At 66.9% G+C, this 55,701-nt stretch carries 54 protein-coding genes and 1 tRNA gene (1 of these 55 only partly in view); 30 read left to right on the top strand and 25 right to left on the bottom strand.

Features of this window, described 5'->3' with window-relative positions; translation table 11 throughout:
* From QQK25_RS02835 to QQK25_RS24285, 4 genes are all read right to left on the bottom strand, one after another.
* On the bottom strand, window positions 1-1,424 hold the 5' portion of the coding sequence (locus tag QQK25_RS02835; protein WP_237717435.1) for a S8 family peptidase. Its footprint begins 922 nt before the window's first position; only the first 1,424 of its 2,346 coding nucleotides appear in the window; it begins with the start codon at window positions 1,422-1,424; the stop codon falls past the left edge of the window.
* Window positions 1,425-1,441: 17 nt separating this feature from the next.
* A complete protein-coding gene (locus QQK25_RS02830) occupies window positions 1,442-2,428 on the bottom strand; it encodes an AAA family ATPase (protein ID WP_003141003.1) in 987 nt (328 codons plus the stop codon).
* An 80-nt stretch (window positions 2,429-2,508) separates the two neighbouring features.
* Window positions 2,509-5,451: an SNF2-related protein gene (locus tag QQK25_RS02825; RefSeq protein ID WP_284186616.1), complete on the bottom strand. Its 2,943-nt coding sequence runs from the start codon at window positions 5,449-5,451 to the stop codon at window positions 2,509-2,511.
* Window positions 5,448-5,840, bottom strand: coding sequence for a helix-turn-helix domain-containing protein (locus QQK25_RS24285; RefSeq protein ID WP_425311483.1), 393 nt, complete (start codon window positions 5,838-5,840; stop codon window positions 5,448-5,450). The genes QQK25_RS02825 and QQK25_RS24285 overlap by 4 nt, the downstream gene beginning before the upstream one ends.
* Before the next feature lie 31 nt (window positions 5,841-5,871).
* On the opposite strand from QQK25_RS24285, the gene QQK25_RS02815 reads away from it, so the two are divergent.
* From QQK25_RS02815 to QQK25_RS02725, 19 genes are all read left to right on the top strand, one after another.
* A complete protein-coding gene (locus QQK25_RS02815; protein ID WP_016851981.1) occupies window positions 5,872-6,237 on the top strand; it encodes an integrative conjugative element protein, RAQPRD family in 366 nt (121 codons plus the stop codon).
* Window positions 6,234-6,473, top strand: coding sequence for a TIGR03758 family integrating conjugative element protein (locus tag QQK25_RS02810; protein ID WP_074198369.1), 240 nt, complete (start codon window positions 6,234-6,236; stop codon window positions 6,471-6,473). Before QQK25_RS02815 ends, QQK25_RS02810 begins: the two co-directional genes overlap by 4 nt.
* Before the next feature lie 22 nt (window positions 6,474-6,495).
* Window positions 6,496-6,867, top strand: coding sequence for a TIGR03745 family integrating conjugative element membrane protein (locus QQK25_RS02805; RefSeq protein ID WP_009397207.1), 372 nt, complete (start codon window positions 6,496-6,498; stop codon window positions 6,865-6,867).
* 12 nt (window positions 6,868-6,879) lie between these two features.
* Entirely contained in the window at window positions 6,880-7,290 is a 411-nt protein-coding gene (locus QQK25_RS02800) for a TIGR03750 family conjugal transfer protein (RefSeq protein ID WP_009397206.1), read from the top strand.
* Between the two features lie 38 nt (window positions 7,291-7,328).
* Complete coding sequence (locus QQK25_RS02795; RefSeq protein ID WP_438696420.1) at window positions 7,329-7,979, top strand: PFL_4703 family integrating conjugative element protein; 651 nt, start codon at window positions 7,329-7,331, stop codon at window positions 7,977-7,979.
* Window positions 7,976-8,890, top strand: coding sequence for a TIGR03749 family integrating conjugative element protein (locus tag QQK25_RS02790; protein ID WP_058163816.1), 915 nt, complete (start codon window positions 7,976-7,978; stop codon window positions 8,888-8,890). The genes QQK25_RS02795 and QQK25_RS02790 overlap by 4 nt, the downstream gene beginning before the upstream one ends.
* The gene (locus QQK25_RS02785) at window positions 8,880-10,313 is read left to right on the top strand and encodes a TIGR03752 family integrating conjugative element protein (protein WP_086224255.1); all 1,434 of its coding nucleotides are present in this window, start codon (window positions 8,880-8,882) and stop codon (window positions 10,311-10,313) included. The genes QQK25_RS02790 and QQK25_RS02785 overlap by 11 nt, the downstream gene beginning before the upstream one ends.
* Complete coding sequence (locus QQK25_RS02780) at window positions 10,294-10,728, top strand: TIGR03751 family conjugal transfer lipoprotein (RefSeq protein ID WP_023094193.1); 435 nt, start codon at window positions 10,294-10,296, stop codon at window positions 10,726-10,728. Before QQK25_RS02785 ends, QQK25_RS02780 begins: the two co-directional genes overlap by 20 nt.
* Entirely contained in the window at window positions 10,728-13,616 is a 2,889-nt protein-coding gene (locus QQK25_RS02775; protein WP_058163818.1) for a conjugative transfer ATPase, read from the top strand. The genes QQK25_RS02780 and QQK25_RS02775 overlap by 1 nt, the downstream gene beginning before the upstream one ends.
* Before the next feature lie 13 nt (window positions 13,617-13,629).
* A complete protein-coding gene (locus QQK25_RS02770; RefSeq protein WP_086224253.1) occupies window positions 13,630-14,373 on the top strand; it encodes a DsbA family protein in 744 nt (247 codons plus the stop codon).
* Between the two features lie 195 nt (window positions 14,374-14,568).
* Entirely contained in the window at window positions 14,569-15,063 is a 495-nt protein-coding gene (gene radC, locus QQK25_RS02765) for a RadC family protein (protein ID WP_058163820.1), read from the top strand.
* Between the two features lie 190 nt (window positions 15,064-15,253).
* The gene (locus QQK25_RS02760) at window positions 15,254-15,730 is read left to right on the top strand and encodes a MerR family transcriptional regulator (RefSeq protein WP_016446149.1); all 477 of its coding nucleotides are present in this window, start codon (window positions 15,254-15,256) and stop codon (window positions 15,728-15,730) included.
* Window positions 15,727-18,690, top strand: a complete 2,964-nt coding sequence (locus tag QQK25_RS02755) for an HsdM family class I SAM-dependent methyltransferase (RefSeq protein ID WP_023443877.1) — start codon at window positions 15,727-15,729, stop codon at window positions 18,688-18,690. Before QQK25_RS02760 ends, QQK25_RS02755 begins: the two co-directional genes overlap by 4 nt.
* 149 nt (window positions 18,691-18,839) lie before the next feature.
* A complete protein-coding gene (locus tag QQK25_RS02750; protein ID WP_013721898.1) occupies window positions 18,840-19,358 on the top strand; it encodes a hypothetical protein in 519 nt (172 codons plus the stop codon).
* 143 nt (window positions 19,359-19,501) lie between these two features.
* Complete coding sequence (locus tag QQK25_RS02745) at window positions 19,502-19,945, top strand: TIGR03757 family integrating conjugative element protein (protein ID WP_016446147.1); 444 nt, start codon at window positions 19,502-19,504, stop codon at window positions 19,943-19,945.
* On the top strand, window positions 19,942-20,886 hold the full coding sequence (locus QQK25_RS02740; RefSeq protein WP_016446146.1) for a TIGR03756 family integrating conjugative element protein: 945 nt from the start codon (window positions 19,942-19,944) through the stop codon (window positions 20,884-20,886). The genes QQK25_RS02745 and QQK25_RS02740 overlap by 4 nt, the downstream gene beginning before the upstream one ends.
* A 10-nt stretch (window positions 20,887-20,896) precedes the next feature.
* A complete protein-coding gene (locus QQK25_RS02735) occupies window positions 20,897-22,303 on the top strand; it encodes an integrating conjugative element protein (RefSeq protein ID WP_013721901.1) in 1,407 nt (468 codons plus the stop codon).
* A complete protein-coding gene (locus QQK25_RS02730) occupies window positions 22,300-22,653 on the top strand; it encodes a hypothetical protein (protein ID WP_003292115.1) in 354 nt (117 codons plus the stop codon). The genes QQK25_RS02735 and QQK25_RS02730 overlap by 4 nt, the downstream gene beginning before the upstream one ends.
* A gap of 15 nt (window positions 22,654-22,668) precedes the next feature.
* Window positions 22,669-24,192: a conjugal transfer protein TraG N-terminal domain-containing protein gene (locus tag QQK25_RS02725; RefSeq protein WP_033936110.1), complete on the top strand. Its 1,524-nt coding sequence runs from the start codon at window positions 22,669-22,671 to the stop codon at window positions 24,190-24,192.
* Window positions 24,193-24,208: 16 nt separating this feature from the next.
* Here QQK25_RS02725 and QQK25_RS02720 read toward each other — a convergent pair whose 3' ends face one another.
* Entirely contained in the window at window positions 24,209-24,577 is a 369-nt protein-coding gene (locus tag QQK25_RS02720) for a DUF3742 family protein (protein ID WP_011805400.1), read from the bottom strand.
* Window positions 24,578-24,806: 229 nt separating this feature from the next.
* Here QQK25_RS02720 and QQK25_RS02715 point away from each other — a divergent pair, with 229 nt between their 5' ends.
* From QQK25_RS02715 to mobH, 3 genes are all read left to right on the top strand, one after another.
* A complete protein-coding gene (locus QQK25_RS02715; RefSeq protein WP_033936108.1) occupies window positions 24,807-25,565 on the top strand; it encodes a type IV toxin-antitoxin system AbiEi family antitoxin domain-containing protein in 759 nt (252 codons plus the stop codon).
* Window positions 25,558-26,478, top strand: coding sequence for a nucleotidyl transferase AbiEii/AbiGii toxin family protein (locus tag QQK25_RS02710; RefSeq protein WP_033936107.1), 921 nt, complete (start codon window positions 25,558-25,560; stop codon window positions 26,476-26,478). Before QQK25_RS02715 ends, QQK25_RS02710 begins: the two co-directional genes overlap by 8 nt.
* A 201-nt stretch (window positions 26,479-26,679) precedes the next feature.
* Window positions 26,680-28,524 (top strand): MobH family relaxase, encoded by a 1,845-nt coding sequence (gene mobH / locus QQK25_RS02705; protein WP_023115036.1) that lies wholly within the window; start codon window positions 26,680-26,682, stop codon window positions 28,522-28,524.
* Window positions 28,525-28,550: 26 nt separating this feature from the next.
* Here mobH and QQK25_RS02700 read toward each other — a convergent pair whose 3' ends face one another.
* Window positions 28,551-28,850: a helix-turn-helix domain-containing protein gene (locus QQK25_RS02700; RefSeq protein ID WP_003282197.1), complete on the bottom strand. Its 300-nt coding sequence runs from the start codon at window positions 28,848-28,850 to the stop codon at window positions 28,551-28,553.
* A gap of 105 nt (window positions 28,851-28,955) precedes the next feature.
* Between QQK25_RS02700 and QQK25_RS02695 the strand changes: the two genes are divergently transcribed.
* Window positions 28,956-29,582 carry a LysR substrate-binding domain-containing protein gene (locus tag QQK25_RS02695; RefSeq protein WP_018076253.1) on the top strand — a complete coding sequence of 209 codons (627 nt, stop codon included), beginning with the start codon at window positions 28,956-28,958 and terminating at the stop codon, window positions 29,580-29,582.
* 47 nt (window positions 29,583-29,629) lie between these two features.
* Here the strand turns inward: QQK25_RS02695 and QQK25_RS02690 are convergent, their stop codons facing one another.
* A complete protein-coding gene (locus QQK25_RS02690) occupies window positions 29,630-31,483 on the bottom strand; it encodes a tyrosine-type recombinase/integrase (RefSeq protein WP_018076254.1) in 1,854 nt (617 codons plus the stop codon).
* A gap of 238 nt (window positions 31,484-31,721) precedes the next feature.
* Window positions 31,722-31,795, bottom strand: a tRNA-Gly gene (locus tag QQK25_RS02685).
* A 91-nt stretch (window positions 31,796-31,886) separates the two neighbouring features.
* Here QQK25_RS02685 and thiS point away from each other — a divergent pair.
* The 4 genes from thiS to QQK25_RS02665 all read left to right on the top strand — a co-directional run bounded on the left by thiS (window position 31,887) and on the right by QQK25_RS02665 (window position 34,116).
* The gene (gene thiS / locus QQK25_RS02680) at window positions 31,887-32,090 is read left to right on the top strand and encodes a sulfur carrier protein ThiS (RefSeq protein ID WP_153163404.1); all 204 of its coding nucleotides are present in this window, start codon (window positions 31,887-31,889) and stop codon (window positions 32,088-32,090) included.
* Between the two features lie 86 nt (window positions 32,091-32,176).
* Window positions 32,177-32,962: a thiazole synthase gene (locus QQK25_RS02675; RefSeq protein WP_284186615.1), complete on the top strand. Its 786-nt coding sequence runs from the start codon at window positions 32,177-32,179 to the stop codon at window positions 32,960-32,962.
* A 195-nt stretch (window positions 32,963-33,157) separates the two neighbouring features.
* Window positions 33,158-33,883: a tRNA (guanosine(46)-N7)-methyltransferase TrmB gene (gene trmB, locus QQK25_RS02670; RefSeq protein ID WP_284186614.1), complete on the top strand. Its 726-nt coding sequence runs from the start codon at window positions 33,158-33,160 to the stop codon at window positions 33,881-33,883.
* Between the two features lie 2 nt (window positions 33,884-33,885).
* Window positions 33,886-34,116 carry a hypothetical protein gene (locus QQK25_RS02665; protein WP_284186613.1) on the top strand — a complete coding sequence of 77 codons (231 nt, stop codon included), beginning with the start codon at window positions 33,886-33,888 and terminating at the stop codon, window positions 34,114-34,116.
* Between the two features lie 18 nt (window positions 34,117-34,134).
* Here the strand turns inward: QQK25_RS02665 and QQK25_RS02660 are convergent, their stop codons facing one another.
* Both QQK25_RS02660 and QQK25_RS02655 read right to left on the bottom strand, forming a co-directional pair.
* The gene (locus QQK25_RS02660) at window positions 34,135-35,007 is read right to left on the bottom strand and encodes a lysophospholipid acyltransferase family protein (protein WP_284186612.1); all 873 of its coding nucleotides are present in this window, start codon (window positions 35,005-35,007) and stop codon (window positions 34,135-34,137) included.
* Window positions 35,004-35,882 (bottom strand): lysophospholipid acyltransferase family protein, encoded by an 879-nt coding sequence (locus QQK25_RS02655; RefSeq protein WP_284186611.1) that lies wholly within the window; start codon window positions 35,880-35,882, stop codon window positions 35,004-35,006. The genes QQK25_RS02660 and QQK25_RS02655 overlap by 4 nt, the downstream gene beginning before the upstream one ends.
* Window positions 35,883-36,110: 228 nt before the next feature.
* Between QQK25_RS02655 and metK the strand changes: the two genes are divergently transcribed.
* Window positions 36,111-37,277, top strand: coding sequence for a methionine adenosyltransferase (gene metK / locus QQK25_RS02650; RefSeq protein WP_153163394.1), 1,167 nt, complete (start codon window positions 36,111-36,113; stop codon window positions 37,275-37,277).
* A 73-nt stretch (window positions 37,278-37,350) separates the two neighbouring features.
* Here metK and QQK25_RS02645 read toward each other — a convergent pair whose 3' ends face one another.
* The 14 genes from QQK25_RS02645 to QQK25_RS02580 all read right to left on the bottom strand — a co-directional run bounded on the left by QQK25_RS02645 (window position 37,351) and on the right by QQK25_RS02580 (window position 49,995).
* Window positions 37,351-38,319, bottom strand: a complete 969-nt coding sequence (locus QQK25_RS02645; protein ID WP_284186610.1) for an MBL fold metallo-hydrolase — start codon at window positions 38,317-38,319, stop codon at window positions 37,351-37,353.
* Between the two features lie 58 nt (window positions 38,320-38,377).
* On the bottom strand, window positions 38,378-38,695 hold the full coding sequence (locus QQK25_RS02640; protein WP_284186609.1) for a cupin domain-containing protein: 318 nt from the start codon (window positions 38,693-38,695) through the stop codon (window positions 38,378-38,380).
* 230 nt (window positions 38,696-38,925) lie between these two features.
* Complete coding sequence (ccmI, locus tag QQK25_RS02635) at window positions 38,926-40,161, bottom strand: c-type cytochrome biogenesis protein CcmI (RefSeq protein WP_284186608.1); 1,236 nt, start codon at window positions 40,159-40,161, stop codon at window positions 38,926-38,928.
* The gene (locus QQK25_RS02630; protein ID WP_284186607.1) at window positions 40,158-40,661 is read right to left on the bottom strand and encodes a cytochrome c-type biogenesis protein; all 504 of its coding nucleotides are present in this window, start codon (window positions 40,659-40,661) and stop codon (window positions 40,158-40,160) included. The genes ccmI and QQK25_RS02630 overlap by 4 nt, the downstream gene beginning before the upstream one ends.
* On the bottom strand, window positions 40,658-41,248 hold the full coding sequence (locus QQK25_RS02625; protein ID WP_284186627.1) for a DsbE family thiol:disulfide interchange protein: 591 nt from the start codon (window positions 41,246-41,248) through the stop codon (window positions 40,658-40,660). The genes QQK25_RS02630 and QQK25_RS02625 overlap by 4 nt, the downstream gene beginning before the upstream one ends.
* Window positions 41,242-43,194, bottom strand: coding sequence for a heme lyase CcmF/NrfE family subunit (locus tag QQK25_RS02620; protein ID WP_284186606.1), 1,953 nt, complete (start codon window positions 43,192-43,194; stop codon window positions 41,242-41,244). Before QQK25_RS02620 ends, QQK25_RS02625 begins: the two co-directional genes overlap by 7 nt.
* 124 nt (window positions 43,195-43,318) lie before the next feature.
* The gene (gene ccmE / locus QQK25_RS02615) at window positions 43,319-43,759 is read right to left on the bottom strand and encodes a cytochrome c maturation protein CcmE (RefSeq protein WP_284186605.1); all 441 of its coding nucleotides are present in this window, start codon (window positions 43,757-43,759) and stop codon (window positions 43,319-43,321) included.
* A 41-nt stretch (window positions 43,760-43,800) separates the two neighbouring features.
* Complete coding sequence (gene ccmD, locus QQK25_RS02610; protein WP_284186604.1) at window positions 43,801-43,983, bottom strand: heme exporter protein CcmD; 183 nt, start codon at window positions 43,981-43,983, stop codon at window positions 43,801-43,803.
* On the bottom strand, window positions 43,980-44,729 hold the full coding sequence (ccmC, locus tag QQK25_RS02605) for a heme ABC transporter permease CcmC (RefSeq protein WP_284186603.1): 750 nt from the start codon (window positions 44,727-44,729) through the stop codon (window positions 43,980-43,982). Before ccmC ends, ccmD begins: the two co-directional genes overlap by 4 nt.
* A gap of 31 nt (window positions 44,730-44,760) precedes the next feature.
* Window positions 44,761-45,426: a heme exporter protein CcmB gene (gene ccmB, locus QQK25_RS02600; protein WP_153163384.1), complete on the bottom strand. Its 666-nt coding sequence runs from the start codon at window positions 45,424-45,426 to the stop codon at window positions 44,761-44,763.
* Window positions 45,423-46,037 (bottom strand): cytochrome c biogenesis heme-transporting ATPase CcmA, encoded by a 615-nt coding sequence (gene ccmA / locus QQK25_RS02595; protein ID WP_284186602.1) that lies wholly within the window; start codon window positions 46,035-46,037, stop codon window positions 45,423-45,425. The genes ccmB and ccmA overlap by 4 nt, the downstream gene beginning before the upstream one ends.
* 94 nt (window positions 46,038-46,131) lie before the next feature.
* On the bottom strand, window positions 46,132-48,213 hold the full coding sequence (locus QQK25_RS02590) for a methyl-accepting chemotaxis protein (protein ID WP_284186601.1): 2,082 nt from the start codon (window positions 48,211-48,213) through the stop codon (window positions 46,132-46,134).
* A 192-nt stretch (window positions 48,214-48,405) separates the two neighbouring features.
* The gene (locus QQK25_RS02585; RefSeq protein ID WP_284186600.1) at window positions 48,406-49,110 is read right to left on the bottom strand and encodes a P-loop NTPase family protein; all 705 of its coding nucleotides are present in this window, start codon (window positions 49,108-49,110) and stop codon (window positions 48,406-48,408) included.
* Between the two features lie 96 nt (window positions 49,111-49,206).
* Complete coding sequence (locus QQK25_RS02580) at window positions 49,207-49,995, bottom strand: class I SAM-dependent methyltransferase (RefSeq protein WP_284186626.1); 789 nt, start codon at window positions 49,993-49,995, stop codon at window positions 49,207-49,209.
* Window positions 49,996-50,115: 120 nt separating this feature from the next.
* Here QQK25_RS02580 and QQK25_RS02575 point away from each other — a divergent pair, with 120 nt between their 5' ends.
* Complete coding sequence (locus tag QQK25_RS02575) at window positions 50,116-50,763, top strand: hypothetical protein (RefSeq protein WP_284186599.1); 648 nt, start codon at window positions 50,116-50,118, stop codon at window positions 50,761-50,763.
* A gap of 4 nt (window positions 50,764-50,767) precedes the next feature.
* Here the strand turns inward: QQK25_RS02575 and QQK25_RS02570 are convergent, their stop codons facing one another.
* A complete protein-coding gene (locus QQK25_RS02570; protein WP_284186598.1) occupies window positions 50,768-54,355 on the bottom strand; it encodes an indolepyruvate ferredoxin oxidoreductase family protein in 3,588 nt (1,195 codons plus the stop codon).
* A 184-nt stretch (window positions 54,356-54,539) separates the two neighbouring features.
* Here QQK25_RS02570 and QQK25_RS02565 point away from each other — a divergent pair.
* A partial coding sequence (locus QQK25_RS02565) for a DUF1800 family protein (protein ID WP_284186597.1) occupies window positions 54,540-55,701 on the top strand: 1,162 nt, incomplete at its 3' end.

The raw sequence follows: 55,701 nt of genomic DNA, 5'->3' as shown, positions 1-55,701 counted from the left end.
GCAGAAGGGCCGCTGCGAGTCAATGGAAACGGCTGCTCCGCCCGTGCCAACACGTGGTCTTCAATCGTGTTGGGATGGCGCTGTGCATTGCGTGTGGCCTCATTCAGGCTCAAGCCGCCAACGGTCAGCGCGTTGAGCGATGTGGCGGGGTCCAGCAGGCGGGCGTGGCCTTCGAACAGGTAGTCCGGGTAACTCGCGCGTGTATCGGCTGGCAACTGGGATGACAACAAATTGCCCGCTGGTACTACGAACAGGACTCCCAGCTCACGCGTCAGCCGATCCAGCGTGTAGGCGAGCCCGCGCACATGACGGCCATCGTAGACCTTGTTCAGGTCGCCATAGCTTAGGTTGAAGACCCGGCAGCCGTATTGCGCATGCAGTTCGCGCACGGCTTCCTCGACCGCCTTTTCGACGAACTCAGTTTGGTCTTGTCCGTCGTCTTCGAACACTTTGCCGGAGAACAGGCGAAGCTGCGGGACGAACTGCCCTTGCTGAATAGCGCTATGGACATCGCCGTACAACGCAAGCCCGCCGACGAAGGTGCCGTGCCAGTGGGGATCGGTGTCATCCGCACTGCGATGCGGTGCGAGGTAGCCCTGCGCGTCGCCGACCGCTGCGCCGAGCAACGAATGTCCGCGCGTCAAGCCTGAATCCAGCACGGCAATGGACGGAGCATCGTCAGAAGGGGGATCGATCGGAGGAAATTGGTTGATGTCGGTATGAAGCAGTTGTACGGCCACACCCAAGCGGGGCGGCAGGTCGGCAGTGCGCACATCGCGATGGTGCAAGATCTGCTCGGCCTGCGCACCGTTGCAGCGCACACGGACCATGACGAGCGAGGGTTGCTGGATGTCGTCCAGCCGCTCAATGCCTTGTGCATGCAACCAGTCGAGAAAGGCACGCACCATTTGCTGGCGCTTGTCCTGTCGCTCCTGGGGCCATAGTTCGACATCGAGCATGAAGGTTGGCGCGGCTGGAAATCCTTGCTCAAGCAAGGCCGCGCCGGTACGGTCCTGGGGTGTCCAGTGGTCGAAGTCTTCGATGACGTAGAACAGTTCCTTGCGTGTAACAACGCCATCACGTGCAAGGGTGGCCAGGCGGCTCTCGAACTCGCTCAAGCCGTCATCAGTGGCGAATGCCAGCACGATGGATTCATCTTCCTGGCTGACAATCTCCACGCCAGGAATGGCATCGAAGGCGGGCACGCTCTTGTCGCCCGCGCGCAGCCGAATCTTGAGCAGCTTACGGTCGTCGAACCCGCCGACGTCCTCTGCCATCGCACGTTGCCGCGCTTGGTCGAGCCGCCCGGCTAACGCGGCACCATGCGCTCTCGGATCGGCAGGAGGGCGAATTCCCGGATGACGCCTCGGATGGCGCTCCGTTGAGGGCGCTTCTCGCTCCAAGCGCAAGTGTTCATAGGCCATGCCTCCCCCTCCATCCCTTAACTCTTATGACGATACTCACGGGCAAGCGCGGTATCGAGGTGGCTTTTCTCCAGGAACTCCCGGCCGGACAGGATCATTTCCTTGACGGAGCGCCGAAGAACCCGCTCGATGTCGGCGTGCGACATGCCCTTGAACACGGATGCCACCTGGCCATCGTCGGGCTCGAAATTGCGGCGGACACCGGAGAGTTTCAGAGCTAACAAGCGTTTGATCTGCTCCAGATTCGGCATCTCGAAGCGCACAACCTCATCGAAGCGTCGCCAAACCGCCTTGTCCAATAAGGTTTCGTAGTTGGTGGTGGCGATCAGGATGCTCTCGCCTCGATAACCGTCCATCATCTGCAAGACGGCATTTACGGAGCGTTTGAGCTCACCATGATCGGCGCTGTCGCCACGATCCTTGGTCAGGGCGTCGAATTCATCGAACAATGCGACCACGGGATGCGTTGCGACGTAATCGAACACTTTGCGCAAATTGGCGGCCGTCTCTCCCAGAAACGACGAGATGACCGAGTCCAGCCGAACGAGGATGAGCGGCATGGACAGGGAATGCGCGATGACTTCGGCGGCCAGCGTCTTGCCGCAGCCGGGAGGCCCGCAAAACAACAGCTTCTGCGCGGGTTGCAGGCCATAGGATCGAAGCACGTCCGTCCGGTTGTGCTCCATCAGGATTTCATCGAGTGCCGACTGCGAAGCATCCGAGAGAATGATGTCTTTCTCCTCTCGAATCACGGCACGCTCTTCTAGTAGCGCAAGGCCGTTGTCTTTATTTGTCGGCACGCTGGGCAAACTTTGCAGCTTCCGCGCACTCTTCCCGACCGTTGCCTGATCGCCGTAAAGTAAACGCTCAAGGTCATTTGCGAGCAGATGATGGTTCTTCTCGCGCTCCTCTTTGATCACTGCCTCGGACGCCGCGCGAAAGCCCGAAGCATCGCCTTGCGTTCCCGATTTGATGAGTTGCCGCAGTAATTTTCCGCTAGCCATATCTCGCTCTCCTCAATTCTTGGCACGCTTCAACCGCGGCCTGGTCATGCGCAGGTCTAACGGTGCTACTTGATTAGTCATTACACCAGCTCCCACTCGACAGTGAACAGCGTGCGCTCCTCGACCTGCTGTTGGAGTTGCACTTCAAGCTGGCTGATCAAGTCATTGCGCTGCGCTTCGACTTCGTCCTGCCGGGCAAACAACTCGCGGCGCAGCTTGCTGCGCTTACTCTCCAGTTCGCGCTGCTTCTTCTGCCATGACAACTTTTCTTCCAGCGTCGGCGAGGTCGCGGCGGTTCGGCGCACCTCCTTGATCTCGCGGTCGATCTCCTTGATCTCCTGCTCCAGACCGAGCTTCAGGTCGTCCGCCCAGGCATCCAGCTTCTGGACTTCCTGCTCGAAGTAGCCGAGGTTGCGCTCGTTGACGTCGCGCAGGAGTGCGGTCTTGCGGGCTTCCACGTCGGCCAGCAGGGTGGCATCAGGGGCGTTGAACAGACTGGCCGCCTGCGTGGTCGCGGGCAGGCGCAGCAGTTTTTCCGGGTCTTCTTCCGCGAGCACGACGCCGTCGGTCGTGCCCGCCGCAACCAGCAGATGTTGCTCCTGGTTGCCGAGTGTCTCGACCGAGATTAGCTTCACGGTGAGCCATCCGGCCTTGCCGCGCCAGGCTTCAAGCGTGCTGATCTTTGCACCGTGGGCGTTGTAGTCGAACACAAGACGAGCCCCGTTGAGTGCGCGAGCCTTGGCCTGCTCGATGCCCCATCGCGCCAGCGGATGATTGATGCGGTATAGATGCGCGTCGCCGGAGCGGCGGGGCAATTCGTAGCGCCCCAGCTCGATGCCCGCGAGGCCGCCGTGCTCGACTCCAGTCGGTATGTGGCGGAGATCGAAGCCGTCGTCATCGAACGCGGCGCAATGGACCAGTTCGGCGCGGGTCAAGTCCATCAGCATGCGCTCGAAGCGGTTGCGCGCGTTGCGGCTGTCGTCGGCCCGCATGCGCAGCTTCTCCTGCACCTCCTCATCGAAGTTCTCAAGCAGTACCTGGCGCGTCTTGACCATCGCCTCGTTGATTTCGCCGGAGAGGTCGAGCTGGAGTTGCTCGAAGCTGGACTTGATTTCCTCGGGCTCTCGGCAGTTCTGGTAGATCTCGGCGATACGCCGCTCGAAATCGACACCGGAGCCGATGGCACCCAGCACTTCGTCGCTAGCCCCAAACACGCCCTCGAAGAGCTGGAACTTCTGCGACAGCAGCTCGTACACCCGTGCATCGGCCTCATTGCTGCGGTCGACGAAGTTGACCACCACCACGTCGTGCTTCTGACCGTAGCGGTGGCAGCGCCCGATGCGCTGCTCGATGCGCTGCGGGTTCCACGGCAGGTCGTAGTTGATGACGAGCGAGCAGAACTGGAGGTTGATGCCTTCGGCTCCGGCCTCGGTGGCAATCATGACCTTGCCACGCTCCTTGAAGTGCTCGACCAGTGCCGCACGGGTGTCGGCGGTCTTGGAGCCGGTGATGCGGTCGGTGCCTTCGTGACGCTTCAGCCAGTCCTTGTAGATCGCCTGCGCACGCTGGTCGCTATTGGTGCCGTTGAAGAGCACGATGCCGTCGCCGTATGGCGTGTCGGCCAGCAAGTTGAGGAGGTATTCCTGCGTGCGCTTGGACTCGGTGAAGATGATGGCCTTCCTGGGCGCGCCTAGCCGATCCAGTTCGGCGAAGGCTCGATCCAGCGCGGTGAACAGTGCCTTGCCCTTCGCGTTGTCCCGGATGTTGGTTGCCAGCGTTTTGAAGTGGCGAAGCTCCTCGATCTCCTCCGCGATGGCATCGCGTTCCAAGCGGCTCGGTGCTGCGACGTCTGAGCCTTGGTCGTTCCACTCATCGGCGGTTTCGTCGAGCGACTCGTAGTCCTCATCGAGTTCCTCGGCCAGATCGGGAACCTCGGTGGTTTTGTCGAGCACACCCTGGAGGCGCTTGGCCATTGTCTCCAGCGCACCCGCAATCGCGTGCGTGCTGGAGGCAAGCAGCTTCCACAGCACGAGTGAAATCAGTTGGCGCTGCCCGTCGGGCAGGGCCTTGAGGTTGGGGCGGCGCAGATAATCGGCGACGAGCCTGGAAAGTTCCTGCTCTTCACTCGATGGCGTGAACTCCTCGACGATGGCCCTGCGTGCTGTGTACGAAACGTAGGGCTGAACCTGTTTGCGCAGGGTGCGCTTGCAGATGGGCGCCAGCCGGTCACGCAGGCTGCTGAAGGATTGCTCTCTGCCGGTGAACTGCGAGCGGAAGCTATCAAGGTCTCCGAACACGCGGTCATCGATGAAGCTGACCAGCCCATAGAGTTCGAGCAGCGAGTTCTGCAACGGCGTCGCGGTCAGGAGCGCCTTGGAGTGAACGCGCGACAACGCCTCCTTGAGGGTCTTGGCGATGACGTTGCTGGTTTTGTAGACGTTGCGCAGGCGATGCGCTTCGTCGAGGACGACCAAGTCCCAGTCGATGCCCTTGACATCGTCAGCCTTGGCCTTCGCGAACTGGTAGGAACAGATGATCGGACCGGAGGCGAACAGGAACGGGTTCCGCTGCTCCTGTTTGCGGATCGCGTTGTAGCTTTTGGCTTCGAGGATCAGCCCTTGCAGGCCGAACTTGTCCTGCAGCTCTTGGTGCCATTGCTTGCGCAGGTTCGCTGGAACGATGATGAGCACCTTCCGCCGCCGTTCCGCCCAGCGTTGGGAGATGACCAAGCCGGCTTCGATGGTCTTGCCTAGACCAACCTCGTCGGCGAGGATCACGCCGCGTGAGAGGGGGTTGCGGCAAGCGAAGAGCGCGGCCTCGACCTGATGGGGATTCAGATCGACCTGCGAATCGACCAAAGTCGAAGCCAGCGACTCCACGGAGTCGCCTGCTGCACGCCTGGTCAGCAGCCAAGCAAAGTACTGGCTCTGGTGCGGCGTCAGAAGCTGCTGTGTCGTCAACGGCGATCCTCCCCTTAGTTCTTCCCCGAGCGTGATTCGGCGGCTGGCATGGTCCGCGCTCACTCGGCCTCCGGCTTCTTCTTGTTGATGCTTTCGGCGATCCACCGATCCAGCTCCGAGCGGCGAAAGCGCCAGGTTCCCCCAAGCTTGAACGCCGGAATCTCTCCTTTCTGGGCAAGGCGATAGACCGTCCGTTTGCCGGCTTTGAGGTAGGCCGCGACTTCCTCCAGCGTGAGGATCTCGCTTTCGACTTCACTCATCTGAAAACCATCTGGTTTGGTCTTTCGTGACTTTGGATTGCCAAGTTTGCCCAATTCTACCAAAGGGTGGTAGGCGCTAGCCAACAAGAAATCCACCAGGCATTGCGCGAATGTTGGCCAGCGCGACCAACAAATCCGGTCATGCCGTAGTTCCCATTTCCTGCGGCGCAAAGCGAGAGCGCGCCACAGCATCTGGCCATCCGCTTCAACGGGGAATGGCACGATGGGACAGACCAACCGCCGCACATCCGCATGGCCTGCGCTTGCCGTGGTGTTGGCTGTGTCGTTCTCGGCGCTGCAGCCTGCCGTCGCCGCCGACAGCCTCGCCATGGAGCGTGAGCAGCTCGCCGCGCTCGCCCGCCAACTCGACCTGATCGACCGCCTCGCCGAGCACGCCGCCCATACCGCTCCGCAGGAACGCGCCCGCTACCACTTCGACTACGCCCGGCTGCGCGCCGACCTGAAGCGCGTTCGCGCCGGCCTGCAGGACTACCTCGTGCCCCAGCGCGCCCAGCCGCGCGATCCCGTCCCGATGGCCGGCGATTACGTCCGCCGCGACCGCGCCCACGACGAGGAGCCGTCGCCATGACGCCCTCTGCCGATCAGGTCGCCGCCTTCCAGGCCAACGGCGGCTTTGCGCCTTCGGCCGTCTCTGCCGTGGTGCTCGCTTTCGTGTTCGCCGTGTTGCTGCTGTGGGGCGTGTGGGCCATGCGCACCGCCTACGTCGGCTGGGCCGAGTACCGCATCACTGAACGTCAGTTCCTCGCCGTCGTCGTGCGCTTCGTGGCGATGTACCTGGTGCTGACCTTCTTCCTCCTCTCCTGAACGTCACGAAAGGCCATACGCCATGAACCTGCCATCGACATCCCATCGCATTCCGTCCCGCATCGTCGCACTGCTGCTGCTACCGCTGGCGTTCGCGGGCCTGCCGCTGTCGGCCTTCGCGCAGGGCCTGCCGACCATGGAAGACCCATCGCGCGGCCAGGGCAGCGGCATCCTGCAGACCTTGCAGAATTACGGCTACGACATCGTGCTGCTGATCGCGCTGCTCGTGGTCGCCTCGATGTTCGTCGGTGTCTGCTATCACGCCTACACACGCTACTCGGAGATCCACACCGGCCGCGCCACCTGGGGCCAGTTCGGCCTGACGGTCGCCGTGGGCGCAATCCTGCTGGTGGTCGGCATCTGGCTGCTCACCAAGGCCACCGGCGTGCTGTGAGGGCGGCAAGCGATGGCCGTCCCTTCGGAGACCCCGCGCGACACCCTGGTGACCTTCCTGCCGCACCGGCTGAACCGCCAGCCGGTGGTCGTGCGCGGGCTGACCGCCGACGAGTTGTGGATCTGCGCCGGTCTGTCGGCCGCAGCCGGATTCGTGCTCGGCCTGCCGCTGGCCTGGCTCACGCACAGCATCGCCATGGTGCCCACGCTGATCGTCGTCGGCATCGCGCTGGGCGTCTTCGTCGGCGGCGGTTTCCTGCGCGCACAGAAGCGCGGCCGGCCCGACACCTGGCTGTACCGGCAGCTCCAGTGGCGGCTGGCCCTGCGGCACCCGGCGCTGGCGGCACTCCTGGGCGGGCAGCGCCTCATCACCCGCTCGGGCTTTTGGACTACCCGGCGCAATGCCGATCGAGGTGCGCCATGAGCCGTTTCAAGAACGAGGTTGCGCACTTGCAGGCGCACGTGAAGACGCTGCGTCTGGGGGCCGGCGCGTTGTTCGTGGTGGCGCTGCTGCTCGGCTTCGGTTGGTGGAGTGCGCCGAAGAGTCTGACCATCCATGTGCCGCCGGACTTGCGCTCGGGCAGCACGCGCAAGTGGTGGGACGTGCCGCCCGAGAGCGTGTATGCCTTCTCGTTCTACATCTGGCAGCAGGTGCAGCGCTGGCCCACGAACGGCGAAGAAGACTACCCGCGCAACCTGCGCGCGCTGTCGGCCTACTTCACGCCGAGCTGCCGGGCCTTCCTGCAACAGGACTACGAGTACCGGCGCGCCAGTGGCGAGCTGCGTCAGCGCGTGCGCGGCATCTACGAGATTCCCGGCCGCGGCTACGGCGATGATCCGGCCACGCGCGTCAAGGTGCTCTCCGACCGCGATTGGATCGTCACGCTCGACGTGAGCGCGGACGAATACTACGGCTCCGAGCAGGTCAAGCGCGCCCTGGTGCGCTACCCCATCAAGGTCGTCCGGCTGGACATCGACCCCGAGCACAACCCCTTCGGCCTGGCGCTGGACTGCTACGCCAGCGCACCCCAGCGCATCGAACCGTCGCCGACGCCGACCGAGGCCGGCGTGCCCGCCAATGCCTCCGGCCATCTGCAGGGAGACTCCCCATGAAGCCCGTTAACTGGTCGGCCCTGGCCGGCGTCCTGCTGATCCTCGGTTTCGTGCCGGCCAGCCAGGCCGTGGAAATCCTGCGCTGGGAGCGGCTGCCCCTGCCGGTGCCGCTGGTGGTCGGCCACGAGCGCGTGGTCTTCATCGACCGCAATGTGCGCGTCGGCGTGCCGGCCAGCGTCGGCGACCACCTGCGCGTGCAGAGTGCGGGTGGCGCGATCTACCTGCGGGCGAGCGAGCCGATTCCGCCCACGCGGCTGCAACTGCAGGACGTGGAATCCGGCGCGCTGATCCTGCTCGACATCGCCGCCGAGCCGGCGAAGGACGGTCAGGCGCCGCTGGAGCCGGTGCGCATCGTGGAAGCGGAAGCCCCCGCGAAGCGCTACGGCGGCGGTGCAGCAGGCGGCGCGGACGAGCAGGCCATTGCGCCGGCAGACAAATCCCTTCCCCGGCGCGAAACGCCGGTACCGGTCGTGCTGACGCGCCATGCCGCACAGAACCTGTACGCGCCGCTGCGCACCGTCGAGCCGGTCGCCGGCATCGGGCGCGTGAACCTGCGCCGCGGCCTCGCGCTGGACACCTTGCTGCCGACGCTGCCGGTGCACGCACGGGCACTGGCCGCGTGGCGCCTGGAAGACCAGTGGGTGACGGCCGTGCGACTCACCAACACCGCCGCGCGCTGGCTCGACCTCGACCCGCGCGCCCTGCAGGGGAACTTCGTGGCGGCGACCTTCCAGCATCCGAACCTGGGGCCGGCCGGCACCCCGTCCGACACCACGGTGCTCTACCTGGTCACGCGCGGCCACGGCCTGGCCGAGTCGCTGCTGCCGGCGCTGAGCCCGATCGATGCCACCGCGAACCTGCCGCCGGCCGCCGCGGCCGGCTCGACCGGAGGAGCGCGCGATGAAAAGTAATCCGCTGCTCAAGTGGCTGCTGATCCCGATGGCGCTGCTGCTGGTGTTCGTCGGCGTCAAACTGTTCTCCGGCGCCCCCGGCGGCCAGCCCGCCCCCAAGGGCGCGGCCAGTACGCTCACGCCCGAGGAGATGAAAGCCCTGGGCATCGCCGGCGACACGCCGCGCGATACCGTCGCCACGCTGGTGGCCCAGGTGAAGCAGTTGCGCACCGAGCTGCAGAGCGCGCTCGGCGACAACAAGCAGCACAAGGCCGAGAACGAGCGCCTGCGTGCCCGGGAAAGCGCGATCGACCAACGCATCCAGAGCGCGCTGGAAGGCGAACGCAGCCGCCTGGAGCAGGAGCGCAATCAGGTGGCCAGCGACAGGCAGCAGACCCAGGGGCTGCTGCAGGATCTGCAGCGGCAACTGGACGGCCTCGCCGGCAAGGGCGGCCGGTCCGATCTGCCCGTCGGGCTGGGGCTGGAAGAGGGTGACGGCCAGCGCTTCAACCGCGGCGTCGGTGGCACGCAGTGGGTCGAGCCCGACGATGCCAAGGTCGACGCCAAGAACGCCAGCAAGGAGCCGAGCTTTCCCCTGAGCTTCGGGCCGGCCCAGAAAAGCCTGTCGGCCGCAGTGGAATCCGTCGCCGACGTCGGCAGCCGCGCGGTGGGCGCATCCACGAAGGCGGTCTACACCGTGCCGTCGAACTCGACGCTCATGGGGTCGATTGCCATGACGGCGCTGATCGGGCGCGTGCCGATCGACGGAACCGTCAACGACCCGTACCCGTTCAAGGTGTTGATCGGCCTGGACAACCTCACGGCCAACGGCATCGACATCCCCGACGTGGCCGGCGCCGTGGTCAGCGGCACGGCTTCGGGCGACTGGACGCTCTCGTGCGTGCGCGGGCAAATCCGCTCGGTCACGTTCGTGTTCCAGGACGGCACCATCCGCACGGTGCCGGAGGACAGCAGCAAGGGCGGCAGCAACAGCGGCAACTCGGGGCACAACGGCGCCAGCATCCAGGGCGGCCTGGGCTGGATCAGTGACCCCTACGGCATTCCGTGCGTCAGCGGCGAGCGACGCAGCAACGCCCAGCAGTACCTGGGCAGCCAGGCGCTCATCACCGCAGCCGGCGCCGGCGCGGCCTCGCTCATCAAGTCCGACAACGGCAGCGTGGCCGTGGTCGCCAACAGCAACGGCTCGCTGGGCACCGTCGGCATCAGCGGCAACGAAGCGATGGGCCGCATCCTCGCGGGCGGCGTGCGCGACATGGCCGATTGGGTCAACAAGCTCTACGGCCAGGCCTTCGCGGCGGTCTACGTGCAGCCCGGCGCCAAGGTGGCCGTGCATCTGGAGCAGCCGCTCGACATCGACTACGACGCCAAGGGGCGTCGGGTTCACCACCGCACCGGAGAAGCCCATGCCTCGGATCTGGATTGACGCGGCCGCCGTGCTGCTGGCGGCCACCCTGCTCGGCGGCTGCGCTACCAGCAAGGAGAAGCTGCTGCCGCACGGCGACAGCACCATGCTCGACATCTGGCATCGGGAGACAGGCGGCAGCGCGGGCGGCGGCCAGGCCGCGCGGCAACTGCTCGATGCGCGCCAGGGCCTGCGCCGGCCGCTGGCCGAGGCCGATGTGCAGGCGGCGCCCGGCGTGCAGGCGCGCTACACCCGCACCGCGCAGAACGAGATTTACCGCCAGTTCCACCGCCTGCCGAACCCCGACCTGGTGATGTACGTGTTCCCGCACCTGGCGGGCACCGACCCGGTTCCGGTGCCCGGCTACAGCACGGTCTTCCCGCTCTACCAGCGCGTGCAGTACGCGATGCCGGGCGAGCGCGTGGAGGACTACTGATGGCTTGGTCGCTGTCATGGTCACGCAAGTCCGACGCATCGCCTGCGGACGCCGCGAATGCGACCGATGATGCCTGGGCACGGCACGTAACGGCCCTGGCGGCACAGGGTGTCGCCGAGCCGGGCAGCGCGCTCGGCCGGGGCCGGCGCAGGCCGGCCACCCAGGCCGACCACGATGCGCTCTATGGCGTCGCGCCGTCGTTCTCGGACTTGCTGCCCTGGGTCGAGTACCTGCCCGGCACCAAGTGCATGTTGCTGGAAGACGGCCAGTCGGTGGCGGCCTTCTTCGAGCTGGCGCCGGTCGGCACCGAGGGCCGCGAGATGGCCTGGCTATGGCAGGCGCGCGATGCGCTGGAGAACGCCCTGCAGGACTCCTTCGACGAGTTGGACGACAACCCCTGGGTGGTGCAGCTCTACGCCCAGGACGAGGCCGACTGGGACAACTATCGGCGCTCCCTGGCGAACTATCTGCAGCCGCGTGCGCAGGGCAGCGCGTTCAGCGACTTCTACCTGCGCTTCTTCACCCATCACCTGCGGGCCATCGCCAAGCCGGGTGGCCTGTTCGAGGACACCACGGTGACGCGCCTGCCGTGGCGCGGCCAGGTCCGGCGCGTGCGCATGGTGGTCTACCGCCGCACGTCCGCGGCCTCGGCCTCGCGGCGCGGCCAGTCGCCCGAGCAGGCGCTGACCACGATCTGCGACCGCCTCGCCGGCGGGCTGGCCAATGCCGGCGTGAAAGCCCGGCGTCTCGGCGCGGCGGACATCCACGCCTGGCTGCTGCGCTGGTTCAACCCGAATCCGACTTTGCTCGGCGCCACTGCCGAAGATCGGGAACGCTTCTACGCGCTGACCCGCTACCCGGAAGAGCGGGAGGAGGGCGAGCTCGAACTCGCCAGCGGCACCGACTTCGCGCAGCGCCTGTTCTTCGGCCAGCCACGCTCGGACGTGCCGAACGGCCTGTGGTTCTTCGACGGCATGCCGCATCGGGTGATCGTGATGGATCGCCTGCGCACGCCACCCGTGACGGGCCATCTGACGGGCGAGACGCGCAAGGGCGGCGATGCCATGAACGCGCTGTTCGACCAGATGCCCGAGGACACGGTGATGTGCCTGACGCTGGTCGCCACACCCCAGGACGTGCTGGAGGCGCACCTCAACCACCTCGCCAGGAAGGCCGTCGGCGAGACCCTGGCCTCGGAGCAGACCCGGCAGGACGTGCAGCAGGCGCGCGGCCTGATCGGCAGCGCGCACAAGCTCTACCGCGGCGCGCTGGCGTTCTACCTGCGCGGCCGCGACCTGGCCCAGCTCGATGCGCGCGGCCTGCAGCTCGTCAACGTGATGCTCAACGCCGGTCTGCAACCGGTACGCGAAGAGGACGAGGTGGCGCCGCTGAACAGCTATCTGCGCTGGCTGCCGTGCGTGTTCGACCCGGCTGCCGACAAGCGCCAGTGGTACACCCAGCTCATGTTCGCGCAGCACGTGGCGAACCTGGCGCCGGTCTGGGGCCGCAGTCAGGGCACGGGGCATCCGGGCATCACGTTCTTCAACCGCGGCGGCGGTCCGATCACCTTCGATCCGTTGAACCGCCTCGACCGGCAGATGAACGCGCACCTGTTCCTGTTCGGTCCCACGGGTTCGGGCAAGAGCGCGACGCTCAACAACATCCTGAACCAGGTGACGGCGATCTATCGGCCGCGCCTGTTCATCGTCGAGGCTGGCAACAGCTTCGGCCTGTTCGGCGACTTCGCGGCACGGTTGGGCCTCACCGTGCATCGGGTGAGGCTCGCGCCCGGCGCGGGCGTCAGTCTGGCTCCGTTCGCCGACGCCTGGCGCCTGGTCGATACGCCGAGCCAGGTACAGACGCTGGACGCCGATGCGCTCGACGAAGACCAGGCCGATGCCGGCATGGCCGTGGAAGGCGATGAGCAGCGCGACGTGCTCGGCGAGCTGGAGATCACTGCACGACTGATGATCACCGGCGGCGAGGACAAGGAAGAAGCGCGCATGACGCGCGCCGACCGCAGCCTGATCCGCCAGTGCATTCTCGATGCGGCACAGCACTGCGTAGCGGAGAAGCGCACGGTACTGACCCGCGATGTGCGCGAGGCGCTGCGCGAGCGCGCCCGCGATGCCACGCTGCCGGAGATGCGGCGCGCACGGCTGCTGGAGATGGCCGACGCCATGGACATGTTCTGCCAGGGCGTGGACGGCGAGATGTTCGACCGGTCCGGCACGCCGTGGCCCGAGGCGGACATCACCATCGTGGACCTGGCCACCTTCGCGCGCGAGGGCTACAACGCCCAACTCTCGATTGCCTACATCTCGCTCATCAACACCGTCAACAACATCGCCGAGCGCGACCAGTTCCTGGGCCGCCCGATCATCAACGTGACGGACGAAGGCCACATCATCACGAAGAACCCCCTGCTCGCGCCCTACGTGGTCAAGATCACCAAGATGTGGCGCAAGCTCGGCGCCTGGTTCTGGCTCGCCACGCAGAACCTGGACGACTTGCCGAAAGCGGCCGAGCCCATGCTCAACATGATCGAGTGGTGGATCTGCCTGTCGATGCCACCCGATGAAGTCGAGAAGATCGCGCGCTTCCGCGAACTCAACGCTTCGCAGCAGGCGCTGATGCTCTCGGCACGCAAGGAGGCCGGCAAGTTCAGCGAGGGCGTCATCCTGTCCAAGTCGATGGAAGTGCTGTTCCGCGCTGTGCCGCCCAGCCTCTACCTGGCGATGGCGATGACCGAGCCCGAGGAGAAGGCCGAACGCTTCCAGTTGATGCAGCAGCACGGCATCAGCGAGCTGGATGCCGCCTTCCGCGTGGCCGAGAAGATCGACCGTGCGCGGGGCATCGAACCGCTGGCGCTGGACACGTTGGCCTGACGGGAGCGACACGATGCGCATGCCTTCATTCGCCCGCTGTCATCCCTGGGTCGGCCTGCTGATCGTGGTGACGATTGCGGTTGCCTCGTGGATGCTGCTGCGCGTGCCGCATCCGGCGACCGACCCCGTGTCCCTGGCCGTCGCCGGGTCCGAAGCGTCGAAACCGGCTGGCCCTCCCTGGCTGTATGGCCGTGCCGATGCGCGCTTCACGGTGGTCGGGTACGCCGACCTGGAGTGTCCGTACTGCCGGGCCTACTTCCCCGCGCTCAAGCGCTGGATCGACGCCCATCCCGAGGTGAACTGGCAGTGGCACCACCTGCCTCTGTCCATGCACGAGCCGGCCGCGACTGCCGGGGCACGCCTAGCCGAGTGCGCGGGCGAGACGGGCGGACATGCCACGTTCTGGCAGGCCGTGGCATGGCTCTACTCGAACACCCGTGGCGACGGCCAGGGCCTGCCGGAGGGCCTGCGCTATCCCGACCTCACGCCAGCCATGCAGGGTTGTCTCGGCAGCGAGCGCCCGGATGCCGTAGTCCATGCCCAGGCGGTGGAAGCCGCACAGCAGGGCATCGCGGCCACGCCGGCCCTGCAACTGCGCGACCGCGAGTCCGGCAAGACCCTCCTGCTGCACGGTCCCGTCGAAGGCGATGCCTTGCTGTCGGCCATCGACCTGCTCGCCGCCGGCAGCACGACCGTAGCCGACCCCGCCCATTCCCCAGACATGCCCGCCGGCGTTGCCGGTGACATGCCCAGGTAGCCATGGATCTTCAAGGCTGCGGCGCGGCTTGTCCGCGTTGATCGAAACCCGTTCGCATCGCATCCCTTGACGCGAACAGCCACTGCATCCGCGGTGGTGGATGCCCGCTCGTCACCTGTTCCATCCCCATCGTCCCCAGGAGGGTTTGCCCTCCAGGGGCAGGCGCCCTCCGATCTCATCCATTGGAGGTTCGCCATGTCTCTTGTCATCGCCGACTCCCGCCCGGAGTCGCTCACCCTGATCGCCGCCCAGCACGAAGACTGGATCATCCAGCAGGCCATCACCCTGCTGGAGAACCGCGTGTTCAAGGCCGGTCCGGCGCTGGGCAGTCCCGCCGCCGTGCGCGACTACCTGCGCCTGAAACTGGTCGCGGAGCCGAACGAAATCTTCGCCGTCGTGTTTCTCGACAACCAGCACCAGGTGCTCGCCTACGAGCCGCTGTTCAAGGGCACGGTCGACCAGACTTCGGTGTATCCGAGGGTGGTGGTCCAGCGTGCGCTGGCGCTCAACGCTTCGGCGCTGATCCTGGCGCATCAGCATCCCTCGGGGAACACCGAGCCCTCGGCCGCTGATCGTGTGATCACCGAGCGGCTGAAGAGCGCCCTGGCCACCGTCGATGTCCGGGTGCTGGATCACTTCATCGTCGGCAAGGGCAGCCCGTACTCGTTCGCCGAAGCCGGCTTGTTGTAGTCCGCAGGCGCCCCTTCCGGGGGCGCCTTGCGTCTTGCCCCTATCCACGCGTTCGCGATGCGCTCTGATGGTCGCGACTTTCGGAAGCTTGGAAGGCTTGTGGGATAGGCGGCTGAACCGGCCTTTACCTGTTGAGAAGCACACCTTTACATGGCAGAATCTGCATATTTTCTAGTTGCCAGCAACGCGAATGTCTGCCGTCACCGCCATCCAGTACACTCAGGACCAGATGCGCACGCTAACCGGCGTGTCCGTCGAAACGGTGCGGCATTGGCGCAAGACCGTGCCCTACTTGGCGTCCAAGACCGGGAAGGCTGCCCGATTCACCTTCGCGGATCTCCTAGGCTTGGCCGTTACCAATGAGTTGGTCAGCTCGTTGGGAGTGCACATCGCCACCGTCAGCGTCGGCGTTGACGCGCTCTTTCGGTTGCTGGGCACGAGTAGCGCATTGGCGCTGAATGGGTCCGTGGCGTTCGTGACGGCCACTTCGGCGACCCTGTGCGATATCGGCCCCGAGGGGATTGGACCGGCGCCGACGCAACCGACTCTCGTCATCCCGCTCGATCCGTTGATCATGCGGCTTCAGCAGCACATGCTGCCGATCGTCCCGACGCCGAGCCAGGCAGCGTTGCCGTTTCCACCCGAAGCTATCCGGAGTAGGGCGTGAACACTGCCACGCTGGAACAGGTGCTCGCCGCAACCGGCTACCTGCCGGACGGGCAACCCGCGCCCGGTCTTCGGTTGGGGGCCGAGGCGCAGTCCTCGCGCCACGGCCGCGTTTTTGTTCCGGACGCATTGTGGCGCAGCGCGTCGTCGTTGACCGTCTACTTCAAGTTTGAGCAAAGCGCGCCTGCAGACGATCTGGTCAGCCAGTGGCGACGAGAGGTCTGGAACGAGGGGTTCGCGCCGTTGCTGTGGGTGATCTCGCCGCAGCGTATCGACCTGTACAACGGTTTCGGCACACCCGCGAAAGAAGGCGATGCCCAGAGACATTTGATTCGGCGTTTCGAGAACATCGAAGCTTCGCTTCATGAACTGGACGAGTTGGCCGGCCGACTGGCGATCGAGACGGGCCAATTCTGGGCCCAGGTGCCGGCCATCGATCGCAAGACCAGCGTCGATCAGAAGCTCCTGTCTGACCTTGGATGTCTGGAACGCGATTTGGTCGCAGGCAATCTCGCGCGCGATGCGGCGCAGGCCTTGATTGGGCGCGTGATCTTCACCCAGTACCTGATTGACCGCGAGATCGTCAGTGCGGCGCGGTTGAAGCGGGTATGCGGCCGCACGGCGTTGCCGGCGATCCTGCGCGACCGGCCAGCGACCAGCAAGCTGTTCGCATGGCTGGCCCAGGCCTTCAACGGCGATATGTTTCCGCCCTCGTCGGTGAAAACGACACCAGCAGCTCACCATTTGACGCGGGTTGCGGAGTTCCTGGAGGCTGTCGATCCTGAAAGCGGGCAACTCAGCTTCTTCCCCTACCAGTTCGACGTGATTCCGGTCGAGCTCATCAGCTCGATCTACGAGCAGTTTGCACATGCTGAGCCGCAGACTGGAGGAAAGCGCACAGAAGCGTTGCGAAACGGCGTGCACTACACGCGACTGTCCGTCGTCTCGCTGGTCCTCGATGAGGTCATGGATGGTCTATCTGGACGGGAGTCGGTGCTGGATTTGACGTGCGGCTCCGGTGTCTTCCTGGTCGAAGCGCTGCGGCGCTTGGTTCATCTTCGCTCGCAAGGTCAGCCGCCCACGAGGGAGCTGATCCGCTCGACGCTCTACGGGCAGGTGTATGGCGTAGACATTAGCGAAGCCGCGATTCGCGTCGCTGCGTTCAGCCTGTACCTGGCTGCGCTTGAGCTGGACCCTGACCCGCAACCACCGCAGTCCCTGAAGTTCCAGCCATTGATCGGCAGGACATTGCTCGTCGGTGACGCTCGTACTGTCGAACGTGATGGAGATGGCAAGGCCGTGCTGGCGACGCCGACAGGGCTGAAGCAGTTCGACCTTATCGTGGGCAATCCCCCTTGGAGCTTTAGGGGGCAGACAGGAACCGAAGCGCGGCGCAAGACCAGGGTTGCGGGCGTACCTGCGCAACCGCGCGGTGAAGGCTTGGATTTCGTGTTGCGAGCGGCGGAGTTCTCACATGAGAAGACCCGTTTCGGCATCATTCTTAGCGCGATGCCGTTCTTCAGCCGCAGCGGCACCGGCATGGCAGCAGCTCAGCATGTGATGCGAGCCGTGGCTCCGATCACCTTGGTAAATCTGTCCAATTTGTGCAGTTGGCTCTTCGCGACAGCGGCCATGCCCGCAGTGGTTCTCTTTGCCCGTCATCGACCGAAGCAGCGAACGGATCAGGTCACGGTCGTTCAGATCCCGTGGACGCCCAGCGGTGCAAGGACTCATTCGTTCGAGGTGGCGCCGAGTGACGTCATCACTTTGACACTCGACGAAATCCAAGAACAGCCGTTGAAGCTCAAGGCAGCAGCCGTTGGCCGGCGCCGTGACCTCCTATTGCTGGATGACTTGACTTCGGCCCACAGAAATCTGGGCGAGCAACTCTCATTACTCGACACTACCTTCCAGGTTGGATTGATTCGCGGGGCCCCAGAGAATCAGACGCGCGATGCTCGCCCGCTAAAAGGATTGGATGTACTGCAAGTCAAAGACATGCAGCACTTCAACATTCCCGATGATTTGCCGACTTTCAGCCAATCGAAGGCACAATGGCCACGATCGCGGGAGATATATCAAGCCCCGCTTCTCATCGTGAAGGAAATGCTTCTGGGGAGTCCACGCGTCTTGGCGGCCGTCTCCGAGCGGGATCTCGTCTTCACGAACTCATACTTCGCAGTGTCTCTTCCGAGAGGGCACACGCGGACGGCACATTTGCTTGCCACCGTGTTGAGTTCTGCTTTTGCGACATGGTTCTTCTATCTGACCGCTGCAGAGTTTGGAATCTACAAGAGGAAGCTGCTGGCTCGCGACCTCAGCTTCCTACCGGTGCCTAATTTCACGAGCGCAGTGAAATCTGAGGCTGGCCAGCGCCTGCTGCAGATTGAGAAGAATCTGCGCGCCAACGGCACCGACGAGAGGGGATGGGCTGAACTGGACGAAGCTGTCTTCGATCTGTACGAACTGAACGATGCCGACCGAACTGTCATTCGAGACGGCCTCCTTCGCGCCGGGTGGCAATGGGAAACCGGCCGCGAATCATCCGTGGAGCCATCGGACAGTCGTACTGAGGTCACGGCGTATGCCAAGACGTTCCTGTCCGTTATCGAGGATTGGCTTTCCGTTCGCAATAAGCGGCACATGCGCGCCGAAGTGCTCGACTTGCCAAGCAGTTCGGCCTTGCGCGTCGTGCGCTTTGTCTTGGAAGAGGGGCCGGGTAATGCGAGCGTGAGCGTCGTGGCACCACAAGGCGAGTTGGGTGAAGTACTGGCACGTATCGGCAGGCGCCTGAAAGTCAAGATTGCGACCGCGCTCAGTGCAGAGCGGGAATTGCGAGTACACGGACGCAACGAAGTCGTGATCATCAAGCCAGCAGCGCGGCGCTACTGGATGGGCATAGCGGCACTGGAAGATGCCGATGCAGTGGTCGCGGAGAGCTTTTCAGGGGGCAAAGTTTGAGGATCCCCTATGAGACACCTCCTGCACTGGGCAGAGAGTTCATTGAACTTGAGCCCGAGGTTGTGGCGGTCATTCTGCTGACACTGGCCGCAGGTTGGCAGCGAGCATGCGCAGCCGAGGACGTGAATGCCAACGCTGGAGAGGTAATCATGACCGAGCGCCTGCGGGACGGGATGCGCATTGCGCTGAAGAACTCCCCGTGGAAGCAGATCATGGTGCTGCCTGGCACGGAATCGCGATCTAAAAGCAACGTGATGCTGCCAGACGGACGTACCGACATCCCGCTGGCGTTCGTCGAAATTTTCTTGCGCACGCAGGAGCATGATCCGCACGCGATCATCGAATGCAAACGAATCGCCGGGTCGGACACTCACTTGTGTCGAGAGTACGTCGTCGAGGGCATGGATCGATTCATCCAGGAGAAGTACGGCGAGAACCATGCTATCGGCTTCATGGTGGGGTACGTTCTTGCCGGCGTTCCTTCGGAATCCGCGGATGGCGTCAATGCTTACTTGAGAAGAGTTTCGCGCTCGGTAGATCGCCTCGCCCCGAGCGACATCAGTGACGGGACTTGGCAGAGCCTACACGCACGCTCCAAGCCGTCGATGCCGATTCGCTTACAGCATGCGTTTCTTGGGTTCGCGGGCACCTCAGCGTCCCGCACCTGATCTCCGCCTCCGACAGGAGGCAATCACAACGCTCACAACGGCATAGGGTATGAAACCGGCAGGGGCCGGATGCGGTTTCTTTGTCGCGCTAGATCGGCACTTGAAGTCGACTGTGACTTTGATCGACTCCAAGGACGCCCGATATGCCGGCCCCCGTCTTCAAGGCTTCGCCCCGGCTGCCGACCATCAGCATTGCGCCCGGACTGTGGGCAGTGCTGTTCATGTTTACCCAGACTGCAGCAGCCGACGTGCTCGTCGTCACCGACAGCCGTCATCCGGTGCAGGCTCCAGCCGGCGTGCGGATCATCGAGCTGGACCAGGCCACGCGCATCGAGGTCGAACTCGCCGCGCACCTACCGGCCGACCCGCAACAGGCTGCAGCCCTGGTGCGGCAGCGGTTGCATGACGGCGGCGAGGCCCTTCAACGCCGCATCGGCCACGCCTACCAAGGTGTCGCGGATGCCTGGGGACTGGGCATCGCCAAGATTCCCGCCGTGGTGGTCGATCGACGCTACGTGGTCTACGGCGAGCCCGACGTGCCCCGCGCCGTCGCGCGCATCAACGCCTACCGGAGCACGCAGCCATGAGCCTCCTGCTGGCATCCCGGCGCCTGCGCGCCACCGTCGCCTCGCTGCTGCTGAGCACGGCCACGTCGACGTTCGCCCTGGACACCGCCACCATCGTCTCGTCGGCGCTGTCCCCCGACTGCCTCGAATACCGCGTGGTCGGTATCTGCTACTGGCTGTACTGCACGCCCTTCGGCTGCTCGGTTCGCACTTCCGTCAAGGTGCGCCACTACGTCCCCGATGCGGTGGTGTCGAGCTACTCGAACACCGGAGAAAACCCGTGGCAGGAAGTCAGGGCGATGAGCATGCCCAACCCGACCGCCAAGGCTGGCGGTGACGGCACGACCAATCACGACAACGAGAACAACCTCGCCAAGTTCAAGAACGCCGATGTCATCGGCCATCCGGCCGGGCTGGTGTTCAGCCAGTTCGCCAGCGCCTCCGGCTACACCTGCGAAGGCGCTGGCACGGCCTTCATGCCGTATCTGCTGAGCACGCTCGACACGATCGCCTGGCGCTACAACATCCCGGAAGCGTTCTACCCCGAAGCGCTCATCCCCGGCCGGCGCGAAATCGGTACGCGCACCGGCCTGAACCTCTGGGGCAACGTGTATCCCCGCGGTGGCTTCCTGCACCAGACCGACGACCACAAGAGCGGCGCCGTGGTCGCGCAGCGCGCGGGCGACATCGTGACGCGCCGCAACCAGATTCACGTGTATCAGCCCCTGCTGGCCAACGCCCGCGACGGCTACTGGCCGGCCGGCGCGCTGATGGAGACCGACGCCTCGACGGGCAAGTGGCAGGAGCTGACGCCCACGCTCTCGAACAGTTGCGTGGTCTTCCCGCACAGCCGCACCCGCGTGCAGGCCCAGCAGGGCGACTACGCCTGGGCCTTGTGGCGGCCGTACTCCTGCTGCCGGCGCCGTGGCCAGGTCTTCCTCGGCAGCGTCGATTTCATGTGAGGAACCCACGATGAACGCCTCCCTCCCTGACTTCCTGCACCGCGCGAAGTCGCCCCTGCGGGCCACGCTGCTCGTGGCGGCCATCACGCTGGTCGTCGGCGTCGCCTGGGCGCAGACCCGCATCGACCCCAATGGCGTGAACGTCAGCGGCAGCGTGATCGGCGACGACGTGCTCTACAGCATCGGCGGCGGCCGGGCCGTGTCGATGGGTGGTGCCGGCAACATGCAGAGCATCGGCGTCGGCGTCGGCTGGAACAGCAACCTGATCTGCGGCGACATGAGCATCACCACGACGCTGCAGAACCAGCTCAACGGCATCACCAACGGCTTCCAGACGATCATGAGCAACGTGATCCAGAACGCCACTGCCGCGGTGGCGTCACTCCCGGCGCTCATCATCCAGCGCGCCGACCCGGGCCTGTACAACCTGCTCACCAACGGCATCCTCCAGGCGCGCCTGGATTTCGACCGCTCGAAGATGACCTGCCGGGCCATCGCCAATCGCATGGCGGACATGGCCGGCGGCCAGGCCGGCTGGGACCAGCTCGCCGAAGGGATGGCGCTGCGGGATGCGGTCAGCAGCACCGATGCCGTCTCCGCCATCGAGCAGGCCGAGTCCAACAAGGGGAACAACGGCGTGCCCTGGGTCGGCGGCGGCAACGCGGGCGGCTCCGGCCAGAGTTCGATCAAGGTGGTCGGCGACGTGACGCGCGCGGGCTACAACCTGCTCAACGGGCGCAGCGCCACCGATACCTCGTCGATCGCGCGCAGCGCCTGCGGCAACCGCCTGACCTGCCAGACCTGGTCGTCGCCTGGCGCGGCCGCGGCCTTTGCGAACCGCGTGCTGGGCGAACGCGAGCAACGCACCTGCGAAAACTGCACGAAGACCCAGACCACGCCTGGCGTCGGGCTCACGCCAGTGATCCAGGAAGAGTACGAGACCAAGCTGCAGGTGTTGCAGGAACTGGTGACGGGCGCCCGGCCGACGACACTGGCCAATCTCGACGCGGCCGGCAGCAGCTCGCTGCCGATCACCCGCGGCGTGATCGAGGCCCTGCGTGACGAGCCCGACCAGGACGTGCTGGGCCGGCGCCTCGCGTCCGAGGCTGCGCTGTCCAGCGTGCTGGAGAAGGCCCTGCTGCTGCAACGCACGTTGCTGACCGGCAAGAAGGAGCCGAACGTCGCCGCCAACGAGCTCGCCGTGCAGGCGGTGGACCAGGAGAACAGCGCGCTGGAGCAGGAGATCAACAACCTCAAGACCGAGCTGGAGCTGCGCCGCACGCTGGCCGGCAACTCGGCGATGGCGATCATCCAGCGCCACAGTACCCGCGCTGCCGGCTCGCGCGGCGTCTTCGAGGGCGACACCACGCGCGACCGTCTGCGGGAAGTCCAGAAGCCGCGGAGCGGTACGCCATGAGCCGGCTCGCCTGGCTGCGGCTGCCATGGCTGTTCAACCGCCGCGTCGGCGTGGCGCTGCTGTGGACCTTGCTGGTGGTCGCCGCCGCGGTGGCGGTGAACATCGCCGGCATCCACGTGGTCGGCGGCGTCGAGGGCTGGCAGCACTGGCTGCAGGCGCACGCCGGCCACTTCTTCGTGTGGCGTCTGTGCCTCTACGGAGCGACGGCTTACGGCTGGTGGTGGATGCGTCGGCGCCTGTTGCGGCGGGAGCCGTCCCGCGAGACGCATCAGCGCCTGCTGCGCACGGAGATCGCGGCCGTCATCGCCGTGGTCGCGCTGGAAGCCAGCCAGCTGCTGCGGCACGGCTGAGACCGGGAGGCAGGCATGACGCTCTACACCACGGACTACTTGGAGTATTACCTGACCCTGGTGGCTTGGGTGGTCAACAACGGCATCTGGAGCATCCTCGTGGCCAGCGGCGTGTTCGCGCTGCCGTTCGTGGCCATCGTGATCCAGGAATGGCTCAAGGCCCGCAGCGAAGGTGCGGACGAGGGCAACAAGGGCGTGCTGTCGTCGATGCGCATCGAGAACCGGGTGTGGGTGGCGATCGTGGTCATCATGTTCGCCGGCATCCCGTTCATCCCGGTGGATCTCGCCACGATCAGGTTCGACACCACGCGCTCCGCGCAATGCCAGGTCAGTGTCCCGCTGCCCAACGACACGGGCTGGTCCAACGTCTACACGGCGCTCAACGACCAGAGCGCGCTGGTGCCGGTGTGGTGGTTCTTCATGCACGCGCTGTCGAAAGCCGTGACGGGCTCCGCGGTGGCGGCGATTCCCTGCGGCACGGACCTGCGTCAGATTCGCATGGATGTGGATGCCACGCGCATCGACGATCCGGTGCTGGCACAGGAGGTCGCCGACTTCACGCACGACTGCTACGGGCCGTCGCGCGCCAAGCTGTTCATGAACCGGCCGACGCTCTCCGACGAGCAAATGAACGACGTCACCTGGATCGGGTCGAGTTACTTCCTCGACACGCCCGGCTTCTATGACACCTATCGCGCCAAGACCCCACGCACGGCCTGGCCCTACGACGCGACCCGCGATGCAGGGTTGGCACAGGTGGACAGCGGCGGCGGCTATCCGTCCTGCCGGCAGTGGTGGGCCGATGGCGGCCAGGGACTGCGCAGCCGGCTGCTGGCACAGGTCGACCCGGACCTGCTGACCCGCATCGGGCGCTGGGTGGGCTTCCTGTCGCAGAGCGAGGTCAATGACTCGGTGATCCGCGCCGTGGTCTCACCGCGACAGCAGAAGATGAACCAGGGCGCCGTCTACACCGACTACGGTGGCCAGATCGACAAGACGCTGCCGAACGTTGTCACGCGCGGCGCAAGCGACCTGGGGTTGACCGTCGGCTCGCTGGCCTTCTTTCCCGCGATGGACGTGGTGCGCCAGGCGCTGCCGATGGTGCTGACGATGCTCAAGATGGCGCTCGTCATCTGCATCCCGCTGGTGCTGCTGATCGGCACCTACGACCTGAAGACGGTGGTGACGGTGAGCTGCGTCCAGTTCGCGCTGTTCTTCGTGGACTTCTGGTTCCAGCTCGCGCGCTGGATCGACAGCACGATCCTGGACGCGCTCTACGGCTGGGGGTTTGGCGCGGACAGGCCGCACACGAACTTCGATCCGTTGATCGGTTTGAACAACGCCTTTGGCGACATGCTCCTTAACTTCGTCATGGCGATGATGTTCATCGTGCTACCGGGTTTCTGGGTAGCTGCGCTCGCGTGGGTTGGTGTCCGCGTAGGCAACATTTCGCAGATGCTCTCAGCAGCCACCGATGGCGCCAAATCTGCGGGAGGCAAAGGCGCTGACCTTGCAATCAAAGCAGCGAAGGCGAAGTAGCGCCGAGAGTGGCGAGCTACTCGTCGTCCGCGCTGCCGCCGTCAATGCGTACCTCGCCCCGGTAGAGACCGTATCCGTCCAGGCCGTTTCGCCATTGAGGCTCGTCATCATCACTGCTTTCGTCGGCATCGACGTTGCGTACCATCCAGGCAGCGATCCCTGCAAAGGCCAGCAGCAGCGCCAGCCAGAACGCGGAGTAGAGCAGCACACCAAGCACGGCCAGCTTCACGATCCAGAGCACCGCCGTCGCCGCGCTCGCGGGCACCCCGCGCGTCACCAGCCAGCCGGCGACACGCTGCTCGCGGCGCAGGTATCCACGCCAGGCACGGCCAGCCCCCCGGCCCAACCGGTGGCTCCAGCGCCCGTTGTGCGTGTTGGTGGTCATGCTCATATGCCTCGGCTTCAGTGGTGCCTCACCTCGCGGAGTGGCCGGTCGTGGCCTGCCCTCCAGCATAGACCGCGATCAGGAGGGCGGGTTGCGGCTAGCAGAGTCGGGTTGGCTCGGGTCGCAGGTCGATTAGATTCTGCACGATAACTCAAACTCTATGCTACTTTCCATGCACGTTCTTGCAATGGCTCTAGTGACTGATTGGATTCCGTGCTATTTTTACAGCATGGATGGACATTCTAGGCATCAGGTAATCAAGCGGCTGCAGGCGGGACTCCCCCGCGGGGCGCCGTTCGACCTTGCCACCCTGAGCCAGTTCGGGGTGTCGCCCCAGCTCGCCGCCCACTATGCCGACGGCGGGTGGCTCGTGCGCTTGGCCCATGGCGTCTATGCCTTCCCGAACGATGAATTCGGGGTCTACGGTGCGCTGAAGTTCCTGCAACAGCGCGTGCCCGGCCTGCACGTCGGCGGCAAGAGCGCCCTGGCCCTGCAGGGTGTGCGGCACAACCTGGGCAGCCGGGAGGCGCTGGTGCTGTGGGGCGACGGTCGCTTTGCGTTGCCGGTCTGGTTCACTTCGCGCTTTCCGGCCCGCTACGTCCACGCCCGCCTGTTCGACTGGCCGGACACGGCGCTGGCCGGCAAGACCCTGACCACGCCGCCTGGCCTGCCCGAGGATCTGCGGGTGGCAGCCCCCGAACGTGCCGTGCTGGAGCTGCTGTACGAAGCCGGCGTCAAGCAGAGCCTCGAAGAGGCCCGCAACCTCTTCGATGGACTGCGTTCCCCCCGCAAGGACTTGCTCGGGCAACTGCTGTCCTGCTGCGCCAGCGTGAAGGCCGTGCGCCTGTTCCTGACCTGGGCGCGCGAGACCAGCCTCGTGGATGTCGATGCCCTGCTGGAGCAGTACCCGGTTCGCACCGGCAGCAACACGCGCTGGATGAGCCGGCTCGATGACGGCACCTTGCTGAGCCTGAGACCTCATGGATAAGACCTACGCGGACACCGTTCGCCTGCTGCTGGCCGTCGCGCCCGACGTGTTCGCCAACGACATCTTCGCCATGAAGGGCGGCACGGCCATCAACCTCTTCGTGCGGGACATGCCGCGCCTTTCGGTGGACATCGACGTGGTGTACCTCCCGTGGCAGACGCCGCGCGACGAAGCGCTGCAAGCCATCAACCAGGAGCTGGCCGCCATCGCCGCGCGCCTTGCACCGCTGGGCGTGCAAACACGCCTGGTTCGCGCCAAGGACCTGGGGGACACCAAGCTGATCGTCGAGAACGACGCCAGCCAGGTGAAGATCGAGGTCAACGTCGTGTTCCGAGGCAGCGTGCTGCCCGTCGAGCGGCGGCCGCTGAGCGCAAAGACCAGCGATCTGTTCGGCGTCGAGTTCGAGCTGCCGGTTCTGGCACCGGACGAGCTGTACGCCAGCAAGCTGGTGGCCGCGCTGGATCGGCAGCACCCCCGCGACCTGTTCGACGTGTGGCAGCTCTACGAATCGGGCGACATCAGCGACGGCATGGTCGAGTGCTTCGTGATCTATCTGGCGGGCCACAACCGGCCGCCCCACGAAGTGCTGTTCGGTAACGACAAGGACATCGCCGGCGAGTACGAGCGGGCCTTTGTCGGCATGACCGACGTGGGCTGCTCCCTGGAAACACTGCTCGACGCTCGCGCCAGGGTGCGGCGCGAGCTGCCACAGCGACTGAGCACCGCGCACAAGCAGTTTCTGAGCGGGCTGGCGCGCGCAGAACCGGACTGGTCGCTGGTGCAATGCCAGCACGCCGCGCAACTGCCGGCACTGCGCTGGAAGCTCGCCAATCTCGAAACCTTCCGCAAGCGCCGTCCCGACGACTTCGCAGCGCAATCCGCCGCCCTCGACACCGGCTTGGGCCAGAGCTGACGAACATCCCGCAGCGCCCCACTTGCCGGGATTGCCCCATGCCGCATTCATCATGGCATCCACGAAGCAGCGGCCCTATACCCAAAGGCTTCCGACAAAGGCCAAAGGGCTGGGAAGGGGCAAAGGAAGGGCGCCAAGGGGAAAGGCCCTATCCTGAAAAGGCCAAAAGGCGCCCGAGCAGCCCGTCATCCGGGGTTCGCCATGCTCTCGCTGTTCCAGCGCAAAAGGGTGCCACCCGCCGCCGGCACACCGCCCACCTCCGCCATCGAAACTCCGAAAGGGTCGATGCGGCCGGAGTCGGCCGCATCGCTGCTGGCCACGCCGCGTCGGCAGAAACTGCTGGAACACATCTGGCAGCGCACATCGCTCTCGCGCCGGCAGTTCGCCACGCTCTACCTCGCCCCACTGGAGCGCTACGCCGAGTTGGTCCAGCAGTTCCCGGCCTCCGAGAACCACCACCACGCCTATCCGGGCGGCATGCTGGACCACGGCCTGGAGATCGTCGCCTATGCGCTGAAACTGCGGCAGTCATACCTGCTGCCTGCGGGCGTCACGCCGGAGGCACAGGCGGCCCAGGCCGAAGCCTGGACTGCAGGCACGGCCTACGCGGCCCTGCTGCACGACATCGGCAAGATTGCGGTCGATCTGCACGTCGAGCATGCCGACGGCAGCGTCTGGCATCCCTGGCACGGCCCACTGCGAAAGCCCTACCGCTTCCGTTACCGAAAGGAGCGCGAGTACCGCCTGCACAGCGCCGCCACCGGGCTGCTCTACGTGCGCCTTCTCGATCGGGACATCTTCGACTGGCTCAGCGGCTATCCCGACCTCTGGGCCGCGCTGCTGTACGTGCTGGCCGGCCAGTACGAGCACGCCGGCACGCTCGGCGAGCTGGTCGTGCAGGCTGACCAGGCATCGGTCGCCCAGGAACTCGGCGGCGATCCCAGCAAGGCGCTGGTGGCGCCCAAGCATGCGCTGCAACGCAAATTGCTCGACGGCTTGCGCTACCTGCTCAAGGAAGCGTTCAAGCTGAACCAGGCCGGCCCGGCGGACGGTTGGCTGACCCAGGACGCCTTGTGGCTGGTGAGCAAGACCGTCTCCGACAAGCTGCGCGCACATCTGCTGTCGCAAGGCATCGACGGCATTCCGGCGAGCAATACGGCGGTGTTCAACGTGCTGCAGGATCACGGCATCGTGCAACCAACGCCGGATGGCAAGGCGATCTGGAAGGCTACTGTCACCAGCGACGCCGGCTGGTCGCACGCCTTCACCTTCCTGAAACTCTCGCCGGCGATGATCTGGGATGCGGCCGACCGGCCGGCGCCGTTCGCAGGCCGTGTGCAGATCGAAGAGGAACAGGCGGAGCCGACGCCGCCGGCGGTGGCCGATGGGCCGCGCGCGGAAGGCATCGAGGCTGCATCCGCGAGCACGGCGCCGATCGCATCCGCAGCCATGGACACCGGCGTGGCCGCGCTGCTCGACCTGCTGGGCGACTCCGCTCCACCCACGGCACCGGAGATCCCGAGTTCCCCTGTTGCCGAGCCCGAGCCGGCCCCTTCGACCGTGCCCCCGCCGCAGATGAGCCTCGCGCCTTCCCAGGATCGCACGGAGCCCTCCGGGGCGCACTTCATGGCCTGGCTGCGTCAGAGCGTCCAGACGCGCAAGCTCATCATCAACGACGCCAAGGCCCTGGTGCATACCGTCGCCGGTACGACCTATCTCGTCAGCCCCGGCGTGTTCCAGCGCTACGCGCAGGAGTACCTTCAAGTCGCCGCGCTAGCCAAGCAGGAGAAGCTGGAGGGGTGGCAGTGGGTGCAGAAACGCTTCGAGAAGCTGGGACAGCACCGCAAGCAGCCGAGCGGGCTGAACATCTGGACCTGCGAAGTCACGGGGCCGCGCAAGTCGCGCCGGCTGCACGGCTACCTGCTCGCCAGCCCGGATGCGCTGTTCCAGGAGACGCCGCCAGACAACCCATACCTGCGGCTCGTCAACGAGGCCGCAAAGCGCGAAGATTCAGCCCTTGGGGGCAAGGACGACGATCAGGCGTAGGCATGCGGCCGCTGTGCGGGCCGGCTTCAATCCGCGGATGGGGCCGACTCTGCCAGCTTGGCTTCGGTCAGAGTCATCAAGTGGGCGGAACTGCATTTCAGCGCACGGGCAATCTTGAGGATGAGAGGGAGCGTGGGGACATGCTCGCCGCGCTCGATCTTGCCCATGTGCGACCGTTCGATGCCGGCCATGTGGGCCAGCGTTTCCTGAGCGATGCCCTGGTTGGTTCTTTCTTCCCGCACGGCAGCCCCAAACGCGATGGCTGGTTCCGCTTCGTAGGTAGTGGTGCCGGTGGGGCGGCCCCTTTGGATCGAACGCTTTGGCATTGCCAAGAGCGTCGAACACGGTCACGATTTAAACCACGTTAAACTTAACTCATCCAACGGCTTCGAGATCAGTTGCCACGAGTTCACCGCCTGGGGGAGCTGGACGTGGAATCGAGTGACATCACCGCCGAAATTCGCATGGCCGTCCTCGGCGAATGGGTGCCTCCCCAGCTCGCCGACGTGCTCGCCCTGCAGCGTGCCGAAGAGCCGGAGACTCATGCCGTCCTGGCCGGCTGGACAGATCCCGGTCGAGGCGCGGAGCTGCCGGACGACGGCTTCGACTTCGCCTTGTCTGCGGTTTCCCGGCAGTGGCCTGGCTGGGTATGCGAACCGCTGTGGCATGACACGCTGGCGGTCGCCGTGGCCAAGCGCTCCCACCTGCTGGCCTACCGTGAAGTGCCGTGCGGTGAAGTGCTCAAGCAGCCCTTGATCTGCTCGCAGTCCACGGCCGATGAACCATGGCGCATGACCGTGCAGCGTGTGTTCGAGAACGCGCTGCAGGAGCGAGAGCAAGCGGTGGAGACATTCGATGTGGCGATGACGTTGGTTGCCGCCGGGTACGGGATCGCCATTGCGCCTGCCGCGAGACTGGCGAGCTACCTACGCCGAGGCGTCGCCGTGCGGCCGCTGGCCGGCGCACCAACGATCGTGATGGCTTACCTGCTCCGCCGCGATGCTTCCTTGTCGGACACCCAGGCAAGATTCGCCCGCCGCGCGCGCTTGGTGTCCTGACAGACGCGCGGGGATCGCGGTTCCGCCACGATCCCGCATTCCTGCTGCTAGGCGACTCCGACTCGCAGCGGGGTCCATTCGCTTTCCTTCACGGCTGTGCTCACTGCCATGACGAGCTTGTCGAGATTGCTGGCCGTCACGCCCTCCAGTGCCGAACGCCCCCGCAGCATCGAGCGCGGTTGCAGCAGTGCATGGTAGAGCTGCCAAGGGTCCGCACCCCTGGTCAGCTTGAGGACGGACTGGATCAGCTCGTGCTTGAGTGGGTCGAGGTGCCAGTCCGGCACGCGCTGGCCGCGGTTGCCCACGTTCAACGCCAGCAAGTTGCCCGCCTTGATCTCGTAGCTGATCCACCTGCGGGACTTGCCCGCCATCTTGGCAAACGCCGCGACGGGAAGGTTGTGCGGCGCTTCGAAGACATCGAACAGTTCCATCCTCTCGCGCTGAATGTCCGAAGGCACCAGCGGCGCGGCCGATCGAGGGGGCGGAACCGCCGGCAGCCGATGTGTGGCGGCAGAAACCAACGGCATGGCGTCACCCGGCTTCGTCACCAGCAGGATTGGCGAAGCGGCAACCGGCGTGGAAGGTGCGCTTGCGGTTTGCTCATTCGGGAACGCGGGTACGCCTTCCAGATGCACGGTGAGCGGCATGCTGGCCGCCTCGACCTGGTTCTGCTCGAAGAGGTCGAGCCGATCGGCCCAGTCCTGCATCATGCGGCGACGCTGCTCCACGTACTCGGCATGGTTGTAGGTCGCGCTGACCTTGTTGGGATCGACATGCGAGAGCTGTGCATCCACCCAGACCTTCGGGTAGCCGATCTCGTTGAGCGCAGTGGACATCGTGCCGCGGATGCCGTGTCCGGTCAGGCGTTCCTGATAGCCCATGCGCTTGAGCGCACCATTGAGCGTGTTCTCGCTGATGCGCTTCTTCAAGTCGCTGTCGTGCCGGAACAGGTGGCGCTGGGCCGGCTTGAACTCATCCAGCAGGTGCCGGACGATCTCCATGGCCTGAATCGACAGCGGCACGATGTAGGGCGGGATGTCCTTCGCCTGCTGCCGCTTCTTGCGCATATCCAACTGGAGTTGCTTCACGACGTCGGGCGGGATGATCCACAACCCACGGTCCAGATCGAATTGATCCGGCGTCGCCTGTCGCAGCTCTCCGGTTCGCACGCCGGTCAGCAGCAATAGCCGCAGCCCGAGCTGGGTCTGCCGCCTGCCGCGATAGCTGCGCAGCCGCTGCAACAGCTTCGGCAGCTCGGCCATGCGCAGGAACGGGTTGTGGTTGACGGGTGGCAGCGGCAGCGCCACCACATCGAGATCGGAGGCAGGGTTCTGCTCCAGGCCCGGCACGATCACCAGCGCGTAGCGGAACAGTTGGTTGAACCACGTCCTGACTTTCTCGGCGACGGAGAGCGCCCTGCGCTTCTCGATCTTGGCGATCACCTCCAAGAGGTCGGGACGCTTGATCTCATAGACCGACCGCTTGCCCAAGGCGGGCAGCACATCCTTGTCGAAGATGCGCGGAAGTATCGAGAGGGTCGTCTGCCGGCCTTCCTTGAGGCTGAGCCCGCGATGCTTGAGCCACTTGCGATACACCGCCTCGAAGGTGTTTTCGTCGGCGAGCCGGACAGCGGTGCGCTTCTGCTTGCGGTGAACGCGAGGATTGGTGCCTTTGGCCAGCAGGGCGCGCGCTTCGTCGCGCAGGCTGCGGGCCTCGCGAAGCGTCACCTCCGGGTAGGTGCCGAGCGACATCCGCTTCTGCTTGCCCGCCCAGTAGTAGCGGAAGTGCCAAGTCCTGCCCCCTGCAGCCGTGACGGCCAGGGAGAGGCCATCCAAGTCAGGGAGGGTGTATGCCTTGCCAGTTGCCTTGGCCTGTCGAACGGCCAGGTCTGAGAGTGCCATGCTCTTGCTCCTGAACATGAGTCAGGAACCAGATGCTGGTCACGTCGACCTCGCCCCTCCATCAACAATCCGGAATCAGCCGCGCCCGCAAAAATGGACTTGTTTGTGGACTTAAAAGTCCCGGCTGTAGATGGATCGCAGTGGACCGCGGCAGAACGTCAAAGAGAGGAAAAGTCCTTGTGTGGCAACGACTTGCAGACTCTCTTGGACTTCTGCGGAAGTCCGCAGAATGATGCAGTGGAGCGGGCGATGGGAATCGAACCCACGGCATCAGCTTGGGAAGCTGAGGTATTACCATTATACGACGCCCGCTCGGGAGCCCAGGATTGTACGCATCGGCGCGGGCGAGGGCAACGGGGGGCGTGGTAAACTCGCGCCCATGACGACCCACACCACGACTTCCCTGCTGTCCCTCAAGATCAATGGCGAGGCCCGTTCGCTGGCGGCGCCGGCCACGGTGGCTGCGCTCCTCGACGAGATGGGGCTTACCGGCAAGCGGCTGGCGGTGGAGCGGAACGGCGAGATCGTGCCCAAGGGCCTGCACGGCAGCACCCAGCTTGCCGATGGCGATGCGCTCGAGATCGTCGTGGCGGTGGGTGGCGGTTGAGGCCGAGGGCCGAGGGCCGCTTTCTGGCGGGCTGTCCGGTCCGTTCCTGTTGTTTCCCGATCTGATTTGATGAGGCTGGCGCTTCGATGGACGATTTGCTGACGATTGCAGGCAAGAGCTATTCCTCCCGGCTGCTGGTGGGCACCGGCAAGTACAAGGATTTCGCGCAGACCCGCGAGGCCGTGGATGCGAGCGGGGCGCAGATCGTCACCGTGGCGATCCGCCGCACCAACATCGGGCAGGACCCGAACGCCCCGAGCCTGCTCGACGCGCTGCCCCCTTCGCGCTTCACCTACCTGCCCAACACGGCCGGCTGTTACACCGCCGACGACGCGGTGCGCACCCTGCGCCTCGCCCGCGAGCTGCTGGACGACCACCGGCTGGTGAAGCTTGAGGTGCTGGGCGATCCGCACACCCTCTACCCGAACATGCCCGAGACCCTCAAGGCCGCCGAGGTGCTGGTGAAGGAGGGCTTCGAGGTGATGGTTTACTGTTCCGACGATCCCATCCAGGCCAGGATGCTGGAAGACATCGGCTGCGTGGCGATCATGCCGCTCGCCTCCCTGATCGGCTCCGGCATGGGCGTGCTCAACCCCTGGAACGTGCAGCTGGTGCGCGACGCCGTGAAGGTGCCGGTGCTGCTGGACGCGGGCGTGGGCACCGCGTCGGACGCCGCCATTGCCATGGAACTGGGCTGCGACGGCGTGCTGATGAACACCGCCATCGCCCTGGCGAACGATCCGGTGAAGATGGCCGGCGCCATGAAGAAGGGCGTCGAGGCGGGCCGCGAGGCTTTCCTCGCCGGCCGCATGCCCCGCAAGTACTACACCGCCAGCCCAAGCTCGCCCACCACCGGGATGATCGGCAGCTGACGCGGGAGCGCGATTGATCGACGGCGCGCTGCGGCGCGCCGTTTTCCTTGAATCAACCTGTAGGTCGGACTTCAGTCCGACAAAGCACGTTGCCCCTGTCTGTAAATGTCGGACTCGAGTCGGGCCTGCAGCCGGATGCAGCCGTTTGTCGGACTGAAGTCCGACCTACAGGGATCACCACAAGCCTTGACCGCCATGAGCGACGAAAAGCAAGCCATCCAGTCCGACGACGAGCCGCAGGGCGGCAGCCGTCTCACGTCCCAGTCGATCCGCAGCTTCGTGCTGCGCCAGGGCCGCATGTCCGACGCCCAGCATCGCTTCCTCGACGAGATGATGCCCAAGGTGGGCGTGCAGTACCGTCCCGAGCCCATCGACCTGGCCGACGTCTTCGGCCGCAAGGCGCCGCAGATCGTCGAGATCGGCTTCGGCATGGGCCAATCCACCGCAGTGATCGCTCAGGCTCGGCCGGGGGACGACTTCCTCGGCATCGAGGTGCACGCGCCCGGCGTGGGCAGCCTGTGCAAGCTGATCGACGAGGGCGGCATCACCAACCTGCGCATCGTCCAGCACGACGCGGTCGAGGTGCTGCGCGACATGATCCCCGAGGGCTCGCTGGCCGGCGTGCACATCTACTTCCCCGATCCGTGGCCCAAGAAGCGCCACCACAAGCGCCGGCTGGTGCAGGGGCCCTTCGTCAAGCTGATCGCCAGCCGCCTCGCCCCCGGCGGCTACCTGCACTGCGCGACCGACTGGGAGGAGTACGCCCAGCAGATGCTCGAGGTGCTTTCGGCCGAGCCGCTCCTCGCCAACACCGCCGAGGGCTACGCGCCCAAGCCGGATTACCGCCCGCTCACCAAGTTCGAGAATCGCGGCATCAAGCTCGGCCACGGCGTGTGGGATCTGGTCTTCAAGCGGGTGTGACGATGGCCCTCAAGCGACTGCCGGCCGGCGCGTGGCTGCTGGGGATTCCGGGCCTTGCCTGCCTGATCGCCGGGCTGTTGCTGCTGGCGGGCTTTGGCGAGGGGCTGCACCCGCTGCTGCAGGAATCCGGCGCTGGGCTGGTGCTGGTGGTCTCCGGCGTGGCGCTGGTGGGCAGCGCGGCGTTTCCGCTGGTGCTGGCCGAGTTGGCGGCCAAGGACGGCCAGGACGGCTGAGGCCGCCCTGCGGGTCGCTTAGTAGAGCTTCGGCTCGCCCGGCGGGCGGGTCTTGAAGCGCCGATGCACCCAGTAGTACTGGGCCGGCATGGTGCGGACGTGGTCCTCGATGCAGGCGTTCATCCGGCGCACGTCGGCTTCCACATCGGCGGTGGGGAAGTCGCTCCACGGCTCGCCCAGCTCCACCACGTAACCCTGGCCGCCCGGCAGCATGCGGGTGATGCAGGGCATCACCACCGCGCCGCCCAGTTTGGCAAGGCGCGGCAGGGCCGACAGGGTGGCTGCCGGCACGCCAAAGAACGGCACGAAGATGGATTCGTGCGGGCCGTTGTCCATGTCCGGCAGGTAGTAGAACGGCCGGATCTCCTTCATCGCCTTGATCGACGCCCGCACGCTCTCGTCGCGGCGCAGCAGTTGCTGGCTGCCGAAGCGGCTTCGGCCGTGGTACAGCCAGCGGTCGATCACCGGGTCTTTCTGGCGGGCGTAGATGCTCACGCAGTCGAAGGATATCGCCATCCGCGTGCCGCCCAGGTCCAGCCCCAGGAAATGGGGCGTGAGCAGGATCACCGGCTGACGGGCGTCCACCAGGGCTTTCAGGCGCTCCTCGCCATCGATGCGCACCAGCCGGCGCAGGCGGGCTTCCGGGGCGAACCAGGCCAGCCCGCGCTCGATCATGCTGCGCCCGGCCAGCGCGAAGTGTTCCTTCGCCAGGGCCTTGCGTTCGGCTTCGGAAAGCGCGGGAAAGCACAGCCGCAGGTTGGTGAGGGTGACCTTGCGGCGGGCCGGGATCACCCAGTAGAGCAGCTTGCCCAGGCCGCGGCCGATGGGGGCCTGGACCGACAGCGGCAGCCAGTGGATCAGCCACAGCAGGGCGACGAGGATTCGACTCATGGTTGGTTTTGAGCAGGCGTGGTCGTGGGGGCCGGCGCGCCGTCTTTCGGGCGCTTGTAGCGGTTGTAGCCCCACAGGTATTGGGCGGGATTCTCGCGGATCTGGGCTTCCATCTCGCGATTGATGGCGGCGGCGCGGGTTTCGGTGTCGCCTTCGAGGGGCACGAGCGGCGGGCGCAGGCGCAGGTGGAAGCCCTCGCCGCCGGGCAGGCGCTCGGCCCAGGCGAAGATCGTCGACACGCCGGCCACTTCCGACATCCGCGCGGCCAGCGTCATGGTGTAGGCCGGGCGGCCGAAGAAGGGCAGCCAGACGCCTTCGCCGGCACCGGGCACCTGGTCGGGCAGCATGCCCACGGCTTCGCGGGCGCGCAGGGCCTTGATCAGCCGGCGCACCCCGCCCACGTCGGCCGGCGCCAGGTGCATGTTGCCGCGGCTCCGACCGGCGTTGATGACCGGCTGCAGCACGGCCTTCTTTGGCGCCCGGTAGAGCACGGTGATCGGCCGGTGGGTCGAGAAATACTGGGCGGTGATCTCGAAACAGCCCAGGTGCGGGGTGATGAACAGGATGCCGCCACCGCGGGCTTCGGCGGCCTCGACGTGCTCCCAGCCGCTCACGCGGACGACCTTGGCGACGAGCTCGTCCTGGGGGCGCAGCAGCATCCACGGCAACTCCAGCGCCTGCTTGCCGGTTTCGCCCACGGCGCGGCGCCACACCCGGTCGGCTTCGGCCTTGCCCAGGGCGTGTTCGAGGTTGGCGCGCAGGCGGCGACGGTAGCTGGGCGACAGGGCGTAGGTCAGCCAGCCGGCGAAAACGCCCAGTTTTTGCAGCGCGCCCAGGGGCAGGCTGGCGAGGAAGGAGAAGATCAGCGACGCCATCGGCAGTGCGGGACGGGAGTGTAGGGAATCGGCTTAATTGACGGCCGGGGGCGCAAAGTTATAATTGTGATTCCGCCGAGTTAATCCGACAACTTGCAGGGCGGAGGAGGAGCACGGCAACGCCGTGTCCCGGGCCAAAAAAATACTGCTAAAGCGTCGCCGCTCAGACGAATCCCCAGAGACGGCAACGGCGCCAGTACTGGGGATTTTGTTTTTTAGGAGTGCCTCATGGCCAAAGAATACCTGTTTACCTCGGAATCCGTCTCCGAAGGCCACCCGGACAAGGTTGCCGACCAGATCTCCGACGCCGTCCTCGACGCCATCCTGGCCCAGGACCCGCGCGGCCGCGTGGCTTGCGAGACGCTGGTGTCCACCGGCCTCGTCGTGATCTCCGGCGAGATCACCACCAAGGCCGACATCAACTACATGGACATCGCCCGCGAGACGGTCAAGCGCATCGGCTACGACGATTCCGACATCGGCTTCGACTACAAGAGCTGCGCGGTGCTCACCGCGATCAACCGCCAGTCTTCCGACATCGCCCAGGGCGTGAATGAAGGCGAAGGCCTCGACCTCGACCAGGGCGCCGGCGACCAGGGCCTGATGTTCGGCTACGCGTGCAACGAGACGCCCAGCCTGATGCCCTTCCCGATCTACTACGCCCACCGCATCATGCAGCGCCAGGCCGAAGTGCGTAAGGACGGCCGCCTGCCGTGGCTGCGCCCGGACGCCAAGAGCCAGCTCACCGTGCGCTACGTGGACGGCAAGCCGGTGGCGATCGACACCGTGGTGGTGTCCACCCAGCACCACCCGGACATCGCCCACACCGCGCTCTCCGAGGCGGTGATCGAGGAAGTCATCAAGCCGGTGCTGCCGAAGGACATGCTCACCGCCGACACCCGCTACCTCATCAACCCCACCGGCCGGTTCGTGATCGGTGGCCCGAACGGCGACTGCGGCCTGACCGGCCGCAAGATCATCGTCGACACCTACGGCGGCGCGGCCCACCATGGTGGCGGCGCGTTCTCGGGCAAGGATCCGTCCAAGGTCGACCGTTCCGCCGCCTACGCCGGCCGCTACGTGGCGAAGAACATCGTCGCCGCCGGCCTGGCCGACCGCTGCGAGGTGCAGGTGGCCTACGCCATCGGCGTGGCCCAGCCGGTGAGCCTGATGGTCGAGACCTTCGGCACCGGCAAGGTGTCGGACGAGAAGATCGTCGAGCTGGTGCGTCGCCACTTCGACCTGCGCCCGAAGGGCATCATCGCCAGCCTCAACCTGCTGCGCCCGATCTACTCGCGCACTGCCGCCTACGGCCACTTCGGCCGCGACGAGGTGGATTTCACCTGGGAAACCACCGACAAGGCCGCCGCCTTGCGCGCCGACGCGGGGCTGTAAGCCGCGCCGGTTTCCGGTTCCAGCAACAAGGGCGACCCGCGGGTCGCCCTTGTTGTTTGCGGCGATGCCGCACTTACTTGTCGGTGCGGATCGGGCTGTATTCCGCCGGCACCCAGGCGTAGCCCTTGCCTTCGCTACGCACGTGGCCGATGCCCGGGAAGGGCAGGTGCATGCCCGAGACCAGCAGCTTCTCCTTGGCGGCCCAGGCGAAGAGCTTCTTGCGGGCGGCGACGGCGGCCTTCTTGTCGCTGTCGAACTCGATGGCGACTTCCGGATGGGCGAACTGCACCGCGTGGGCGTGCACCGCGTCACCAAGGATCAGCAGGCGCTGGCCGCCGGATTCGACGATGTAGCTGGTGTGGCCCGGCGTGTGGCCGTTGCTGGGCACGGCCTTGACGCTGCCGAAGTCGGCTTCGCCGGTGAAGGTCTTGTACTTGCCGAGGGCCTGGTAGGGCGCCACCGACTTGCGGGCGAGCTCGAAGAAGGGCTTGAAGTCTTTCGGCGCGGCGGCGGCGTTGGCCTCGGACAGCCAGAAGTCGCTCTCGGACTTGGCTACGTGGATCTCGGCGTTGGGGAACAGCGGCTTGCCGTCGGCGTCGAGGACACCGGCCACGTGGTCGGCGTGGAGGTGGGTGAGGAGCACCACATCCACCTTGTCCGGGCTGTAGCCGGCGGCGCGGAGCTGCTCGCCAATGAAGCCGAGGGTCGGGCCGAAGGCCTTGGCGGCGCCGGCATCCACGAGGATCAGCTTGCCGCCGGCGTTGATGAGGTAGGCGTTGACGGCGGTCTGGACTTTCTCGCCGGCGATGAACTGTCGGGCGAGCAGCTTCTGCACTTCGGCCTTGCTGGCGCCCAGCAGCAGGTTGGCGCCGAGATCCACGTAGCCGTCGTAGAGGGCGGTGACCTCAAGCGTGCCGAGGGCCATGCGGTAGTAGCCGGGCACCTGGGTTCCGATGGCCGGCGCTTCGGCCTGGGCGGGGGCAAAGGGAAGGAAGCTGGCGCCCACGGCAAAGGCCAGGGCGGTGAGACTGCGTCGGATCATGGGGCGTTCTCCTGTGGGGGAAGGACAGGAGAATACGACAATCGGCGGGGTTTTTGCTTTAAGGGGTGACGTGCACCGCCAGCCACACGGTGTCGGGCCCGGTGGCGGCGACCCGGTGCCGGCAGCCGGCGGGGATCAGCAGCCAGTCGCCGGGGGCGAGCGCCTCGCGGCGGCCGTCGTCGAATTCGAGCTCGGCCGAGCCCTGGGCAAGCATCACCCATTCGTCTTCGGCCTGGTCGTACCAGAAGCCGGGCGGGCTGGCGTGGCGGTGGGAGACGATGCGCTCGATGCGCACGTGGGGGCTGGAAAAGAGGGTGTCGAAGCGCTCGTCCGGGCCCGGTGGCGGGAGCGGAGAGAAGAGGTTGTCGCGGGACATGGGGAGAAAAAATGGGCGCCGGGATGGATCTCTGTGGGTATTGGGGGTGTTTTCTGTTTTTACCCCGGCGCGCCAAGTGCAGCTAGATCGCCTGACCTGCCCTCAGGAAGCAGTTTTGTCAGACGTCGAGCCATGCTACGGCAGCGCCGCGACGGCGCCAATTGTTTATTGCGATGCTCGGTATAGGCTGCGGCTATTTATCGCAGCCTGCAGCCTGTACCGGGCCGGGATTACGGCAGCACGCGGTCGATGCGTAGCCGGATGCCGCTGGCGCCGGCCTTCACCGGGGCCACTTCGCCGGACAGGTCGCCCGGCGCGGCAATGGCGTTGCCGCTCTTGGAAACGCGGGCTTCGATGCGCAGCTCGCCGGCGGAGGAGAGCTTGAAGTCGGGGCTCATGGCCATGCTGTCGTCGAGGGTGAAATCCACCGGCAGGTCGGCCACCTTGGCGCGGACCACCGCCAGGGGCATCCGCGGGCCCTGGGCGGCGCGGGCGAAGATGAACACCACGTCGTCCGGGCTGGCCTTGGCCTTGAGCTCCGGCGCCAGTTCGACCTTGCCGCTGACCTTGCTGGCTGGGGCGTCGGCCTTGGCTGCCTTGGCAGGCTTCTCGGCCGTGCGGGCGGGGGCGCCGGCGCCCATCAGGCTGCGGGCCTTCTCGATGCCGGCGGTGAGGTTCTGGGCGTCCTGGGAATCGGGCGGGACCATCGCCAGCAGCTTCTCCCAGTGCTTGATGGCGTCGGCGTAACGCTGGCGCGAATAGGCGTCGTAGCCGGCCAGCACCAGCGCCTGGGGGTTGTCGGGCTGGTCGGCAAGCACCTTCAGGAGCAGCTCGCGGCCCTTGCCTTCGATCTTGCCCTGATTGAGCTCGGCGGAGAGGTCGGCGAGCTCGAGCATCAGCTCGGGGTTGGTCTCCATCGCCGGGCCGGCTTTCTCGAAGGCCTTGGCGGCGTCGTCGAAGCGGCCCATCACCTTGTAGCTGCGGCCCAGCATCACCCAGCCTTCCAGGTTGTCGGGGTTCTGCTCGAGCTTGGCGGCGAGGGTGGCGACCATCTTCTCGACTTCGGCGGCGCTGGGCTCGGCGGCCTGTTGGGAGGCAGCCGGATCGAGGGCGGCGGGGTTGCCGAGGACGAAATACAGTGCGACAGCGGCCAGGGGCAGGCTGACGGCGAGGCCCAGCGCGGTGCGTGGCAGGCGACGCGGGGCCTCGGCCGGGGCGGCGGGGTCGCCGGCCACGTCTTCGAGGACGCGGCGTTCGATCTCGCTGCGGGCGCTGGCGTAGTCGGCCTGGGAGAGGGCGCCGCTGGCGAGATCCCGGTCGAGTTCGGCCAGCTGGTCGCGGTAGATGGCGGTGTTGATGGCCTGGCGGGAGGCGTGGGCGGCGGCCTTGTGGCGGAGCAGCGGCCAGCACAGCACGGCGAGGACAAGGGCGGTGAGCAGCCCGGCGGCGATCCAGAAGGCGGTCATGCGTCGTTCTTCGGGCGTTGGGAGGAGTCGGTGCCGAGGAGGGCCTCGGCGGCGGCGCGCTGGTCGGCGGTCAGGTCGGGGGCGTCAACCTTGCCGGCACGCCGGCGCAGGTAGGCGATGAGGCCGACGGCGCCACCGGCCAGCAGCGCGAAGGGGCCGAACCACAGGAGCCAGGTGGTGGGCTTGACCGGCGGGCGGTAGAGCACGAAGTCGCCGTAGCGGGCGACGAGGTAGTCGCGGATGTCGGCGTCGGACTTGCCCTGGTGGATGAGCTTGCGGACTTCCTCGCGCAGGTCGTTGGCGAGCTCGGCGCGGGAGGCGGCGAGGCTTTCGTTCTGGCAGACGAGGCAGCGGAGTTCTTCGGAGATGGTGACGAGCCGGGCCTCGACCACCGGGTCTTCGGCCATCGGCGTGGCGTCGGCGGCGTGGAGGTTGAGGCTGGCGGCGAGGAGCAGGCCGGCGATGGGGGCGAGCAGGCGGCGGGTCATGGCGGTCGTCATTCGGCGGCGAGCTGCTTGGCGAGCGGCAGGATCTTCTGGCTCAGGGCTTCGGGGGTGATCGGGCCGATCTGCTTGAAGCGGATCACGCCTTTTTTGTCGATCAGGTAGGTTTCGGGCACGCCATAAACGCCATAGTCGATGCCGACCCGGCCGTCCATGTCGAGCACCGACAGCAGGTACGGGTTGCCGTGCTGGGCGAGCCAGGCGCCCGCGCGCTGGCGGGTGAGGGAGAGTTCCTGCTCCGGGGCGAGCTTCTTGGCGTCGAGGCCGCCGTCGCCGCGCACTTCCTTGTAGTTGAGGCCGACCACCGGCAACTGGCCGTCCTTGGCGAAGGCCACCAGCAGCGGGTGTTCGGCGCGGCACGACACACACCACGAGGCCCACACGTTGAGCAGCCACACCTGGCCGCGCATGTCGGTGGGGGAGAATTCCTTGGCCGGATCGGCCAGGGTGACGAGGCGGAATTCGGGCGCCGGCTTGCCGACCAGCGGCGAGGGCACCTCGTGGGGATCGCGGTTGAGGCCGACGGCGAGGAAGCCGACCAGCACCAGGAAGATGCCGAGGGGAATCAGGAAACGTTTCACGATGCGGCTCCGGGGGCGAGCTTGGTGGCGGCGCGGGCGGCCGACTTGAGGCGGTAGCGGCGGTCGCTGGCGGCGAAGATGCCGCCGAGGGCCATCAGCACGGCGCCGGCCCAGATCCAGCTGACGAAGGGTTTGTAATACACGCGCACGCTCCACGCGCCGTCGTCGCCTTCGAGGGGATCGCCCAGCGAGACGTAGATGTCGCGGGTGAGGCCCGGGTCGATGAAGGCTTCGGTCATCGGCATGGCGGAGGAGAGGTACTTGCGCTTCTCGGGGTGCAGCGGCATCACCAGCTGGCCGTCCTTGAGGAGCTCCAGGTTGCCGCGGGCGGCGGTGTAGTTGGGGCCGGGTGCGCCTTCGACGCCCAGGAAGCGGATCGTGTAGCTGCCCGCCGCGACGGTGTCGCCCGGGGCCATGCGCACGTCGCGCTCGGTTTCGTAGTGCTTGACCATCACGATGCCGACCACGGTGACCGCGATGCCCACGTGGGCCAGGTGCATGCCCCAGAACGACCGCGGCGGCATGCCGGACTTGGCCCGGGCGAGGATCTGCAGCACCGACGAGCCGACAATCCACACCGCCAGGCCGATGCCCAGCGCCACGCCGACGCTCCAGTGGCCGGCCGCGAAGGGCAGGCCGACACCGGCCACCACGGCCAGCGCGAAGGCGGCCCGCAGGGGGCGGACGATGTCGGTGAGATTGGCCTGCTTCCAGCGGGCCACCGGGCCGACTGCCATCAGGAACAGCACCGGCACCATCAGCGGCGCGAACACCGCGTTGAAATACGGGGGGCCGACCGACAGCTTGCCCAGGTTGAGGGCGTCGATCACCAGCGGGTAGAGCGTGCCCAGCAGCACCGCACCGGCGGCGCACAGGAGCAGCAGGTTGTTGATCAGCAGCATGGTCTCCCGCGACACCAGCGCGAAGGCGCCGCCGAGGCTGACCTTGGGCGCCCGCCAGGCAAACAGGGTGAGGGACGAGCCGACCACCACCGCCAGGAACAACAGGATGAACACCCCGCGCTTCGGGTCGGTGGCGAAGGCGTGCACCGAACTCAGCACGCCGGAGCGGACCAGGAAGGTGCCCAGCAGCGACAGGGAGAACGCGCCGATGGCCAGCAGCACCGTCCAGTTCTTGAAGCTGCCGCGCTTTTCGGTGACCGCCAGCGAGTGGATCAGCGCGGTGCCCACCAGCCAGGGCATGAAGGAGGCGTTCTCGACCGGATCCCAGAACCACCAGCCACCCCAGCCTAGCTCGTAGTAGGCCCAGATCGAGCCCAGGCCGATGCCTAGGGTGAGGAATACCCACGCGGCGGTGGTCCACGGCCGCGACCAGCGCGCCCAGGCGGCATCCAGCCGGCCCGACAGCAGCGCCGCGATGGCGAAGGCGAAGGCCACCGAGAAGCCCACGTAGCCCATGTAGAGCATCGGCGGGTGGAAGATCAGGCCCGGATCCTGGAGCAGCGGGTTCAGGTCACGGCCGTCGTCGGCGCCGGGCAAGAGGCGCTCGAAGGGGCTGGAGGTGGTGAGGATGAACAGGATGAAGCCGGCGGCGACGAGGCCAAGCACGCCCTCCACCCGCGCCACCATGTCGTCCGGCAGGCTGCGGGAGAAGGCCGCCACGGCCAGCGCCCACAGGGACAGCATCAGCACCCACAGCAGCAGCGAGCCCTCGTGGCCGCCCCACACGCCGGCGATGCGGTACTCGATCGGCAGGCGCGAGTTGGAGTGCTGGGCAACATACAGCACCGAGAAATCGTTGTTGATGAAGCTGGCGGTGAGGCAGCCGAAGGCCACCGCGATGAGCAGGAACAGGGTGGCCGACGCGGGCCGCGCCAGCTGCACCCACGCCGCCACGCCCCGCTGAGCGCCGACGAGGGGCAATGTTCCCTGCACGAGGGCCACCAGCAGGGCCAGGACGAGGGCAAAGGAGCCGATTTCGGGGATCATGGTTTTTCTGGTGAGGAGATGGGAGTAAGGGGCGAGGAGTAACGTGGTGATCCGGTGAGTCGGGAGCGCACAAGGCTGAAGGAAGGCCTCCTGACTCCTCTCTCCTCACTCCTCACGGTTCTTCTCACTGCTTTAAAGTTCGCGATGCCTCGTGGGCCTTGTCCACTGCTGCCTGGGCTTCGGGCGGCATGTAGTTCTCGTCGTGCTTGGCGAGCACTTCGGTGGCGGTGAACTGGCCATCCGGCCCCAGGCTGCCCTGGGCGACCACGCCTTTGCCCTCGGAGAATAGGTCCGGCAGGATGCCCTTGTAGGTGACCGGGATTTCCTTGGCGGTGTCGGTGACCACGAAGCGGGCGGTGATGTCGGTGCGCTGGAGGCTGCCTTCCTTCACCAGCCCGCCGACGCGGAAGGCCCGGCCCTTGGGCGCTTCGCCGCTGGCCACCTGGGTGGGCGTGAAGAAGAACACCAGATTGCTCTGGAAGGCGTTGAGCACGAGGGCGGCCGCGATGCCGAGGGCGGCGAGGCCGCCGATGATGATGGCGAAGCGTTTCTGGCGTGGTTTCATGGTTGCTTGAGTCTGCCGGCGATCGGGCGGATGGGTTTGATTCAGTGTTGGTCGTCGCGATCGGCCGTCAGTTCCCGACGCAGGATACGGCGGGTGTCGACAAGGCGTCTGCGGACGAGCACGACCTCGATCAGGAGGGCCGCGGCGGTCACGCCGAAACTGCCCCACACGTAGAGGCCGTAGCCTCCCATGGCAAAGAATTCGCTGGCGCTGCCCCAGTTCATCGCTGCATCTCCGGCAGTTCGGCCACCCAGGTGGTGTGGCGTTCGCGCTCCAGAATGATCGCCCGCACCCGGTAGAGCGCGATGGCGATGCTGTACATCCAGAAGGCCAGGGCCATCAGCAGCATGCCCCACAGCATGGTGGTGGCCATGGTGGGCGCCTTGGTGAGGGACACCGACGCGCCCTGGTGCAGGGTGTTCCACCACTTCACCGAGAAATAGATGATCGGCACATTGACCACGCCCACCAGCGCCACGATGGCTCCGGCCTTGTCGGCCCGGCGCGGGTCGTCGATGGCGGCGGTGAGGGCGATGTAGCCGATGTACAGGAAGAACAGGATTAACTCGGACGTGAGCCGCGCATCCCACACCCACCAGGCGCCCCACATGGGCTTGCCCCACAGGGCGCCGGTCCACAGGGACAGAAACGCGAACAGCGCGCCGGTGGGCGCCAGGGCCGAGCTCATCATGCCCGACAGGCGGGTGTTGAAGGTGATGCCGATGGCCGCCCAGAAGGCCATCACGCAGTAGATGAACATGGACATCCACGAGGCCGGCACGTGGATGAAGATGATCCGGTAGCCCTCGCCCTGCTGGAAATCGGTGGGGGCGACGAAGAAGCTGATCCACAGCCCGGCGGCGCAGAAGGCCGTGGCGAGGGCGGCGAACCACGGCCAGGCCTTGCCGGCGAGGGGGTAGAAGCTGGCCGGCGAGGCGAACTTGAACCAGTTGATGAAGCGCTGACTCATGGGGATGAATCCGAAAAAGGGTGTGGCGGCGCTATTCGAGGGCGATGCGCAGGGCGGCGGTGGCGGCCCACGGGGCGAAGAACACGCCGAGCGCCAAGAGGGCGCCCAGCAGCGACAGGTGTCCGCCCACGCCGAGCCCGGCCATGTCGGCCTCGACCGCGCCGGCGCCAAAGATCAGGGCCGGAATATACAGCGGTAGCACCAGCAGCGACAGCAGCACGCCGCCACCGCGCAGGCCCAGGGTGAGGGCCGCGCCGATCGCGCCGATGAGGGACAGGATCGGCGTGCCCAGCAGCAGCGACAGCATCAGGATGCCCAGCGAGCGGGCCGACAGATCGAACTGGATGCCCAGCACCGGCGCCAGCAGCACCAGCGGCAGCCCGGCGGTGAGCCAGTGGGCGAGGGTCTTGCCAGCCACCAGCAGGGCCAGCGGGGTGGGCGACAGGGCCATCTGCTCCAGGGTGCCGTCGGCGTGGTCGGCGGCGAACAGGCGGTTGAGGGACAGCATCGCCGCCAGCAGCGCGGCCACCCACAGCACGCCGGGCGCGATGCGGCGCAGCAGCGCGGTCTCGGGCCCGATGCCCAGCGGGAACAGGCTCACCACGATCATGAAGAAGAACAGCGCGGTGAACACCTCGCTCTTGCGGCGGGCGGCCAGCAGCAGGTCGCGGCGGACGATGGCGAAGAAAGCGCTCATGCGCCCAGCCTCAGGCTGGAGGGCGTGCCGCCCAGCTGCACCGCCTGGTGGCTGGTGAATAGCAGCATGCCGCCGCGGGTGAGGTGCTCGTCGAGGATCTCGCACAGCTGGCTGACGGCAGCCACGTCGAGGGCCACGAAGGGCTCGTCGAGGATCCACAGCCGGGCCTGGCTGCACAGCAGGCGGGCCAGCGCCACGCGGCGCTTCTGGCCCTGGGAGAGCACCCGGGTGGGCAGGTCTTCGCGGCCCTTCAGGCCGATCCGGCGCAGGGCGGTGAGGGCGGTGTGCTCATCCAGCGGACGGCCGGCCACGGCGGCGGCGGTCTGGAGGTTTTCGAGGGCGGAGAGGTCGTCCTTGATGGACGGGGCGTGGCCCAGGTAGAGCAGCCGGGCGTGGAACTCGTCGCGCACCTCGGCGACGGGCTGGCCTTCCCATTCGATGCGTCCGTCCGCAGCCGGCGCCAGCCCCGCGACGATGCGCAGCAGGCTGGTCTTGCCGGCTCCGTTGGGGCCTTCCACCTGCAGCCACTGGCCCGGGGCGACGGCGAAGTCCACAGCGGAAAACAGACGGCGGTCGCCGCGATCGCAGGCAAGACCGTGGGCAGTGAGCATCGGAGGGTTTGAGAGTCGGAGTCGGCGCATTCTGCCCGACCGACCCGGGCGGGTAAACCGGCTCGACCCTCCCTTTCCATGCCCGTTGGCTGGCTCAGGTGCGGAACTGGGCGGCGAGGGCCTGCAGCTTGCTGGCGAGGTGGCCGATCTGGCGGGCTTCGGTGGCCGACTGGCGGGCCATGTCGGCGTCCACTTCGGCGTTCTCGGCCACGGTTTCCATCTGATCGGCGATGTGGCGGGTGGTGGTGCTGCTCTCGGTGAGGGCCGCGCCGATCTGGTGCATGGCTTCGCCAGCCTGGACGACGGAGGTCTCGACCGAGGCCGCCACGTCACCGGCGTGCAGGGCGTCGCGGGCGCCGGCGGCAACCTGGCTGCTGCCGGCGGCCACGTCGCTGGCCACCGCGTCGCTCACCGACTGGATGCGCTGGATCACCGCGGCGATCTCCTGGGTTGAGGCGCCGGTGCGTTCGGCCAGCTTGCGCACCTCGTCGGCGACCACCGCGAAGCCGCGGCCCTGTTCGCCGGCCCGGGCTGCTTCGATGGCGGCGTTGAGGGCGAGGAGGTTGGTCTGGTCGGAGATCTCGCGGATAACCTTGACCACCCGGCTGATCTCGGCCGACATGTCGGCCAGTTCGCCGATACGGGATTCGGTGCTGGCCACCGCGCGGGCGGCGCTGCCGATGGTCTCGGCGGCGCCGCGGCTGATGGTGGCGCTGTCGCGGGTGGTGGTGATGGCGTGCTCGGCGGCGCCGAGGGCCTCGCGGGCGTTCTCGCTCATCGCGTCGCTGGCGACCGACAGCTCCTCGACCGCCGCGGCGATGGTGGAAATGGCGGACGACTGGGTGGTGGTGGCGTCGACGGTGGCCTCGCTGGCGCTGGCCAGCCGGGCGCTGGAGTCGGCCAGCTCGCGGGCGCTCTGCTGGATCAGGCTGATCGCCTCGTGGAGGCGGTTCTTGAGCATGGCCACGTGGGTGAGGATCTCGCCGATCTCGTCGCGGCTGCCCGGGCAGATGGGCAGGGACAGCCGCCCGCCGGCCACCGCGGAGACCATCTCGCGGGCGCGGGCGGCCTGGCGGGCGGTGCGGGCCAGCAGGCCGGCGCCGAGGATCAGGCCGAGCACCACGGCGCCCAGCCCAAGGCCCAGGCTGCGCCGGATGCCGGCGTCGGATGCTTCCTTCAGCTCGGCCAGCAGGTGCGGCGAGGCTTCGTCGAGGCGCTTGATCTCGGCCAGCAGGAGGTCACGCATCTCCCGCCATTTCGGTGTTTCCTCCTTGTTGAGCATCGCCGGGGCCTCTTCGCCCTGGCCGTTCCTGACGAGGCCGAACAGCCTTTCGTGGATCTGCCGCTGCTCCTGGCGCAGGGCCTGGATGCGCGCCGGCAGGCCGGAGGTGAAGGTCTGCTCGTCGAGGCTGCGCGCCTTGCCGGCCACACTTTCGAAGGCCTCGGCAGCCTTGGTGTAGTTGTCGTAGGCCTTGGGGTTGGCCGGGTCGAGCATGGCGTTGCGCAGGGCCTGACCCATCTGCAGGCCCTGGGCGTACATGCTGTAGAAGTCCACCCGGCGGGCGCCGTCGTGGGCGATGTGCGCCTGATAGCGGGCCTCGATCTGACGGGCCGAGCGCTGGCTGTCGGCCAGGGTGGCGGCGAGCAGGACCATCACGATCACCATCACCCCGAGCAGGCGGCGGCCGATGGGCATGTTGTCGATCCGCGCCATGCCCCGCTCGATGACGCCGGCCACGCCGGTGCGGCGCACCTTGCCCTCGTGGAGCCGGATCGACGGATCTCGGTGCATGCGCTGGTACAGCGCCTCGGCGGCGCGCACCTCGTCCACCGCGGGCTTGACCCGCACCGACATGAAGCCGCCGTCGGGCTTGGGCGTGATGGCGGCGCGAACCCAGTAGAAGTCGCCGTTCTTGCAGCGGTTCTTGACCAGCCCGGACCACGGCCGGCCGCGCTTGAGGGTGACCCACAGGTCGCGGAAGGCCTCGGCCGGCATGTCCGGATGGCGGACGATGTTGTGGGACTGGCCGATCAGTTCGTCACTGGAAAAGCCGCTGATCGCAACGAAGTCGTCGTTGACGAAGTTGATCCGGCCGGCATCGTCGGTGTGGGAAATGATGGCGATGTCGTCGCCGAAAGTCTGTTCCTTGCCGGTAACTGGCCCGTTGTTACGCATCTGATGAGTCTCCCCGTCGCCCTGGCGTGTGTCGCCTCGTTGACTGCTATTTCGGCGGGACGGAAGAAAACCTCAGCATGGATGTGGTTATTTTTTGTACAGGGGCGCAAGTGCGCTGCGGCCTTGTGCCGGCGGGCGGACAAAATGAAACGGCCCTCCGGTATGGGAGGGCCGTGGCGGGGAAGGGCGGGTTCAGTGCCGGGCGGCGCTGGCGAAGCCTTCGGGCATGACCGCTGCCGGTGGCACGGAGACTGCCGGGGCGTCGCGGCGGGCGCGCTGTTCGGCGTCCGCTTCACCGATCTCGAGGATCTCCATCACCTGCCTGGCCAGGCTGCGGCAGGCGTTGCCGAGGTTGGAGGGCAGGCTGTCGGGGATCTGTTTTTGCAGCAGCAGCTTGGAGGCGGACAGGCTGGCCACCGGGTTGAGCAGGCGGTCGCGGTAGTCACCGAGGAGCTGGGCCACGCTGCGGTCGGCGGCGTCCCGCTGCCAGGCGTTGGTCGGCCACTGGGACGGCAGGGCGTAGGCGTGGGGGAAGGTCTGCAGATCGCCGAGGGTGGTGCGCAGGTCTTCGTGGGAATCCCGGAAGGGCACGATCACGATGTCGGAGAGGCTGTCGAGCAGGCGATCCACCTCGGCCCGGTTGCCGCCGCCGTCGATCACGCCGACCCAGCCTTCCATGGTGCGCAGCTTGGTGACGATCTTCTGGAGCGCCTCGGGGGTGCGTCCGTCGGCGGTCACGTAGCGGCGGCCGTCGGGCGAGAGCGGTTCGCGGTGGGTGTCGGTGAGGACGCAGGCCGAACGCTGGCCGAGCAGGCCGAGGCCCTGGCACAGCATGTGGGACAGGGTCGTCTTGCCGGTGCCGCCCTTGTTGCCGATGACGCAGATGATGCGGGACATGGTGGAAATCCTCTCGCTGAACGCAAGGCGCGATGACGCCATTATTCCTTGCTTAACGGCACGGGCAACGATGGAATTAAGGGCGGATTTGGCCGCTTATCGCCGGCCAAATCCGTTTGACGCCAAGGGCTTGGGCGTCGGCTCGGGGCCGGCGGGGCGATAGCAGTAGAGCCGCGTGTGGCGGCTGTCGGGCACTTCGATCACCTGCTCCGGATCAACGCCCTCGACCGGGAAGCTGTTGCTCACCAGCAGCGCGCCGGGGCGCAGCTCGGCGCAGGCCTTGTTCCACACGGCGCTCATGGGCACCGGCGACAGGAAGGCATACACCAGATCGTAGTCGCCCCAGGGGATCTTGAAGAAGTCGCCCCGGGCCAGCGCGATGTTGTGCTGGTGGCGGGCCAGGATGCGCGACAGCAGATAGGGCGCCGGGGCCGATTCGACGCCCTCGCAGCGGCAGTCGGGGCGCAGCCGGGCCAGCGGGCGCAGCAGCGAGCCGGTGCCGCTGCCCAGATCGAGCACCGACGGCGGGCGATCCCGACGCAGCAGGCCGGCCACCGCCTCGGCGGTGCGCGGGTTGGAGAGGAACAGCGGCACCTGGGTGCGGAAGCTGCTCCAGTAGATCAGCGCAAACAGCACGAAGGCCGCCAGATACCAGCCCGGGGCGATCTGCAGCGCCAGGGCGCCGGCCACCACCGGCATGAAGCCCAGGTGGATCCAGCGCCACCAGCGGGCACTGCGCAGCAGCGTGGCGATGCCGGCGGCGGCGATGGCCTGCACCGTGACCACCGGCCACGCGCCCGGCGGCAGCAAGCCGGCCCGACCCGCGGCGTAGGCAACACCCACCCCGCCCAGCTGGGCCAGCAGGGCCTTGAGGGCGGGCGGCATGGCGAAAGGAGACAGACGGCGCATGGGACGCAGTGTAGCGTGTTGCCCTCGATGGGCGTAGGCGTGAACCAGACGGGATGCCGATGGTATGCTCTCGTCCCTTTTTCAGCGGAGCCGAATGTGCAGCCTGAGCATGCCCTCGCCATTGTCGGGCGAGCCCTGAACCGCGCGTCGTCGGCGCCGGGCAGCCTCCCCTCCAACCGGGATTTGCGCGCGGCAGCTGCTTGCCTGCTGACTGCGGTGCCCGAGCCGGCCCTGGCGGCCGAGCGGGTGCAGCTGGAGGCCGCCCTCGCGGCGCGCACCCTGCGGATCGATGCGGCCTTCGAGGCGAGCCTGGCGGCGCTGGCCGACCATCTGGGCGCCCAGGGCGTCGTGGCGCAGCCCGAGCCGGCCCCGTCGGGCTACCAGCCCAACGTGGTCTCCCGTGGTGTCCGGCTCGGCCGGACGGCGGCGGCGTTGTTCGTCCTGTTTTACGCGGTGCAGGGCTTGTTCGCCGACGATCTGGTCATCGAATTTCCGGTGCGGCAGCGCAGCACCCTCGGGGGCGCATTGCACCTGCACGGCGTGGTGGCATGGACGATGGCTGCCGCCATGCTGTGCGCCGTGGCGGTGCTCGTGAGTGCGGTGGTGGATCACTACGACAAGCGCGACAACGAAGCGGCCTACCGGCGCTTCGCGGCCCGGGGCTACGAGGCCGCGTGGACCCTCGGCATCGTTGCGATACTGATGCACTGCGCCACGCTGGTCCTCGTGCAGCTGCGGGGCTGAGCCCTCAGGCCACGTTTGCCGGCCGATGTCCGCCGGCGCGCCACCTTGCCAGCAGCGCCTCGCGCTTTTCCGCCGCCCGCTGCATCGCCGCGGCCTTGATGTGGCCGTAACCGCGGATCTCGTCCGGCAGGCGGGCGAGCTCGATGGCGATGGGCAGGCGCTCGGCGCTGAGTTCGCCGATGAGCTGGCCGATGTCGGTCTCGAACTGGGCGGTGAGGGCACGCTCGGCCTTGCGTTCGGCGTGGTAGCCGAAGACGTCGAAGGGCGTGCCGCGCAGGCGCCGCAGCTTCGCCAGCCAGCCAAACGCCGTCTTCATCCACGGGCCGAACTTCAGCTTATGGATGCGCCCCGAATCCGGGTCGGGCCGGGCCAGGAAGGTCGGCGCGAGGTGGAAGCTCACCGTGAAGTCGCCCTCGAAGCGCTCGCCAATCTGCTGCCAGAAGGCCGGGTCGGCGTAGAGCCGGGCGACTTCGTACTCGTCCTTGCAGGCCAGCAGCTTGAAGTAGTTGTCGGCCACCGCCTCGGTGAGGCGCTGGCTGCCCAGCCGGGCTTCGGCCTCGCGCACCCGGGCGACGAAATCGGTGTAGCGCCGGGCGTAGGCGGCGTCCTGGTAGTCGGTGAGGAAGGTGGCCCGGCGGGCGATGCGGGCGTCCAGGGTTTCGCTCGCCGAGGCCGGGCGGATCGGGATCACCGGCGCCGGGGTGAGGAGGCGCTCCACCGCGCCCTGATCCACCGCCGCGCGGCGGCCCCACAAAAACGCCTGACGGTTCATGTCGATGGCTGCGCCGTTCAGCACGATGGCCTTGTCGAGGCTGGCCTCGCTCACCGGCACCCAGCCCTTCTGCCAGGCAAAGCCGAGCAGGAACAGGTTGGTGGCGATGGCGTCGCCGAGCAGCGCGGTGGCCAGCGCGGTGGCGTCGAGGAAGGCGCAGCCCTCGCGGCCCACGGCCTCGGCGATGGCGGCCTGCATCTTGTCGAGGGGGAACTGCCAGTCCGGGTTGCGGGTGAATTCGGATGTGGGCGTCTCGGCGCAGTTCACCACGCCGTGGGTGGTGCCGACGGCCATCCGCGAGAGGGCGTCGGCGCTGGCGGTGACCACCACGTCGCCGCCGATCACCGCGTTGGCTTCGCCCACCGCGATGCGCACTGCGTGGAGCTGCGCCGGGTCGTCGGCGATGCGGATGTGGCTGAACACCGAGCCGCCCTTCTGGGCCAGGCCGGTCATGTCGAGCACCGTCACGCCCTTGCCGTCCAGGTGCGCGGCCATGCCGATCAGCGCGCCGATGGTGACCACGCCGGTGCCGCCCACGCCGGTGACGAGGATGCCCCACGGCTGGGTGGTGGTGGGCAGCCGCGGCGTCGGCAGGGCCGGCAGGTGGCTGGCATCCACCGCAGTGGCGCGGCCCTTTCGCACCCGTCCGCCTTCTATGGTCACGAAGCTCGGGCAGAAGCCGTTCATGCACGAGAAATCCTTGTTGCAGGCCGATTGGTCGATCTGCCGTTTGCGGCCGAACTCCGTCTCGACGGGCAGGATCGCCATGCAGTTGGATTCGCGCCCGCAGTCGCCGCAGCCTTCGCACACCGCCTCGTTGATGAACACGCGGGTCTGCGGGTCGGGATAGGTGCCGCGCTTCCTGCGGCGGCGCTTCTCGGCGGCGCAGGTCTGGTCGAACACCAGCGCGGAGACGCCGGGCAGGGTGCGCAGCTCGCGCTGGATCACCTCCAGCTCGTCCCGATGGCGGATCGACACCCCGTGGGGGATGTCGGCCACGTGCCACGGGCGGTCGGTGCCGTCGGTGACGAGCACGATGCTGCCCACGCCTTCGCCCTGCAGCTGGCGCAGCAGCTTGGGCACGGTGAGCTCGCCATCCACCGGCTGGCCGCCGGTCATGGCCACCGCGTCGTTGAAGAGGATCTTGTAGGTGATGCCGCTGGTGGGCTGGCGGCCGTGGGCCGGGCGGTTGAAGGCCGCCACCGACTGGCGGATCGCCAGGATGCCGGAGTGGAAATAGGTGCCATCGCCCAGGTTGGCGAAGATGTGCGGCTCGTCGGTGAAGGGCGCCTGGCCGACCCACGGCACGCCCTCGCCGCCCATGTGGGTGAAGGGGCCGGTGCGCCGGTCGGGCATGAAGCTGGCCATGTAGTGGCAGCCGATGCCGGCGGTGGCGCGGCTGCCTTCCGGCACCTTGGTGGAGCTGTTGTGGGGGCAGCCGGGGCAGAAGGTGGGCACCCGGTCGATGGCGAACACCCGGTGGGCGAGGGTGTTGTCCTTGGCCTGCAGGAAGGCCAGCCGGCTCTCGATGCGCTCGGACGTGAAGAAGCGCCCGATGCGCGCGGCGATCACCCGGGCGATCATCGCGGGGGAGAGCTCGCCCGCTGCCGGCAGCAGCCATTCGCCGTGATCGACGGTGATGCGCCCGTCCGGCCCCGGCGTGGCGAGCATCGCCCATTCGCCTTTCTCGTCGAACTTGCCCACCACACGGGGGCGCACGTCCTCGCGCCAGTTGTAGAGCTCTTCCTTGAGCTGGTATTCGAGCAACTGGCGTTTCTCTTCCACCACCAGAATCTCGTCCAGCCCCTCGGCAAAGCGGCGCACGCCCTCGGCCTCCAGCGGCCACACCATGCCCACCTTGTAGAGCCGGATGCCGATCTCGGCGGCGAGCTGCTCGTCGATGCCCAGGTCGTCGAAAGCCTGGCGCACGTCCAGGTAGCTCTTGCCCGAGGTGATGATGCCCAGCCGCGGCGCGGGCGAGTCGATCACCACCCGGTTGAGCCGGTTGGCGCGGCAGTAGGCCAGCGCGGCGTATAGCTTGAAGTGCAGCAGGCGGCGCTCCTGCACCAGCGGCGGATCGGGCCAGCGCAGGTTGAGGCCGTCCGGCGGCAGCGCAAAGTCGGTGGGCGTGACGGTGACCACCCGCTGCGGGTCCACATCCACCGAGGCGGAGGTTTCGACCGTGTCGGCCAGCGCCTTGAAGGCCACCCAGCAGCCCGAATAGCGCGACAGCGCCCAGCCATGCACGCCGTAATCCAGGTATTCCTGAACGCCTGCCGGGGCCAGCACCGGCATCATCATCGACTTGAAGAAGTGGTCGGTTTGATGGGGCAGGGTGGATGACTTGGCCGCGTGGTCGTCGCCGGCGATCACCAGCACGCCGCCGTACTGGCTGCTGCCCGCGGCGTTGGCGTGGCGGAACACGTCGCCACAGCGATCGACCCCCGGCCCCTTGCCGTACCACATGGCAAACACGCCCTGCACCCGCGCCCGGGGCGACAGCGCCACCTGCTGGCTGCCCCACACGGCGGTGGCTGCCATGTCTTCATTCACGCCGGGCTGGAAGACCACCTCGTGACGGGCCAGGTGTTCCTGGGCCTTCCACAGGCTCAGGTCCAGCCCGCCCAGGGGCGAGCCCCGGTAGCCGGACACGAAGCCCGCGGTGTTGAGCCCGGCCGCCCGGTCGCGCTCGCGCTGGATCAGCAGCAGGCGCACCAGCGCCTGATAGCCGGTGAGATACACGCGGCCGGTGCTGGCGGTGTATTTGTCGTCGAGGGTGGCGCCGGGGGTGAGGCTGGGGCGGGGGTCCTGCTCGGCCATGGTGGTGTCCTCGCAAAATCGGGGTGCGACTGCGGGAGGGCGCGGCTTCGTGGGCAGCGCCCGGTCCGGGGCGGAATCTGACGTTTTGATACGAAGAAGCGTCCGGGGTTCCAGCGCCATGCAAGGCCGCTGCAAAGGGCGGGGGCTATCATCGGGGCTCAAGGACTGGCAGCGGAGGCCTTCGATGGCGCGAACAGGTGCGGGGCGCAAGTCCGGCGACCCCGGCAATCCCCCAAAGGTGGCGGACGATCTCGTGCTCGGCCGGCTGGCCTTCGGGCCCGGGCCGGCGGCCGAGCGAGCGCACCTGCGCGAAGCGGGCCTGCGGGTGTGGCTGGCCGAGCAGCTTGCCCCGCCCGAAGGCGACGACCCGGACTGCGCCGAGCGCCTCGCCGCCGCCCGGCTGCGCATCCGCTACGACGCGGGCAAGGCGCCGGGGCCGGAATTCCCGGCGGTGGACGAGATGCGCCCCCTCGATTCGCTCACCGCGCCCGTCGCCCAGCTGTGGCCGCTCACCGACTACAAGCGCCCGATGGCCGGCGTCGAACGCTTCCGGCCGCGCTCCGAAATGGCCGTGGCCTGCCTGATCCGCGCCGTGCACAGCCGCTGGCAGCTGCGCGAGGTGCTGGTGGATTTCTGGCACAACCACTTCAACGTGGACGCCAGCCAGATGGTGCAGGTGAATGTCGCGCTGCCCACCTACGACCGCGACGTGATCCGCCGTCACGCCCTGGGCAACTTCCGCGACTTCCTCGAAGCCGTGGCCGGCAGCACGGCGATGCTCTACTACCTCAACAACCGCTCGTCCCGTGCCGGCGCCGCCAACGAGAACTTCGCCCGGGAGCTCTTCGAGCTCCACAGCCTGGGCCGCGAGCACTACCTCAACGAGTTCTACAACCGCTGGCGCGACGTGCCCGGCGCCCTCAAGGGCCAGCCCCGGGGCTTCATCGACCAGGACGTGTACGAGGCCGCCCGCGCCTTCACCGGCTGGGTGGTGGAGGACGGCAGCGGCCTCGGCGGCGCCGACCGCCTGCCCGCCACCGGCCACTTCGCCTACGTGGAATCCTGGCACGACAACTACCAGAAGCGCGTGCTGGGCGTCGAGTTCGACCCCTTCCAGCCGGCGCTGGCCGACGGCCGCAAGGTGCTCGACCTGATCGCCGACAACCCGGCCACCGCCCGCCACCTGAGCGGCAAGCTGTGCCGCCGGCTGGTGGGCGACGGGGCCTCGCCGCGACTGCTGTCCGCCGCGGCCGACCTGTGGTGGCGCGCCCGCCGCCAGCCGGACCAGATCGCCCGGGTGGTGGAGCTCATCGTGCTGTCGCCGGATTTCGCCCGCAGCAGCCGCG

This window comes from Zoogloea oryzae, from assembly GCF_030161255.1.
In the GTDB taxonomy this organism is placed as follows: domain Bacteria; phylum Pseudomonadota; class Gammaproteobacteria; order Burkholderiales; family Rhodocyclaceae; genus Zoogloea; species Zoogloea oryzae.
The sequence above is the reverse complement of the archived record's forward strand: the minus strand, read 5'-3'. Positions and strand labels throughout refer to the sequence as shown.

Bases quoted from the DNA above. Each gene is read 5' to 3' on its own strand.
- QQK25_RS24285 (WP_425311483.1), bottom strand. From the start codon at position 5,840: ATGCTGTGGCGCGCTCTCGCTTTGCGCCGCAGGAAATGGGAACTACGG.
- QQK25_RS02715 (WP_033936108.1), top strand. From the start codon at position 24,807: ATGGATGGACATTCTAGGCATCAGGTAATCAAGCGGCTGCAGGCGGGA.
- QQK25_RS02770 (WP_086224253.1), top strand. From the start codon at position 13,630: ATGCGCATGCCTTCATTCGCCCGCTGTCATCCCTGGGTCGGCCTGCTG.
- QQK25_RS02655 (WP_284186611.1), bottom strand. From the start codon at position 35,882: ATGGCGTCGCTGATCTTCTCCTTCCTCGCCAGCCTGCCCCTGGGCGCG.
- QQK25_RS02640 (WP_284186609.1), bottom strand. From the start codon at position 38,695: ATGTCCCGCGACAACCTCTTCTCTCCGCTCCCGCCACCGGGCCCGGAC.
- QQK25_RS02800 (WP_009397206.1), top strand. From the start codon at position 6,880: ATGGCCGTCCCTTCGGAGACCCCGCGCGACACCCTGGTGACCTTCCTG.
- ccmB (WP_153163384.1), bottom strand. From the start codon at position 45,426: ATGAGCGCTTTCTTCGCCATCGTCCGCCGCGACCTGCTGCTGGCCGCC.
- trmB (WP_284186614.1), top strand. From the start codon at position 33,158: ATGAGCGACGAAAAGCAAGCCATCCAGTCCGACGACGAGCCGCAGGGC.
- QQK25_RS02745 (WP_016446147.1), top strand. From the start codon at position 19,502: ATGCCGGCCCCCGTCTTCAAGGCTTCGCCCCGGCTGCCGACCATCAGC.
- QQK25_RS02720 (WP_011805400.1), bottom strand. From the start codon at position 24,577: ATGACCACCAACACGCACAACGGGCGCTGGAGCCACCGGTTGGGCCGG.
- ccmE (WP_284186605.1), bottom strand. From the start codon at position 43,759: ATGAAACCACGCCAGAAACGCTTCGCCATCATCATCGGCGGCCTCGCC.
- QQK25_RS02645 (WP_284186610.1), bottom strand. From the start codon at position 38,319: ATGATCCGACGCAGTCTCACCGCCCTGGCCTTTGCCGTGGGCGCCAGC.
- QQK25_RS02810 (WP_074198369.1), top strand. From the start codon at position 6,234: ATGACGCCCTCTGCCGATCAGGTCGCCGCCTTCCAGGCCAACGGCGGC.
- QQK25_RS02725 (WP_033936110.1), top strand. From the start codon at position 22,669: ATGACGCTCTACACCACGGACTACTTGGAGTATTACCTGACCCTGGTG.
- metK (WP_153163394.1), top strand. From the start codon at position 36,111: ATGGCCAAAGAATACCTGTTTACCTCGGAATCCGTCTCCGAAGGCCAC.
- ccmA (WP_284186602.1), bottom strand. From the start codon at position 46,037: ATGCTCACTGCCCACGGTCTTGCCTGCGATCGCGGCGACCGCCGTCTG.
- QQK25_RS02690 (WP_018076254.1), bottom strand. From the start codon at position 31,483: ATGGCACTCTCAGACCTGGCCGTTCGACAGGCCAAGGCAACTGGCAAG.
- QQK25_RS02785 (WP_086224255.1), top strand. From the start codon at position 8,880: ATGAAAAGTAATCCGCTGCTCAAGTGGCTGCTGATCCCGATGGCGCTG.
- QQK25_RS02740 (WP_016446146.1), top strand. From the start codon at position 19,942: ATGAGCCTCCTGCTGGCATCCCGGCGCCTGCGCGCCACCGTCGCCTCG.
- mobH (WP_023115036.1), top strand. From the start codon at position 26,680: ATGCTCTCGCTGTTCCAGCGCAAAAGGGTGCCACCCGCCGCCGGCACA.
- QQK25_RS02735 (WP_013721901.1), top strand. From the start codon at position 20,897: ATGAACGCCTCCCTCCCTGACTTCCTGCACCGCGCGAAGTCGCCCCTG.
- QQK25_RS02660 (WP_284186612.1), bottom strand. From the start codon at position 35,007: ATGAGTCGAATCCTCGTCGCCCTGCTGTGGCTGATCCACTGGCTGCCG.
- QQK25_RS02830 (WP_003141003.1), bottom strand. From the start codon at position 2,428: ATGGCTAGCGGAAAATTACTGCGGCAACTCATCAAATCGGGAACGCAA.
- QQK25_RS02775 (WP_058163818.1), top strand. From the start codon at position 10,728: ATGGCTTGGTCGCTGTCATGGTCACGCAAGTCCGACGCATCGCCTGCG.
- ccmC (WP_284186603.1), bottom strand. From the start codon at position 44,729: ATGAGTCAGCGCTTCATCAACTGGTTCAAGTTCGCCTCGCCGGCCAGC.
- QQK25_RS02815 (WP_016851981.1), top strand. From the start codon at position 5,872: ATGGGACAGACCAACCGCCGCACATCCGCATGGCCTGCGCTTGCCGTG.
- ccmD (WP_284186604.1), bottom strand. From the start codon at position 43,983: ATGAACTGGGGCAGCGCCAGCGAATTCTTTGCCATGGGAGGCTACGGC.
- QQK25_RS02780 (WP_023094193.1), top strand. From the start codon at position 10,294: ATGCCTCGGATCTGGATTGACGCGGCCGCCGTGCTGCTGGCGGCCACC.
- QQK25_RS02585 (WP_284186600.1), bottom strand. From the start codon at position 49,110: ATGTCCCGCATCATCTGCGTCATCGGCAACAAGGGCGGCACCGGCAAG.
- QQK25_RS02570 (WP_284186598.1), bottom strand. From the start codon at position 54,355: ATGGCCGAGCAGGACCCCCGCCCCAGCCTCACCCCCGGCGCCACCCTC.
- QQK25_RS02750 (WP_013721898.1), top strand. From the start codon at position 18,840: ATGACCGAGCGCCTGCGGGACGGGATGCGCATTGCGCTGAAGAACTCC.
- QQK25_RS02630 (WP_284186607.1), bottom strand. From the start codon at position 40,661: ATGACGACCGCCATGACCCGCCGCCTGCTCGCCCCCATCGCCGGCCTG.
- QQK25_RS02665 (WP_284186613.1), top strand. From the start codon at position 33,886: ATGGCCCTCAAGCGACTGCCGGCCGGCGCGTGGCTGCTGGGGATTCCG.
- QQK25_RS02590 (WP_284186601.1), bottom strand. From the start codon at position 48,213: ATGCGTAACAACGGGCCAGTTACCGGCAAGGAACAGACTTTCGGCGAC.
- ccmI (WP_284186608.1), bottom strand. From the start codon at position 40,161: ATGACCGCCTTCTGGATCGCCGCCGGGCTGCTCACCGCCCTTGTCCTC.
- QQK25_RS02790 (WP_058163816.1), top strand. From the start codon at position 7,976: ATGAAGCCCGTTAACTGGTCGGCCCTGGCCGGCGTCCTGCTGATCCTC.
- QQK25_RS02580 (WP_284186626.1), bottom strand. From the start codon at position 49,995: ATGCCGCCCGCCCTCAAGGCCCTGCTGGCCCAGCTGGGCGGGGTGGGT.
- QQK25_RS02710 (WP_033936107.1), top strand. From the start codon at position 25,558: ATGGATAAGACCTACGCGGACACCGTTCGCCTGCTGCTGGCCGTCGCG.
- QQK25_RS02805 (WP_009397207.1), top strand. From the start codon at position 6,496: ATGAACCTGCCATCGACATCCCATCGCATTCCGTCCCGCATCGTCGCA.
- radC (WP_058163820.1), top strand. From the start codon at position 14,569: ATGTCTCTTGTCATCGCCGACTCCCGCCCGGAGTCGCTCACCCTGATC.
- QQK25_RS02700 (WP_003282197.1), bottom strand. From the start codon at position 28,850: ATGCCAAAGCGTTCGATCCAAAGGGGCCGCCCCACCGGCACCACTACC.
- QQK25_RS02620 (WP_284186606.1), bottom strand. From the start codon at position 43,194: ATGATCCCCGAAATCGGCTCCTTTGCCCTCGTCCTGGCCCTGCTGGTG.
- QQK25_RS02760 (WP_016446149.1), top strand. From the start codon at position 15,254: ATGTCTGCCGTCACCGCCATCCAGTACACTCAGGACCAGATGCGCACG.
- QQK25_RS02730 (WP_003292115.1), top strand. From the start codon at position 22,300: ATGAGCCGGCTCGCCTGGCTGCGGCTGCCATGGCTGTTCAACCGCCGC.
- QQK25_RS02675 (WP_284186615.1), top strand. From the start codon at position 32,177: ATGGACGATTTGCTGACGATTGCAGGCAAGAGCTATTCCTCCCGGCTG.